General features: G+C 70.4%; 46 protein-coding genes (1 of these 46 only partly in view). 26 read left to right on the top strand and 20 right to left on the bottom strand.

Features of this window, described 5'->3' with window-relative positions; all coding sequences use genetic code 11:
• Window positions 1-221 precede the first annotated feature (221 nt).
• Together ACWC09_RS11855 and ACWC09_RS11850 are read right to left on the bottom strand one after the other, a co-directional pair.
• The gene (locus ACWC09_RS11855) at window positions 222-854 is read right to left on the bottom strand and encodes a hypothetical protein (protein ID WP_450850356.1); all 633 of its coding nucleotides are present in this window, start codon (window positions 852-854) and stop codon (window positions 222-224) included.
• 111 nt (window positions 855-965) lie between these two features.
• The gene (locus tag ACWC09_RS11850; RefSeq protein WP_450850355.1) at window positions 966-2102 is read right to left on the bottom strand and encodes a C40 family peptidase; all 1137 of its coding nucleotides are present in this window, start codon (window positions 2100-2102) and stop codon (window positions 966-968) included.
• Window positions 2103-3199: 1097 nt separating this feature from the next.
• Here ACWC09_RS11850 and ACWC09_RS11845 point away from each other — a divergent pair.
• The 4 genes from ACWC09_RS11845 to ACWC09_RS11830 all read left to right on the top strand — a co-directional run bounded on the left by ACWC09_RS11845 (window position 3200) and on the right by ACWC09_RS11830 (window position 7418).
• Window positions 3200-4360 carry a beta-galactosidase gene (locus ACWC09_RS11845; RefSeq protein WP_450850354.1) on the top strand — a complete coding sequence of 387 codons (1161 nt, stop codon included), beginning with the start codon at window positions 3200-3202 and terminating at the stop codon, window positions 4358-4360.
• 201 nt (window positions 4361-4561) lie between these two features.
• Window positions 4562-6706, top strand: coding sequence for a protein kinase domain-containing protein (locus ACWC09_RS11840; RefSeq protein ID WP_450850353.1), 2145 nt, complete (start codon window positions 4562-4564; stop codon window positions 6704-6706).
• Window positions 6707-6912: 206 nt separating this feature from the next.
• Window positions 6913-7146, top strand: a complete 234-nt coding sequence (locus tag ACWC09_RS11835; protein ID WP_358608607.1) for a hypothetical protein — start codon at window positions 6913-6915, stop codon at window positions 7144-7146.
• Entirely contained in the window at window positions 7146-7418 is a 273-nt protein-coding gene (locus ACWC09_RS11830) for a hypothetical protein (protein WP_450850352.1), read from the top strand. The genes ACWC09_RS11835 and ACWC09_RS11830 overlap by 1 nt, the downstream gene beginning before the upstream one ends.
• A gap of 361 nt (window positions 7419-7779) precedes the next feature.
• Here the strand turns inward: ACWC09_RS11830 and ACWC09_RS11825 are convergent, their stop codons facing one another.
• On the bottom strand, window positions 7780-8607 hold the full coding sequence (locus tag ACWC09_RS11825) for a replication-relaxation family protein (RefSeq protein WP_450850366.1): 828 nt from the start codon (window positions 8605-8607) through the stop codon (window positions 7780-7782).
• A 613-nt stretch (window positions 8608-9220) separates the two neighbouring features.
• Here ACWC09_RS11825 and ACWC09_RS11820 point away from each other — a divergent pair.
• From ACWC09_RS11820 to ACWC09_RS11765, 12 genes are all read left to right on the top strand, one after another.
• Window positions 9221-10180, top strand: coding sequence for a hypothetical protein (locus tag ACWC09_RS11820; RefSeq protein ID WP_450850351.1), 960 nt, complete (start codon window positions 9221-9223; stop codon window positions 10178-10180).
• A gap of 66 nt (window positions 10181-10246) precedes the next feature.
• Window positions 10247-11158, top strand: coding sequence for a hypothetical protein (locus ACWC09_RS11815; RefSeq protein ID WP_450850350.1), 912 nt, complete (start codon window positions 10247-10249; stop codon window positions 11156-11158).
• A gap of 8 nt (window positions 11159-11166) precedes the next feature.
• Window positions 11167-12192: an ImmA/IrrE family metallo-endopeptidase gene (locus ACWC09_RS11810; protein ID WP_450850349.1), complete on the top strand. Its 1026-nt coding sequence runs from the start codon at window positions 11167-11169 to the stop codon at window positions 12190-12192.
• Window positions 12193-12338: 146 nt separating this feature from the next.
• Complete coding sequence (locus ACWC09_RS11805; RefSeq protein WP_067258217.1) at window positions 12339-12620, top strand: DUF3892 domain-containing protein; 282 nt, start codon at window positions 12339-12341, stop codon at window positions 12618-12620.
• A 262-nt stretch (window positions 12621-12882) separates the two neighbouring features.
• Window positions 12883-14184 carry a hypothetical protein gene (locus ACWC09_RS11800; RefSeq protein ID WP_450850348.1) on the top strand — a complete coding sequence of 434 codons (1302 nt, stop codon included), beginning with the start codon at window positions 12883-12885 and terminating at the stop codon, window positions 14182-14184.
• A complete protein-coding gene (locus ACWC09_RS11795; protein ID WP_450850347.1) occupies window positions 14181-16718 on the top strand; it encodes a ThiF family adenylyltransferase in 2538 nt (845 codons plus the stop codon). The genes ACWC09_RS11800 and ACWC09_RS11795 overlap by 4 nt, the downstream gene beginning before the upstream one ends.
• The gene (locus ACWC09_RS11790) at window positions 16715-17815 is read left to right on the top strand and encodes a patatin-like phospholipase family protein (RefSeq protein WP_450850346.1); all 1101 of its coding nucleotides are present in this window, start codon (window positions 16715-16717) and stop codon (window positions 17813-17815) included. The genes ACWC09_RS11795 and ACWC09_RS11790 overlap by 4 nt, the downstream gene beginning before the upstream one ends.
• Window positions 17816-17978: 163 nt before the next feature.
• Window positions 17979-19139, top strand: a complete 1161-nt coding sequence (locus tag ACWC09_RS11785; protein ID WP_450850345.1) for a hypothetical protein — start codon at window positions 17979-17981, stop codon at window positions 19137-19139.
• 165 nt (window positions 19140-19304) lie between these two features.
• On the top strand, window positions 19305-20177 hold the full coding sequence (locus tag ACWC09_RS11780; RefSeq protein WP_234360411.1) for an endopeptidase: 873 nt from the start codon (window positions 19305-19307) through the stop codon (window positions 20175-20177).
• Window positions 20174-24694 carry an AAA family ATPase gene (locus tag ACWC09_RS11775; RefSeq protein WP_450850344.1) on the top strand — a complete coding sequence of 1507 codons (4521 nt, stop codon included), beginning with the start codon at window positions 20174-20176 and terminating at the stop codon, window positions 24692-24694. The genes ACWC09_RS11780 and ACWC09_RS11775 overlap by 4 nt, the downstream gene beginning before the upstream one ends.
• A gap of 97 nt (window positions 24695-24791) precedes the next feature.
• Window positions 24792-25121 (top strand): hypothetical protein, encoded by a 330-nt coding sequence (locus ACWC09_RS11770; protein ID WP_388719837.1) that lies wholly within the window; start codon window positions 24792-24794, stop codon window positions 25119-25121.
• Window positions 25122-25172: 51 nt separating this feature from the next.
• Complete coding sequence (locus ACWC09_RS11765) at window positions 25173-25787, top strand: hypothetical protein (protein WP_450850343.1); 615 nt, start codon at window positions 25173-25175, stop codon at window positions 25785-25787.
• Here the strand turns inward: ACWC09_RS11765 and ACWC09_RS11760 are convergent.
• Both ACWC09_RS11760 and ACWC09_RS11755 read right to left on the bottom strand, forming a co-directional pair.
• Window positions 25772-26998: a hypothetical protein gene (locus ACWC09_RS11760; protein ID WP_450850342.1), complete on the bottom strand. Its 1227-nt coding sequence runs from the start codon at window positions 26996-26998 to the stop codon at window positions 25772-25774. The two genes, ACWC09_RS11765 and ACWC09_RS11760, sit on opposite strands and share 16 nt — an antisense overlap.
• 4 nt (window positions 26999-27002) lie before the next feature.
• Window positions 27003-28112 carry an ImmA/IrrE family metallo-endopeptidase gene (locus ACWC09_RS11755; protein WP_450850341.1) on the bottom strand — a complete coding sequence of 370 codons (1110 nt, stop codon included), beginning with the start codon at window positions 28110-28112 and terminating at the stop codon, window positions 27003-27005.
• A gap of 807 nt (window positions 28113-28919) precedes the next feature.
• Here ACWC09_RS11755 and ACWC09_RS11750 point away from each other — a divergent pair.
• Window positions 28920-29849 carry a hypothetical protein gene (locus tag ACWC09_RS11750; protein ID WP_450850340.1) on the top strand — a complete coding sequence of 310 codons (930 nt, stop codon included), beginning with the start codon at window positions 28920-28922 and terminating at the stop codon, window positions 29847-29849.
• A gap of 64 nt (window positions 29850-29913) precedes the next feature.
• On the opposite strand, the gene ACWC09_RS11745 is transcribed toward ACWC09_RS11750, so the two are convergent.
• The 8 genes from ACWC09_RS11745 to ACWC09_RS11710 form a co-directional block, all read right to left on the bottom strand.
• Entirely contained in the window at window positions 29914-31662 is a 1749-nt protein-coding gene (locus ACWC09_RS11745) for a UvrD-helicase domain-containing protein (RefSeq protein ID WP_450850339.1), read from the bottom strand.
• Window positions 31659-33542, bottom strand: a complete 1884-nt coding sequence (locus ACWC09_RS11740; RefSeq protein ID WP_450850338.1) for an ATP-dependent nuclease — start codon at window positions 33540-33542, stop codon at window positions 31659-31661. The genes ACWC09_RS11745 and ACWC09_RS11740 overlap by 4 nt, the downstream gene beginning before the upstream one ends.
• A 104-nt stretch (window positions 33543-33646) precedes the next feature.
• Entirely contained in the window at window positions 33647-33793 is a 147-nt protein-coding gene (locus ACWC09_RS11735) for a hypothetical protein (RefSeq protein ID WP_159056378.1), read from the bottom strand.
• A gap of 135 nt (window positions 33794-33928) precedes the next feature.
• Window positions 33929-34996: a hypothetical protein gene (locus tag ACWC09_RS11730; RefSeq protein ID WP_450850337.1), complete on the bottom strand. Its 1068-nt coding sequence runs from the start codon at window positions 34994-34996 to the stop codon at window positions 33929-33931.
• Between the two features lie 88 nt (window positions 34997-35084).
• Window positions 35085-36230 (bottom strand): ATP-binding protein, encoded by a 1146-nt coding sequence (locus ACWC09_RS11725; RefSeq protein WP_450850336.1) that lies wholly within the window; start codon window positions 36228-36230, stop codon window positions 35085-35087.
• A 34-nt stretch (window positions 36231-36264) separates the two neighbouring features.
• Window positions 36265-38490 carry a transposase gene (locus ACWC09_RS11720; RefSeq protein ID WP_450850335.1) on the bottom strand — a complete coding sequence of 742 codons (2226 nt, stop codon included), beginning with the start codon at window positions 38488-38490 and terminating at the stop codon, window positions 36265-36267.
• The gene (locus ACWC09_RS11715; RefSeq protein WP_159056379.1) at window positions 38487-39200 is read right to left on the bottom strand and encodes a TnsA-like heteromeric transposase endonuclease subunit; all 714 of its coding nucleotides are present in this window, start codon (window positions 39198-39200) and stop codon (window positions 38487-38489) included. Before ACWC09_RS11715 ends, ACWC09_RS11720 begins: the two co-directional genes overlap by 4 nt.
• A 190-nt stretch (window positions 39201-39390) precedes the next feature.
• Window positions 39391-40401, bottom strand: a complete 1011-nt coding sequence (locus ACWC09_RS11710; RefSeq protein WP_450850334.1) for a TniQ family protein — start codon at window positions 40399-40401, stop codon at window positions 39391-39393.
• A 235-nt stretch (window positions 40402-40636) separates the two neighbouring features.
• Between ACWC09_RS11710 and ACWC09_RS11705 the strand changes: the two genes are divergently transcribed.
• Window positions 40637-42955, top strand: a complete 2319-nt coding sequence (locus ACWC09_RS11705) for a Helicase associated domain protein (RefSeq protein WP_450850333.1) — start codon at window positions 40637-40639, stop codon at window positions 42953-42955.
• 69 nt (window positions 42956-43024) lie between these two features.
• On the opposite strand, the gene ACWC09_RS11700 is transcribed toward ACWC09_RS11705, so the two are convergent.
• Complete coding sequence (locus tag ACWC09_RS11700) at window positions 43025-43417, bottom strand: hypothetical protein (protein WP_450850332.1); 393 nt, start codon at window positions 43415-43417, stop codon at window positions 43025-43027.
• A 662-nt stretch (window positions 43418-44079) separates the two neighbouring features.
• Between ACWC09_RS11700 and tap the strand changes: the two genes are divergently transcribed.
• Together tap and tpg are read left to right on the top strand one after the other, a co-directional pair.
• The gene (gene tap / locus ACWC09_RS11695; protein ID WP_450850331.1) at window positions 44080-46182 is read left to right on the top strand and encodes a telomere-associated protein Tap; all 2103 of its coding nucleotides are present in this window, start codon (window positions 44080-44082) and stop codon (window positions 46180-46182) included.
• A 6-nt stretch (window positions 46183-46188) separates the two neighbouring features.
• The gene (gene tpg, locus ACWC09_RS11690) at window positions 46189-46743 is read left to right on the top strand and encodes a telomere-protecting terminal protein Tpg (protein ID WP_067258266.1); all 555 of its coding nucleotides are present in this window, start codon (window positions 46189-46191) and stop codon (window positions 46741-46743) included.
• 94 nt (window positions 46744-46837) lie between these two features.
• Here the strand turns inward: tpg and ACWC09_RS11685 are convergent, their stop codons facing one another.
• The 3 genes from ACWC09_RS11685 to ACWC09_RS11675 all read right to left on the bottom strand — a co-directional run bounded on the left by ACWC09_RS11685 (window position 46838) and on the right by ACWC09_RS11675 (window position 48919).
• The gene (locus ACWC09_RS11685) at window positions 46838-47029 is read right to left on the bottom strand and encodes a hypothetical protein (RefSeq protein ID WP_450850330.1); all 192 of its coding nucleotides are present in this window, start codon (window positions 47027-47029) and stop codon (window positions 46838-46840) included.
• A 148-nt stretch (window positions 47030-47177) separates the two neighbouring features.
• Window positions 47178-47828, bottom strand: coding sequence for a hypothetical protein (locus tag ACWC09_RS11680; protein ID WP_232032763.1), 651 nt, complete (start codon window positions 47826-47828; stop codon window positions 47178-47180).
• A gap of 203 nt (window positions 47829-48031) precedes the next feature.
• Complete coding sequence (locus tag ACWC09_RS11675; RefSeq protein ID WP_450850329.1) at window positions 48032-48919, bottom strand: hypothetical protein; 888 nt, start codon at window positions 48917-48919, stop codon at window positions 48032-48034.
• A gap of 351 nt (window positions 48920-49270) precedes the next feature.
• On the opposite strand from ACWC09_RS11675, the gene ACWC09_RS11670 reads away from it, so the two are divergent.
• The 4 genes from ACWC09_RS11670 (at window position 49271) to ACWC09_RS11655 (ending at window position 52597) form a co-directional block, all read left to right on the top strand.
• Window positions 49271-49534, top strand: a complete 264-nt coding sequence (locus ACWC09_RS11670; RefSeq protein WP_062032354.1) for a helix-turn-helix transcriptional regulator — start codon at window positions 49271-49273, stop codon at window positions 49532-49534.
• A gap of 170 nt (window positions 49535-49704) precedes the next feature.
• Window positions 49705-50568: a DUF6083 domain-containing protein gene (locus ACWC09_RS11665; RefSeq protein WP_232032765.1), complete on the top strand. Its 864-nt coding sequence runs from the start codon at window positions 49705-49707 to the stop codon at window positions 50566-50568.
• 2 nt (window positions 50569-50570) lie between these two features.
• Window positions 50571-51047 (top strand): hypothetical protein, encoded by a 477-nt coding sequence (locus ACWC09_RS11660; RefSeq protein WP_232032766.1) that lies wholly within the window; start codon window positions 50571-50573, stop codon window positions 51045-51047.
• Entirely contained in the window at window positions 51044-52597 is a 1554-nt protein-coding gene (locus tag ACWC09_RS11655) for a UvrD-helicase domain-containing protein (RefSeq protein WP_450850328.1), read from the top strand. Before ACWC09_RS11660 ends, ACWC09_RS11655 begins: the two co-directional genes overlap by 4 nt.
• A gap of 133 nt (window positions 52598-52730) precedes the next feature.
• On the opposite strand, the gene ACWC09_RS11650 is transcribed toward ACWC09_RS11655, so the two are convergent.
• From ACWC09_RS11650 to ACWC09_RS11640, 3 genes are read right to left on the bottom strand one after another with little or no spacing between them, the layout of a single operon-like run.
• Window positions 52731-53738 carry a VOC family protein gene (locus tag ACWC09_RS11650; RefSeq protein WP_387137018.1) on the bottom strand — a complete coding sequence of 336 codons (1008 nt, stop codon included), beginning with the start codon at window positions 53736-53738 and terminating at the stop codon, window positions 52731-52733.
• Window positions 53735-54598, bottom strand: a complete 864-nt coding sequence (locus ACWC09_RS11645) for an alpha/beta fold hydrolase (RefSeq protein WP_450850327.1) — start codon at window positions 54596-54598, stop codon at window positions 53735-53737. Before ACWC09_RS11645 ends, ACWC09_RS11650 begins: the two co-directional genes overlap by 4 nt.
• A gap of 8 nt (window positions 54599-54606) precedes the next feature.
• The gene (locus ACWC09_RS11640) at window positions 54607-56178 is read right to left on the bottom strand and encodes a bifunctional 3-(3-hydroxy-phenyl)propionate/3-hydroxycinnamic acid hydroxylase (protein ID WP_450850365.1); all 1572 of its coding nucleotides are present in this window, start codon (window positions 56176-56178) and stop codon (window positions 54607-54609) included.
• 161 nt (window positions 56179-56339) lie between these two features.
• Between ACWC09_RS11640 and ACWC09_RS11635 the strand changes: the two genes are divergently transcribed.
• A complete protein-coding gene (locus ACWC09_RS11635; RefSeq protein WP_450850326.1) occupies window positions 56340-56972 on the top strand; it encodes a TetR/AcrR family transcriptional regulator in 633 nt (210 codons plus the stop codon).
• A protein-coding gene (locus ACWC09_RS11630; RefSeq protein ID WP_450850325.1) for a 2-keto-4-pentenoate hydratase crosses the window boundary here: on the top strand, window positions 56969-57671 show its 5' portion. It continues 86 nt past the right edge of the window; the window shows 703 of its 789 coding nt (coding positions 1-703); its start codon is at window positions 56969-56971; its stop codon lies beyond the right edge, outside the window. The genes ACWC09_RS11635 and ACWC09_RS11630 overlap by 4 nt, the downstream gene beginning before the upstream one ends.

The following is a 57671-nucleotide window of genomic DNA, read 5'->3' as shown; positions in this document are numbered from 1 at the left end:
GCAGCGTGCTGCGTCCCGCGTCTTGGCGCTGTTGAGGTCGCCGCCCGGGGGCCCGGGGAAGACCGCGAGCTGGGCTGCCCGTGCGGGGGCCGGGGGTGGTCAGGCGGCCGTACGCGAGGGGGCACGGCCACTCGGAGACCGTCTGGGCGAGTGTGCTGCCGCCCGATGGCCGGTGGCCACAGAGTGCGTGGGGGTCTCGGGCCCGGCGGGAGGCTGCGTCGCTAGCTGTAGTTCCATGGGGCTGTGACGCTCACGACGCAGAGCCATGCTCCGTTGGTGAGCGCCCACCCGTTGAGCGTGGTCGCTGTGGCTCCCCATCCGACCGAGTCGAGGTCGCCATCTCGCGAGGCGTCGTGGTAGACGGAAGTGCCGCTGACACCGAACTGCTTGCTGCTCGCGCCGAACTGGCCGTCTGTGGAGACGGTGACGGCCCCCATTGCTGCGGCACCGACGACAGCATTGAAGTTGAGTGAGAAGCTCCAGCTGCCGTTGTCCCAGCCCTGGAGGATCGCGGTCCCGCATATGCCCGATGCGCTCCCTGAGCCGAATCCGTCGGGCACCGAGGCGGCTGCCTCTGCCTGGTCCGCGGTGAGATTGGGGTTACCGCCGGCAGCGGATTGCAGCGCCTGGACCTGGTCGGTTGTCAGCTCTACGCCGGTGGTGGTGATCGTGGCGGGGGTGCTGGCACGGGAGGACTCGTCGTCCGCGACCGTGCGGACAACGGTGGAAGTGCCGTGGCCGGAGGCGGTGGTGAACGTGGCGGTGGCGCCTGCGGCGATGATGGCCAGCATGGCCAAGACGGCGGCCAGGGTGTGCCAGGAGGGCCGGTGCGGGCGTGGGATCCAGGAATTCACGGTTGTCTTCCTCTCTTCGGGTTGCGGGCAACTTGTTGCTGGTCGGGCCTTCGGGGCGGGGGCGTGTGATGGCCCGTGGGGAGGGGCGGTCTGGGGAACACCGCGGCTGCCTCAGTACCAGTGGTGGGCCTGCCAGAAGGCCCAGGCGTTGCAGGCGCCGCCGTAGCGGGAGTTGACGTAGGAGCGCATCCAGCGCAGCTGGGTGGCGGGATTGGTGCGCCAGTCGGTGCCGTAGCGGGCCATCTTCGAGCCGGGTACGGCCTGAGCCAGGCCGTAGGCGCCGCTGGCGGGGTTGGCGGCGGTGGTCCTCCAGCCGGACTCGCGGGCGATGATGTGCGCCGCGCAAGCGTGCTGCGTGCCGAACGCCTGCCTGGCGAGTTGCTGGGCGGAGCCGGAGGTCATGGTGATGGGGCGGGTGGATGAGATGTCGGCGGTGGTTGCAGAGATGGTCCGGGCGGCGGGGACGCGGACGTAGGCGTCGACGGTGGATGCGCGGGGAAGCGGGGCATAGCGGACATGGGTGCCGGTGTGGGCGGCTTCGATGATGCGGCCGTCGCCGGCGTAGAGCTGGACATGGCCGTAGCCCCGGGTGAAGACCAGGTCGCCGGGGTACAGCGCGCTGCGGGTGACGCGGGTGCCGGCTCTGGCCTGGGCGGCGGCGGTACGCGGGAGGCTGATACCGGCGTGGCGCCAGGCGGCCTGGATCAGCCCGGAGCAGTCGTAGCCCCCGCTTCCCGTGCCGCCCCACCGGTACGGGGCCCCGAGCTGGCGGCGGGCGAAGACCACCGCCATGGTGGCAGCGGACGAGGGCGGCGTGCTGCGGGCCGTACCGTGGCCCGGGCTTTGGCCGGGGCGGTTGGGTGCGGCCGACGCTGGGATGCTCAAGTGGCGCCCTGCGCGGATCACGGTGGAGGCGCCGAGGTGGTTGGCGCGCTGGAACGCACGGACGGTGGTGCGGTAGCGATGGGCCAGGGCCGAGAGGGTGTCCCCAGGACGCAGGAGGACGGTACGCAGGGTCGGCTTTGCCGCAACACGGTGAGGGGAGGGGCGGCGGGTCGCTGTCCGGGAGAGCGCCTTCGGTGCGACGGCGGCCGCCTGATGCGCCGGGGCGGTGGTCGACGCGGTGGCGGTGCGCGGGGCTGCGGAGGCCGCGAGGCCGGTGAGCAGCGGCAGGACGACCAGGAGGACCGCCAGGATGCGCAGGCGGTGCCGGCTCTCGGCCGGCGCCGTACGGGTGGCTGAGGTCATGGCGGATCTCCTGGGGCGGGTGGAGGGATGGCGGTGACCTCAAGTAGGGGGCCTGGCGAATTGCCGCACCAGAACTTCTTGTTGACCGATTGACGCGGACATACCGACGGGGAGGATCGTGCGGCAGATGCCTTGGCCACGCCGTCCCTCCACGGGCGTGAGCAGGCGCCGAGACCGGGCTGAACAGGCCGGGCAGGCAGTGGCTTTTGGGCGCGGCCGCTGCGCGACTGGCGCTGCCGTGGCGGAACCTGCCGGCCGGGCCGGGATGTCCCTCGGCACCGTTGGGGGCCGACGCCCCGGTCGCGCCGGACGCCGGTGTCTTGTGTCACGGGAGCTTGCTCGCCTGCCCGGCCGTTTCAACTGGCGGGATTGCCTGGGCCGGTCACTGCGGCCTGCGAGGACAACGAACCCGCCGGGTCTTCCGCGGCCGGTGGGCGGCCCCGGCTTTCCGGCCTGCACGGGCCCCTGCAAGGCGGAGGCCATTCAGAGCATCTGGCCGGCCGGTACCGGGCGCGCCGCACCGCAGCACGGACAACACGGAGCCTGCGTGCATGGCTGTTTTGGCCGGCAGGCACGGCCGTCTGAGCGCGGGCGGTTGCTGTCGGTGGCGGTGTACGCGGTCAACCGGACAACAAAATGGCCTGGCTGCCGTACCTGCAGGGCCCGTGAACTGGAAACCACGAGGCGCGCCGCCTGAGATCCCAGCCGCGGCGCGCCGGTCATGACCCCGAGAAAGGCAGGCTATTCCGATGCTGCGTTGGAGGCACGACACTGCACCTCGTCCGGCCGCAAGGTGCGGGCTGCCGTGGACGGACCGCGGACCCGGTGACCCGCCGCGCCGGACCCGGGCCCGCAGGAGAGCCGGGTACGTGGCCGGTGGGCTGGCGGCGTTGCTGACCGCTGGAGGGCTGTTCGCCGTGGCGGAGACGGCCGCCGTCTCCCGCCCGGCCCGGATCAGCGATGCCGCGATGTCATCGGCCAACTGCCCTTCGGCTTCGCCGGGTTCTCAAGAACCGTCGGACGGAGGATCGGCTAGCCCGGTAACCGCAGGAGCGGACTCGGCATCACCCGGCTCGGCGTCACCCGACCCAGCAGACGTGGGCTCCGCCGCGGCGCCCGCCGCTTGCTGCGGTACGCCGTCGGACGGGGCGTCGGAGTCGGGGTCGGCCAGCCCGCTCGGCGGGCAGGGCGCCGATTCCGCGTCGCCCGCATCGCCGGGCACGGTCTCGTCCAACGTGCACGGTTCGGCGTCCCCTGCCGCAGGAGACGCCCTCTCCGCGTCGCCGGCATCGTCCGCGTGCGGCACGCCCAGGACGACGCCCAACAGCCATGCCTTCCAGGGCGTGTACGCGTTCAGTGGGGGCAACACCTCCGACCTGGCCACCAACCCGGACGTCGCGGGGCGGTCGCTGGTCTTCTACTGGGCGCAGCTGGAGCCGGCCCAGGGCCAGTACCGGTGGGATCTGGTCGACCAGGCGATGCAGCCGTGGGTGGCGGCGGGGAAGAAGGTCATCCTGCGGGTGTCGGCGTCCGGGTGGGCGAAGTGGGACACCGCCGCCAACTCCGCGCACGGCACCCCCGCCTGGGTCTACGCCCAGGGCGTGAAGTCGGTGACCGAGCAAGACGGTGCGGTCCTGCCGGAGTACTGGAACCCCGCCTTCGAAAAGGACATGGCTGCGTTCCTGCAGGCGTTCGCCGCCCGCTACGACGGCAACGCGAACGTGGCAGCGGTCGACATCTCCATCGGTGTCGGAGGGGAGAGCAAGGCCGACAGCGAGAAGAACGACAACCTGCTGTCGCTGTGGCAGTCCATCGGCTACACCGACGAACTGTGGTGGCAGTACGCCCAGGAGACCATCACCGCCTACACCGGCGTCTTCCACCGCACCCCGCTGGCGCTGATGCCGGACAAGACGTTCATCGGCGGCACCGACGGCTACAACGAGGAGAAGATCGTCGACTACGCCGTGGCCAAGGGCATCTGGCTGCAGGACAACGGTGTGGTGCCGGGCCGGACGCTCTCCGCTCCGTGGGGCCAGACCCCGGTGATCGCCGAAATGCGTGGCGCCACCAGCGAGACGGGCGACAACCTGGCCGACGACCTCAAGGCTGCCCTCGCCGAACACCCCGTCTTCGTCCTTGTCTTCACCAGCGACATCACCGACGCCAACCGCGACGTACTCCACCAGGCCGCTGCCCGGGCCACGGCAGCACAAGCCGGCCCGCACACGCCCACCGGGTCCGCAAGCGGCAGTTGATCCCGGCGGCCTCCGGCGCGCGCGGAGCGGCGGTGTCCTAACCACGACGGCAGACCTCGGCAGAGGGGAAAGGCGAGTAATACCATGACCGGACGCAGCGAAAAGCAGGGTCTGAAGGGCCTCGTGGGAGCCGTGCGGCACGTGCCCGCAAACGCCCAGAGCCCGGACGGGCTGGCTACCGGTCATGGACGAGGGGGCGGCATGGGCCGACGGGAAGCGCCGGTTCCCGACGGCCCGTTACGGGATTTCGCCCGGGGCCTGCGGGAACTGCGGGCGCACGCCCCGGGATCGCCCACCTACCGGACGCTGGCGGCCCGCGCGCGCTACTCGCCGTCCGCGCTGTCCGACGCCGCTTCGGGCCGGCGGCTGCCGTCCTGGGAAGTCACCGCGGCGTTTGTCGAGGCCTGCGGCGGCGACGTCGCGCAGTGGCGCCAGCTCTGGCAGGATCTGGACGTCCGGCTGCGCCACAACGACCCGACGCTTCTACCCGAACCCGAACCCGAAGGGGACCGCCGCTCTCCCGCGCCGGGAAGCCCGGGCCCCGGAACCGAGGACTCTCACGACCTGGGCCACATCGCTGGCGAAGGCGGCGGTGAACCGGCGCGTACCAGCCCGGACGCCGCCCCGGTGCCCCACGAGGCCGTCGTGGCGACCCTATCGCCGTCCGACCCGGCGAAGGTCGGGCCGTTCCGGCTGCTGGGCCGGCTCGGCAGCGGCGCGATGGGCGTGGTCTACCTGGGCGTCTCGCGGGCCGGTCGGCCGGTGGCCGTCAAGGTCGTGCGCGGCCACCTGGCGGAAAACCCGCTGTTCCGTGAGCGGTTCGCAGCGGAGGTGGCGGCGGTACGAAAGGTCCAGGGGCCGTTCACGCCCGCAGTGGTGGATGCCGACACCGACGCCCAGCAACCGTGGCTCGCCACCGTCTACCTGCCCGGCCCCTCACTGCGCGAGGCCGTCCAAACCGGGGGACCGCTGCCCGCCGCGGTCGTGCTCGGACTGGCCGCGGGGATCGCCGAAGCCCTCGCGGCCTTCCACGACGTCGGCGTGCTGCACCGGGACCTCACTCCCGGCAACGTCCTGCTGGACACCGACGGCCCGAAGGTCATCGACTTCGGCGTGGCCCGCGCCCTGGACGCCTCCCGCCTGACGAGGACCGGGATGCTGGTGGGCACGGTGCCGTTCATGGCCCCCGAACAGGCCGCTGGCCAGGAGATAACCGGCGCCGCCGACATCTTCGCGCTCGGCTGCGTCCTCGCCTACGCCGCCACTGGCAGCGCACCGTTCGGTGAGGGCTCGGACGGACAAGTCCTCTACCGGATCGCTCACGCCGACCCTGACCCGGCCGCCCTGGAATGCGGCGACGACCGTCTGCGGGACCTGATCACACGCTGCCTGGACAAAAACCCCGCCCGCCGCCCCACCCCGGAGGACATCATCGCGGCCTGTGGCGGGGACCGCCCGCAGGAAGTGGCCTGGCTGCCCACGGCCGCCGCCACCCGGCTGGCCGCCCGACGCGAGGAGATCAGCGAGACCCTCGCCAAGGCCGCCACCCGCCGGACCGTCGTGCGCGTCAAACTCACCGCCGTGCCCCTCATGCTGGCCACCGCTGTCGCCCTCGTGGTACTCCTGACCACCGGCAACTCCGGGATGACGCTGGCCCCTCCACCGGACAGCGGCGGTGCTCCCCCCACCTCAGCCGCCACAGCGGCCGGCCCCTCAGCCTCGCTCTCACCCACTTCCTCGCCGCACCAAGACCGTCCCGCCTCAGCGCCCAAGGCTTCCGCCAGCCACAGCAGTGGCGACAACGGCCAGGGCAGTCCAACGCCGTCCGCCACCCGCAGGGTCGGCGGCGGTGCCGCCCCGGTCAGGTGGACCGGCTACTCCGGCACCCGCTGCGCCTCCTCCGGCGCAGCGCCGACCAGCTTCTATCCCGAAAGCGGTGCCTGGAAGACCACCACCGGCGGCGCCTACATCCACGGCTGCAATGCGGCGCAGTACAGCCGCCTCGCCTACAAGAAGGACGATCCGAACTACTGGGGCAACAATGCGGACTGGGTCTTCAAACCCGGAACCAAGATCAGTAGTTGCAGCTTCCGTATCCACGTCGCCAAGGGCACCTGGGCCTCCTCCGCCACGTACAAGGTCTACAACGTCGACAGCACCAACGTCGGCAACGTCCAGTTCTTCGACGGCTTCACCTTCGACCAGCACGCCTACGACGCCGGCGGCTGGTACACCAGCCGCCGCTTCACCTTCCACACCGGCACCATCGACCTGGCCCTGACCAACGCCGGCAACAGCGGCAGCTACGGCGTTGTCGCCGACATCGTGGAAGCGTCCTGCTCATGACCGCCCGCCACCGGGCTCTGATGATCAAGATGACAAGAGCCGTGTAACAGGGGATTGCTACGCACGGTTCGCTGCGCGGCGGCGGGGCCTCCGCGCTCGAGTACCGGACGGGGCAGGCTAGGGACGCTTTTACCCGGACAGGTCCCACCGCTGGCGGACCAGCGATACCGTGGTCAGACAGCCGTTCCGCGCATGGGGAGCCCTTGATGACCGAACAGCCGGCCCCTGCCGACCACGTCCGTCAGCAGCTGGAGCCCGCAGCCGCCGACGCGGTCCGTGCGTACGCCGCCCGCACCCGCGCGAACGCCGACCAACTCGCCGCCGTCCTGGAGGACATCGCCGAGAACGGGCTGCCCTCGGTAGAGGACTGCACACCGTGGGAAGAGCTGCGCGAAACCCACCTCGCCCGCCTCGCCAAGCAACGCCCGGCCGTCGCCTGATGCCCCCACAGCACGGCCCACGCCGCGCCCGCATCGCCCTCTCCGACACCGCCGCGAAGCAGCTGGAGAACATCACCAGCGAAGCGGACATCCACGCCCTGGACCGCGCCCTGGTCGTCATCTCCGTGGACCCGGACGCCGGCGAGCCGATCCCCAGCGACACCCCCGGCCCCCAACTGCGCCAGTACACCGACGAAGTCGAGCACGTACGCGTCCTGTACTTCGTCACCGCCCTGCGCACGGTGGTCGTCGTCGCCTACATCGAGGTCTAGCCAGAGCCCAACCGCTGTGCACCTCGCCTCGGGGCTGCGCGGGTCTGCGCAGTGACAGTCGGCCTGCGCAATCCGCTGCGCAATCACGAGCGCCACTCTTGCGCACCCGCCCGCTGACCTGCGCGCACGGGCGATCAGGCGGAGCGGTACACAGTCCCTGCGCATCGCGGCACCACAGCGGGACGCCAGGCGCTGCGCAATGGGCGGCGGTCGATTGCGCAGGCTCCGGCCAGATCCGTGCGCAGCGCTGTGACCTGCATGGTCGGGTTCATGGTCGGGGGTTGGATTGATGCATGGTCGGGCTTGTGGTCGGCTGGCCCTCGGACCATGGCGGTGGGGGGCCAGCCCCGCGAGGCCATCCTCAGCTGCCGGGAGTTCCCCACGATGTGGTCGGCCAGGGTCCGTCCGGTTCCGGGGCGGTGGGCTGCACGGGGGCGGCTGGGAGGCGGTAGGCGCCCATCCAGCTGACTCTCTGCTCTGGGTCTTGGATGGGGCGCCAGACGGGCGCTGAGGGCCCGTCGCGGAGGATGTCGACCAGTGGGGCGGCCAGGACGGGGACGGCGTGCAGCAGGCCGTGCAGGCCTGCGACTTCGGTGGTGCTGGCGCGCAGGGCGCGCATCCGTGCCTCGATGCCGGCGGGGCCGGTGCCGTCCAGGACGAACAGCAGCCGCGGGAAGCGCGCGTAGCGGCGCTTCCACGACTCCACCGGCGGCGGCCCGGTGACGCGTAGCCGCGGCCGCCCGACGGGCATGGCGACGTAGTCGTGCAGGCGGGCGTAGGCGGTGAGCTTCGCGGCCAGCCGTTCGGGGCCCATGGTGGCCCGGTCGACTTCCACGAAGGCCCGCAGCATCGACCCGCCCTCACTGCCGGTATCGCCGCGGCGGTAGTAGAGCAGGGCGTCGGGGATGACGGCCTCGCCGTTGCTGAGGGGGTGGTAGACCTCGGGGATCCAGTCCAGGGGCCGGCATATGTCTCCGCGCCGGCGGGCGTCCTGCAGGAAGGCGAGGCCGGTCTCGGTCACCGTCAGCGTGTGCCCGACCCGCAAGCGCGCGGCGGTGCGGTCCGAGACGAGCCGCGGCGGCCGCCACTCCCGCAGCTCCGGCCACTCCGACGCGACCTCCACGCCGTACTGGGTGGCAAACCACACCCGCGTCCGGCCCGCACGGGGCAGGGTGATCCGGTCGACCAGGCCTGTGAGTTCTTGGGTTCCGTCCGTTCGCTAGACGGCCGTGAGCTGCTGTCTCAGGTCTGAGCTGGAGACTTCGTGGTGTGGGCGACGTGCCGTCTGAACAGCGCAGATTGTGATAGGTGAACTCATGGCCAATGGTGCGTAGGGCTGTGGGCTGAGCGTTCGTGAATGAGCTGGAATCTCGGAGATATCCCGAGAATCCTTATGGTTCTGGCGGCATTTGTGCAGGTCAGAGCGGCTGTCCATGTCGTGCACGTTGTGCTGTTCAGCACAGCATGCAGGCGCTCAAGGGGCCGGGATCCGCAGAAAGGGTCCGCAGGCCGCCTGCAGTTGTGGTGGCTTGTCCGATTCGCCGATGGGGCTGGCGCCTCAACGCGGGTGTGCTCGGCCCTTCTTGAGGCGCATGCGATCGCCATGCCGTAGGCGGCTCATCCTGACTACCCACGCCTTCACGGTCCCGGGTTCCTGGCGAGGTGTCAGGGTGCTTACTGGCTGCGGGGGCACTTCCTTGGTCTGACCGGCGCGTGTTGCCTGGTGTGGGGGAGGCGACAGGTGTATGCAGGCAGGGAGCCTGGGGGCTACATGTTCTGGGTGGATCGGGGGTGTGCCGGTAGTGGGTGGCGCGTACGAAGAGCTGTCGCAGACAGGCCAGTTGGGGTCGGAGACGTTCGAGCTGCTACGGCGTCTGGTGCATCAGGTCCGCCGGTCGTCGGGGTTCCCTCCGCCCGAGGGGTATGCGGAGTGGAGTGATGACGCGGCCTACGACGTGATTACGGCCATGCTGACTCGTGAGGGCGCCGGGCAGCGGTTCGTGACCAGTTGCTTCGTCCAGGCCGCCGACGAGGCTTCGCTGGAGCGGCTGTTCCTCGCGTCGATCAAGAACTTCCTCATCGATGAGGCGAAGAAGACGCCGCGGGGCAAGCTGCGGCGCCGCATCGCCCGGCTGATGGGCGCCGACGCCTCCTTCCGCCGGATGCCCGGCTCCCCGCCGCGCTGGATGCTGAGCGAGCACCCGGAGGGCGCGGTATGGCAGGGCGATCCGGATGATCTCGTTGCCGAAGCCTGGCGCGTGCGCGGGGTGGGGATCACTCGCTGGAACCATTCCGGGCCGACCCCCGCGCAGACGGTCCATGCCCTCATGGTCATCCTGACGCAGGTCCTGCGGCATGCGCGGGGCGCGGTGCGGGAGGAGGACCTGGCCAAGGTCCTCGAGTCCCGGTTCGAGCTATTGGCGCCGGCACGCTCCAGCTCTCTCTTCGCCGACGAGGAGGCACTGGCCGAGCCGGTCGAAGCGAGCACGGTGACGGAGGCCGACGCCGCGGCAGCCGGGGGCGGCGCCGCCGACATCTGGCAGCGGCTAACCGCCAACGAGCGTCAGCTGCTGCCCTACCTGGACGAAGGCGCCCATCACGCGGCGCAACTGCTGGAGGTCGGGCTGGCTCAGGCCGAGGCTGTTCTGGCAGGCCTGAAGGCAAAGCTCTGGCTTGCCCTGTCGGACGACAGTGACCGGACGGCAGTCATGGGCGCGCTGCTGCGGCGCTGTGCGGATCCGCCCCCTGAACCGCCCGTGTGACGTCGTCCGTACTGAGTGGGAAGAGAATGCGCTGATGGACCACAGCCACAGAGAGGGGGAAACAGGATGAACGCTGCCCACAGCAGTGCCTATGAACGACTGGTGGCCGCCGCGGCTGGGCTGAAGGTCCCGGACGCCGTCCGGGAGGTCGCCACCGCGCCGCCGCGGGATCCTGAACCCGGTCAGATCTGGCGGGCCGTGTGGGAGCGCACCATCCAGCTGCTGGTGATCACGGCGGTGGACGACGACACGGTGCACGCCATCCCGGTCTCCTTGGAACGCTACGCCGACGCCAGCACGCTGCTGCTGCCCGCCGAGGCCTCCACGCTGGAGCAGCCGCTCGCCCTGTGGTGGGGATTGAAACAGCCGGTGCCCTGGTGCGTGCTGGACCGTCAGGTCAGCCAGCTGACGGTGCCTCTGGCTGCCTCCCTGCACCCTGATCTGCCGCACACCGCGCCGCCCGGGGCACGCTGGGGCAGCGCCCCGCCGTCACCCGCCGTGGCGGATGCTGAGTACCGGGGTGTCTTGACGGATACCTTGGCGAGGCTGAGCGCCGCACGCTGGGTGCCGGAGGGATCCGGAGCCCTGCCGCAGCTGCTGCAACAGCGCGGTGTCACCGTGGCGCAGCTCGGCGCGCAGCTGCAGCTGCCACCCGCCCAGGCCCTGCCGTTGTGGCGCGGCCATTACCCGCTCACTGCCGACCAGGCCGAGAAGCTCGCCGTCTTTCTCGGCCTAGGGATGGACGAGGTCCTCGCTGCCAATCCCGCACTGCCGCCCGCCGTGGTCAGCGAGCTGAACCGGCCGCTGCGCCGCAGCCAGCTGCGGGCCCTGGCCGCCCGGCATCTCGAAGACGAACACCGGGCCCGGCTGCGTGCCGCCTACGGCATCGTCACCCTGGCGGCCCGGCAGGAAGACCGCACGCACATTAACTGGGCGGCGCGCACGGACGGCTACTTCGAGCTGCGACTGGGTCAGTAGGGGTTGCCGTGGTCAACTACGTGCTTGCGGCCGCCGCCCGCACTCAGGCGACCGCCATGCTGGAGGAACTGGACACACAGCGGCCGGATGCAGCCCAGCGCCTGGCCCAGGGGGCTCTCGCCGAGATGCAGACCTGGCCGGAGCTGACCGTCCGGCGCGTTGCCGAGTCCCAGACCGGCGCGCGGTGCAGCGTCGCCGGTGCCTACGAACCCGGACCGCCCCCTCAGATCATCGTCGCCGACTCCGCCAGCCACGCCCGACGGGACTTCACCACCCTGCACGAGCTGGGTCATCATCTGCAGCAGAACAGCTTCGCCCTGATGGACGCCTTCGACCGCCAGCCCGACGGCGGTGTGCTGCTGGAGGACGCGGCCTGCGACGCGTTCGCCGCCGAGATCCTGCTGCCGGCCCCGCTGGTAGAGCATCACTTGGCCGCCGGCGGGCCGACTGCCCCCGACCTGGTGGAGCTGTGGCGGGCCAGCGGAGCCTCCCGCATGGCGGTGTGCGTCCGGGCCGTTCAGCACCTGCCCGCTCCCGGACACGTCCTCCTCCTGGATGCCGACGGCAAGGTCGCCTTCGCCGCCTCCCACGGCCTTCCGCCGCTGCGGCGGGGCAGCTTGCAGGGCGACATTTCCACCATCGCCCAGGCCCGGGCCGGCCAGGGCCGCGCGCACGGGCGCACCCAGGTCCGCTACCGCGACGGCATCCTGGGGCGGGAACTGCATGCGCAGACCGCGCCGATGGACGGCTATCTGGTCGCGGTCCTCGTCGCTGACTCGGCGCCCTGGCGCGCCTTCACGCCGCCCACGAAGGACACCGGCCCCCAGGCGCGCGAGTACATCTGCGAGCACTGTGGCGAGGAGTACCGCTCCTTCGACCCCGCCTGTTCCGCCTGCCGCGTCCCCAACTGTCCCGAGTGCGGCCGCTGTGCCTGCCCGTCGCGCGTGAGTGAACGCCTGTGCCCGGGATGCTTCATCCGGCATCCGCTGGCGATGTTCGCGGACGGCGCCGATCGCTGCCTTGACTGCTCCTGACGTCCCGTCGGCCCCTTGAGGACACCCTCGTTTCTCTACCCGCGAGTTACGTCGTCCGTCCCGGGCGAAGCACCCCACACCGGGGTGACGGGACCTGGCGCCGGCTCCGGGGCCCCGTCAGGCGAGGCCGGCAGAAGAAGAGAACGATGGCCATCCAGATCACCGCGGTCCGCCTGTCCGGCGGCACCACGCACCAGCACATCACCCGCCTGTGGTGGACCAACCCGGAGACCGCCAAGAGCGGCGACAACACTCGGGCGGAGATCGTCACCTGGATCGAGGACGAAAAGGGCCAGGCGTACACGAGCGACGCGGGCGGACACCGGGCGAAGGTCGCCGTGGTGACCCCGCCGCGTGGCGAGAAGTACCTGCAGACCCACGCCGACGGGGTGTGGACCAACAACCTCCTGGCCCTTCCGCGCCGCTGAACAAGCCCGGACGCCCTGGGCGAGAACGGGCGAGTCGGCCGCGCCGCCTCCGGCGTGCGCGGCCCCGGCTGCCTACGGATCGCGCAGACGGCACGAGCCAGCCGCGTTCGAAGTCCGCAGTTGGACTGACCGGCTGTGCCCAAGGGCCTGCCCGCACGCTGCCTGATTACGGCGGCTTGTCAGTGGCGCGTGGTAAATCTCGCGTGGGTGAACTTGTACGGGTTTCCCGCTAGTTGATCAATATCGAGTGAAGAGGCAGGACATGGTCGAGACGGAACTTCCCGGACAGGGGGTGGTGTTCTGGCCGGTGGGCACGGGCGACTCCACCACGATCGTGCTGGGCGACAACCTGGTCATGCAGGTGGATCTGCGGGACATGAAGGCGGCCGACGAGGACGACGCGGTGGTCGCCGCCGTCATCGACCGCCTGGAGGAGACCCTGCCGCAGCCCGACGGCAAAACGCCCTACCTGGCAGTCTTCGCCCTGACCCACGCCGACAAGGACCACTGCTGCGGCTTCGGCGACCTGCTGGAGAGCTCCATCCTGATCGGGGAGATCTGGGCGACGCCCCGACTGTGGCGCGAACTGTCAGAGGACAAGCCAATGTGCGAGGACGCGCAGCGCTTCCAGGACGAGGTCGAGAGGCGCGTGACCGCCACCCTCAAGGCCATCGAGGACGGCAAGGAGCCGGCCAGCGGAGACCGGGTGCGCATCATCGGCTACGACGAGGACCGCGAAATGCACTCCTACGCCGAGTTGCCCGATGAGTACTTCACCTTCCCCGGTGACGTGATCACCAAGGTCGACGGCCAGGACGTCGCGGACCGCTTGGAGGCGTTCGTCCACGCACCGTTCAAGGACAACTGCGCCGGCGACCGCAACGACACGTCTTTGGCCCTGCAAGTACAGCTGAAGGCCAGTGACGGCACCGTCGGCCGGCTGCTGTTCCTGGGAGACCTCGCCTACCCCATCATCAAGATGATCTTTGAGAACAGCGAGGCCGCGGGCAACTCGGACCGGGTGGAGTGGGACGTGCTGCTCTCCCCGCACCACTGCTCCAAGAAGGCCATGTATGCCGACGGCGAGGACGGTGAGGAGGAGCTCAAGCAGGACCTCCTCGACCAGCTCCAGGCGCATGCCGACGCGGACGCGCGGGTGATCTCCAGCTCGCGGCCCTTCCGTGACGAGGACGACACCGGCAACGACCCGCCGCACCTGCTGGCCCGCGACGCCTACGAGTCGATCACCGCCTACCCGGTGCTGTGCACGGGGGAATACCCCTCCAAGGAGGAGCCCCGTCCGGTGGTCTTCGCTCTGGAGCCCGGTCTGGGCCTCGAACTCGTCGACGTCACCGACCTGGAGAACAAGTCCCAGGTGCTGAAGGCCGCGGGCGGGGGACGCCGGCTGCTGACAGCGCTGGGTACCACTCGCTTCCCGGCCGCCTCCTTCACCGCCACCGGCCTGCCGCACCAGCGCGGCACGGACGCCGCGCGCGCCGGTGTGCAACAGGCCAGGGGCGACAAGGCCGAGCCGGCGGTACAGATCGGATTCGGTGACGCGTGAAGGACCGCACCGCCCTGGAACTCACCGAAGGCCAGCAGCTTGCCCTCGACCAGCTGCACCAGATCGTCGAGGCTTCCCAGGGAGCGGTGGCGGCCACGCACGTGGCTGCCTGCGACGATCGCTCCGGGTACCTTGAGGCCCGCATCAGCATCGGCTGCGCCAACCTGCCGCGCACCCCAGGCGGCCTGCACCTGCGCAGCGTCGAGGCGGTCACCCTGCTGATCCCCCCGGACTTTCCTTTCGCCGTCCCCAGCGTGCAGACCCGGCACGCCCGCTTCGCCGGCGCGCCGCACGTCAACTGGGGCCGCCACCTGTGCCTGTACCGTTCGACGGCGACCGAGTGGGATCCGGCCGACGGCATGTACGGGTTCATCAACCGCCTCTTGGACTGGTTCGAGGCGGCGGCCGCGGGAGAACTGGACCGGCCCGGCGAACCCCTGCACCCGCCGAACGCCCTGACCGACCGCAGCGCAGGACTCCTTGTGATCCGCCACGACGCGCCCGTCGCACGGTCGGACGGGCCATGGCTGGGCGCCGCCGTACTGCACCAGGTCAACGACACCAGATGCGACGTGGTGGGCTGGATTGCCGTCGAGGACCCCTGGCCCAGCAGCCTGGAGCAGTTGCGGGAGAAGGCCGCGCTCCCGGCCGGCGCCCGCGCGTTTCTCGCCCCGGCAGTCGTCACCACGCAGCATCTGACGTTCGAGTACCCGCTCACCGCGCGCGAACTGGTCGATGCCCTGGCCCGCGACCACATCACCCCACGCCTGCTGCTGGGGCTGACCGGTTTCGTTGCGGACCACAACCGCACCTTGCTCCACCCCGAAGGCGATGCACCCGCCGAGGACGACGTAGACACCCCGGCCGCGCCGGTGCATCTGCTGCTGGGCACCCCCTCGCGGGGCATCGCCGGTGACGGCCCCCGCCAGACCCACCTGGTGGCCTGGCACCTGCCCGACTTCGCCGACCGGATCGGGCGCCTGGCCGCAGACACCGCCTTCAGTGACCACCCGCAGCTGGCCGAACTCGGCGACAAGGTTATCCAGTTCGGCACTGAATGGCTCGACGGCCTGCGCACCTGGTGGATGCGCATCTACGAGGCCCGCCCCGAGGTCACGGTCCGCCGCGACCACACCACCCCCGCGGCCTGGCTGTGGGGCAAACGCATCCTAGTCCTGGGCGCCGGCGCCCTGGGCGCCCCCGTCGCCGACATGTGCGCACGTGCCGGCGCCGAGCACCTCACCGTCGCCGACCGGGCGCTCGTCCACCCGGGAATCCTGGCCCGCCAACCCTATGCGGATGCCGACATCGGCCGCGCCAAGGCGCGAGTCCTGGCCAGCCGCCTCAACCGGATCGCCCCCCACGCCACACAGGTCGAGGCACTCGTCGGCGACATCACCACCCGGCTGTCCGAACTCGATCTGCACACGTTCGACCTGATCTGGGACTGCACCGCCAACCGCATCGTCCGTGCCCACCTCGAACGCGCCCGCCGCACCGACGCCGCCCCCTGGCCCCACCTGGCCACGCTCATGATCGGCCACCATGCCACCCGCGGCATCGCCGCCTTCTCGCCCCGCAGCGCCACCGGGGGCGGCGCCGACGTCCTGCGCCGCACCGCGCTGGCCGCACATACCGACGCCACCCACACCTTCGACGACCTGATCGAGGACTTCTTCCCCACCAAGCCCCCAACGGAGCTCTTCCAGCCCGAACCGGGCTGCTCGGACGCCACCTTCACCGGTTCGGCTGCCGACGTCACCGCCCTGGCCGGGCAACTGGTGATCGGCATCCTCCACGCCGTCAACGCCCCCGCCGACCGGCACACCATGGCTACGCTCATCATCCGCGCGCCCGGCGGACCGACCGACGCCCAGCCCGTCGGCCCACGCTGGCTGACCTGGCCCAACGACGCTCTCGCCACCGACGAGGCCACCGGCTACGACGTGCGCATCACCCCCGCCGCGCTGGCCGAGATGCGCGCGGAAGCCCGCCGAGGCGCCCGCGTGCGGGGCCCGCGGGTGGAAACCGGCGGCACCCTGCTTGGCGTCGTCGACGACGCCACCGGCGTGATCTTCGTCGACGAGGCCACCGGCCCGCCTCCCGACTCCCTGCTGACCCAGGCCTACTTCCGGCACGGCCTGGACGGGGTCAGCGGCCACCTCACCGCCCGCCGGGAAGCGACCGGCAACATCAGCCGCTTCCTCGGCATGTGGCACACCCACCCCCACACAGCCGCACAGCCCAGCGACACCGACCGCACCGCCATGACCCGTCTGACCCTGCCGCTGGACGACGCCCCCGCCCGCGCCCTCGTCCTCATCGCCGGAGGACCGGATGCCGTCTGGCAGAAGTGGCTCGCCACCGGTGGCCGCCCCGACCTCTACGCCCACCTTGCCACCCGCACAGCCTCCTCCGCCGCCGAGCCACCCACACCGGCACCGCCCGCCCACCTCGGCTCCATGACCTGGTGGCCCGGCGGCTACACCACCCGCCCCCACAACCCCGTCCCACGCAAGGGCTCCCGCTCATGACCCGCACCATCGGCCTCGCCCTGTCCGGCGGCGGCTCACGCGCGGCCGCCTTCCACCTCGGCTGCCTGCGCGCCCTTAACGACCGCGATCTCCTCGACCGTATCCGTGTCGTCTCCGGCATCTCCGGCGGATCCCTGCTCGCAGCCCTGTGGGCCTACGGCCCGCGAGACTTCGCCGACTTCGACGCCCACGCCACCGGCCTGCTGCGCTCCGGTCTGCAACTGGACATCGCACGCCAGGCGTTCAAGCCTTCCGCGGCCGCCCGCAATCTCACAGCGGCCACATGGGCAGGAGCACGCCACCTGTTCACCCGCACCACCGACATCAGCGTCGCCCGCCCCGCCAACCGCACCGACGCGCTCGCCGCCGTCCTGACCCGCAAGGCCTTCGCCACCGCCACCATGGCCGACGTCACCCACCCCGGCCTCGACGTCGTCCTGACCGCCACCGACCTCGCCACCACCAACGCCGTCCGCTTCGGCAGCGCCCGCAGCGGCTGCTCCCGCTACGGCACCATCATCGAACCCATCCCCGTCGCCACCGCAGTGGCCGCCTCCGCCGCCTACCCCGCCCTCCTGCCAGCCTTGGAACGCACCTTCACCTTTCAGCACCGCGACGGACACAGCCAGCAGCACACCGTGCTGCTCACCGACGGCGGCGTCTACGACAACCTCGGCCTGTCCGTCCTGGAACCCGGACGCTCACCGCACCACACCCAGCACGTCTACGACGTGCCCTTCATCATCGCCTGCGACGCCGGACTGGGCGAGCTCGCCCTGAAGGCACCCCACTTCATGGCCGGACGCCTGAACCGCTCCTTCGCCACCGTCCACCGCAAAGCCCAGGACTCCGCCCGCTCCCGCCTGCACGAATGGGCCGCCAGCGGACGCATCGACGGCTTCGCGCTGGCCTACCTCGGCATGAAGGACAACCGTCTGCCCGCGCCGCCTGCCGACCTCGTCCCGCGCAGCGCGGTAGCCACCTACCCGACCAACTTCGCCGCCATGAGCCGCACCAACTTCGAGGCCATCACCACCCGCGGCGAACAGCTCACGCGCACCGTCCTGCCCATGTACCTGCGCCACTTCCAGCACTGAGGCCAGGCAGCACAGACTCCCCACACGCCGAACAACGCCGAGCGCCGCGCCGGACGTGTGACTGCTCCCCCCTCGTGACACCTGGGTGGCTGCAGGGCGGGGAGAATCGGACGTGACGGCTTGCGAGACGCCATAACGCGGGCGCACCGCATCGGGGAGGAACATGACGTCGAACACCGTAGGGGCCCGGGTGTGGCAGTTTCGGGTGCAAGGGGCGATGGTGACCGCCACACAGGTCGGACGGGGTGACCTGGGGGTGGGGCTGGCCCGGCTCATCCACATCAACGCGCTCGCCTGCGATCTCAACCGGGTCGTCGACTACCGGACCAAGCAGCTCGAGGTCCGCCTTCTGGCCAGCTATCTCGATGCCCCCAGCGCCGGTGCCCCGCTCCAGGTTGATCACCGGGCATTTGTGGCGAGCTCGCGGCACATCCGCGGCTTCGTCACCGAAAGCTCAGGGCTGGGCATGCTGACGGCGGCCAGCGAAGCCCTCTTCGCCTGGGACAACGCGGCGCACGCCCTGCACAGTTTCGACGCGTTGCCCGGCGGCATGCTGTCGGGCTATCAAAACGGCGGTGTCAGACCGGACTTGCTGTTCCATCTGCCTGGCGGCCGCGTCGCGGGAGAGGCCCGGGGTCGGCATCGCCGCGCCAAGACGCTCCTACCGACGCGGCCGCTCGCCGAGCAGAAGAGGCGATTGCAGGAACTCGCTCTCTGGTCGGCGTCCCACCGCGACCACGCCTACTTCATGAGCTGGGTCTGGATCGGTCGCTCCGGCGTCGCCGTGGACATCTTCCTTCCTCAGGACCAACGCTGGGACGGTGCACTGGACGCCCGCTGGAAGCGGCAGAGCGCAGGCGACCAGTGGCGCTTTCCGGTGGAGGAGGACCCCTTGGGGCAGATGCCGGACGGCGATCCCGAACCGCCGCCCGCCACGCCATCCACCACGGACGCGCTGCAGCCGGTGATGTCGGTACCCGTTGCTGCCCCCACACCACCCAGGACCGACCCGCTCTCACGGACCGGCCGCATGGTACAGCGGCTGTACGACACCGCCCCCGAACTCGACGCGGAACTCGCAGACATTCCCCTCCGCGGCACCTGGGTGCCCGCCGACGCGCTGGGATCTGCCCAGTACGAGGTGCTGCTGGCCGTCCTGGCCGAACAGCCCCCACCTCAAGCCGGTGTCCGAGAGCGACTCGCACGGGCCGAAGGCCGCTTCGACGCCTGCCTCGACGGGCGCCTGCTCACCGTCGTGCGCTCAGCAGCCCAACCGCCACCAGCCTGGCAGGACTTGGAACAGGTGCTGTTGAGCCCGGCGTGACACACCGGGATACCACTGGTCCATAACGAGGCTGGGGCGAGGAGGCAGTGGCCATGCGACGGCCGCCGTAGAGTGGGCTCCTCAACCATGCCGGTGAAACGGGCGGTTGGGTAGGGACGCAGGCGCAAGTTGGCGGGGGAACGGGTGCAGCAACACATTGTCGGAGTGCATGGGATCAAGCAGGGCCGTACGTCGCGGCGCGAGCTGATCAAAGAGTGGAACAAGGCACTGAACCGCGGTATCACCGCCCTGCACGGGCAGGACGCGGTGCGCACCGACCCCCGGCTGATCCCCACCCTGGAGATTCCGCACTGGTCCTCGCTCCTGGCGCGGGGCGCGGACCGGCTGGGCCCGTCGGACTTCTTCCCAGACGACTCCACTGCCCTGACCGCCGATGAGGAAGCCTTCATCGTCGAGGCGCTGGACGATCTGCTAACGCCGCAGGAGCGGGCGCTGGCCGAGGAGCTGGACCCGACGACGCTCGGGCTGCCGAAGCTGCCGCCCAGCGTCACCCGTCGCGCCATGGTCTACGACCGGCGTACCCCTGACAGCGTCGTCGGCAAGCTCATCACCCGTCTGCGTGAGGTCCGCTTCTATCTCAAGCACCCCAACCTCGCCTCCAAGGTCCACGATCACGTCCTCAAAGCTTTCAGTGACGACACCGCCACCGTCGTCATCGGTCACTCCCTGGGCAGCGTGATCGCCTACGACCTCATCAGGCAGGAGAAGATTGCCGCTCCCGGCACCGCCGGAACCGCTGTGCACACGTTCGTCACCTGCGGCTCGCCCCTGGGTATCCCCGCCGTGCGGCGCGCCATGAACATCCCGGAGCCGGAGCTGCTGGCCATGCCGGCACACATCAGATGGCTCAACGTGTACGACCCGGACGATGCCGTAACCGGCGCAGCCGGTCTGGCTCTGGGCGCCCGCAACGTCACTGACGTCGAAGTCGACAACGGCAACATCGATCCCCACGCCGCCCAGGCGTACCTGCGCACCCTGCCGGTCGCGCGGGCGGCCACCCACAGCTGGTCATGACCGAAGAACACGTCCCGTCCACGTTCCATCGGCGCTTGGTCGTCATCGCCGTCAGCGACTACGACACCGGGACCCTGGCCGAGCGGGAGGCCTTCCGCGCCGGCATCAGCGCCCAGGTTTCGGTCGTAGAGGACTGGTGGGCCGGCGAAGGCCTGGAAGCAGAGCGGCGCTTCACTCCTGCAGCCCCGCCCAAGCCGCTGCTCAGCGTGCACGATCTGCGGTGCTTCCTGATCGACCAGGACCTGGCCGACGCCGACGACGACGAAGCTCTGGTCGTCTACATCACCGGCCACGGTCTCGCTCCCCGCGGACGGCAGCATTTTCTGCAGCTGCCCGACACTGATGAGACCCGCCCCCTGGGCACTGCGTTCCCCACGGCCGAACTCATCGCCACCGCCCTCGACTCCCGCGCCGGGCACGTCCTGGTGATGGTCGACTCCTGCTTCTCCGGACGCCTGACGGACGAACTCCAAGACACCCTCAAAGCATTGGATGAGGACCGCCGAGCTTTGGGATCCCTGGTCGTGCTGACCGCCGGCAACGAAGATTCCAGACCCCGACTTCAGGCCTTCACTTCACTGCTGGCCGCGATCCGCGCGCACTGCGAAGACCAGACCAACGGATACGCGCGCTCCCATCTGAGCTGGGAAGACTTCCATGCGATCCGCGCCGCCGTCTGGAACCGCACCACCATGGCGGACATCCACCGCATCTGGCCCCCGGGCGACAGCGTCAGCCTCCAACTCGCTGGCCGCGCGCTGAGCCCCTGCCTGCCCAACCCCGGCTACACCGACACCACCCTCCTCGAGGACGCCCGCAGCCAGGTCGGCTGGAACCGCGCCGACCTGGACGACTACTGGATCTCCCGGGCCACCGGCCAGATGTCCGGCTCCGGCCCGGGCTGGTACTTCACCGGGCGCGCCGCCCTGGTCAGCCGCATGATCGAGTTTCTGGACGGTGACGACGGCGTCCTCATCGTGACCGGGTCCGCCGGCTCCGGTAAAAGCGCGCTGCTGGCCCGTCTTGTCACGCTCAGCGATCCCCGATTCCGGGCCGACGACGCTTACCGGCCCGTCCTCGACGCCATCCCCGAACACCTTCACGTTCCTGAAGGAGCCGTCGACGCGGCAGTACTGGCCCGCAACACCGACCCGCACGAACTGTCCGCGGCGCTCTACGAGGCCCTCACCGGCCGCCCGACACCGGCCGGTCATGATCCGATTGAGGAACTGCGCGCCTATGTCCGCGCCTTCATGCAGCGCAACGGTAGACCTCTCACCGTAGTGATCGACGGGATCGACGAAGCCCGCAACCCGCGCCGCATCATCACCGACGTCCTGCGCCCGCTGGCCACCCTGAGCGCCGACGGCCAGCCCCTCATCCGGCTCCTCCTCGGCATCCGCAGCCCCGCCCCCGCCGGCCCCGACTCTTCCAGTGCCGACCCCGCAGGCCCGAACGGCGGCGATCTCCTGGCCCTGCTGCAGCGGGCAACCGACGCCGGCCCGGCAGTGCGTACCGACGACCTCACCGCACAGGACGACATCGCCGCCTACACCGCATCCCTGCTGCACGCCGACCCCCAGGCGGGCTCGCGCCTCCTTGACCGCGACGACGACCGCATCAGCCGTGTCGCCACAGCGGTGGCCGAAGAGGTGGCCCCCTCCTTCCTGGACGCCCGGCTCGCCGCCCAGCAACTCCACGCCCGCACCCTCCTGCCTCAGCCCACTGACCTGGCCTGGCGCCGCCAGCTGAGACAGGGAACGCACGAACTGCTCCGCCAAGACCTCGCCGACGTAGCCCTGCACGGCGACGCAACCCCCGACGAACTCCTGGCCGTCCTGCGCGCCACCGCCTTCGCCCAGGGGGCGGGCCTGCCCTGGGCCGACATCTGGCCAGCCGCGGTGAACGCCCTGCATCCCCCCTGCGACGACGCGGCAGCCGCCATCCGCCAAGTGGTACGTGACAGTCGGCTGACCGGATACCTGACAACTGCCCAGGAAGACGGCAGAACCGTCTACCGCCCCATCCACGAACGCGTCAGCGAAACACTGCGCACCGCACCCCACACACTCCTGGCCCCCGCCGACACCTCTACTACACCCACCCAGGACGGTGCCGGGACAGCCGACACCACCACCGCTCACCGGCAGCTCACCCAGGCCTTCGCCCGGCTACTGCCAAGGGCACCGGAGCAACCCCCGCACCCCTACCTGCGACGGCACCTGATCACCCACGCCGCACTCGGAAACACAGTCGACGACGACCACATCCCGGCCCACTTCCTGCCCTGGGCGACCCGCGACAACGTGCGCGGTTCCCTCGGCCTGCCCATCACCGCCACCGATCGCATCCGGAACCTGGCCGCGTGGGCCCGCATCGAGCCCTTCGTCGGCGACGCACCCCCCGCCTCCCGAGCCGACAGCCTCGCCCTCGCCCAGCACACCGGCAGCACACAAGCACACACCCCGACGCGCCACCCACAACTACGCCCGCGCTTCAACCACCTGCATCTGCCCACCAACATCCTGGCAGGCACTCCCGCCAACCCCTACGCACTGGCCACCTTCCGCACCACCGACGACTCCGTCGTGCTGGCAGCCGCAGACGAGCGGGGCAACCTCACCCTGTGGGACCCCCTCTCCGGCAGCCCCTTCGGCACCGCCATGGAAGGGCTGGGGCCCCATACCCGCGCGCTCACCGTCCTGGACGACCGCCGCGGGGAGCCCTCCCTCATCGTCGGAAGTGACGCCGGTCTGTGGCGATGCGACCCCCAGACCGGCGTGGCCGACCCCCTGCTGGCAGGGCGCATCCGTGCCGTCACTACTGTCAACGACGGTGCACGCCGACGGAACCGCCGTGGCACACACGGATGGACACTCCTTGCTGTCGCCACCACCGAGGACCTCCTCTTGGTGGACCCCCTCACCGGGCACATCCAGACACAACGGCCCCTGCACAGCATCGGCCGCCTCCAGAGGCAGCAGGATGTCGGCTGGAGGTACCGCGGGCCCCTCGTCCACGCACTCGCCGTGATCCCCGTGCCGGGTGTCGGTCCACTGCTCGCTATTGCCCAGGACGGCAGTTACGTCCCCATCGTGGATGCCCTGACGTTCGATGACGCCGGGGAACTGCCGTGCACGGGCAGGGGCGCCTCCGCCGTCGTCGGCTTCGCCACACGTGACCGCGAACCACGGCTGGTCATTGCGTCCCGCTCCACGAAGTCCGTTCGCATCTGGAACCCGCTGACCCGAGCCCAGCACCCACACCAGCCGATCCGGCAGCCCGTGGCGTCCCTGGCCTTGCACCCCGGCCCCTACGGCGACCCCCTGCTGGTCACCGGCAGCAGCGTGGACGGCGCTCTCCACGTCTTCGATACCGCCTCCGGTGTACTCGTTCGCCAACTCCCCACCGAGCACACCAAGATGATCCGCGGCCTGACGGTCTTCACCGGCCCCCAAGGCCAGCCCCTCCTGGCGTCCGCATCGTTCGACCGCACCATCCGCCTGTGGGACCTTCAGGCGCCAGCCGCCGACAGCGAGATCGATCATCCCTCGGCAGAACACGTCGCCCTCCTGCCGCACCCATCCGGGCCACCCAGTCTCATCAGCGGTGGCCGTGCCGGTGAGATCACCGTGCGCTCCGTACAGACCGGCCGGGCAGCACACGTGTTGACCACGCCCGACGACCGCCCCTACAAAGACGTCACCGCACTGACCGCTCTCGAACCCACACGTGACGGCCCCGAACGCATCGCCATCGGGTACGCGGACGGAAGCGTCGAACTCACCACGGAAGCAGGCTCACGGCGCGTCCTGCTTCCCTCGCGCTACTCCAACACCAGGGTCCGGGCGCTGGCCCGCTTCCCCCACCCGGAAACCGGGCAGCCCGTCCTCGCCGCCGCCATCAGCGACTCCCGCGTCGAGTACCTGCCCATTGACGGCGGCACCCCCCACTTGCCGACACTCCGTGCCGAGGCGGTCGTGCGGGCACTCGCCGTACTGCCCGACACCAGATCACCGGTGCTGGCCATCGCCACCACCCGTGCCGTGCGCCTGCTGTACCCCGGCCACGCCCCGCACATGGGTTTGCCCCAGCGCATCGGTGCCGTGCGCAGCCTGACCGTCGCCGGCGGCGGCCTCCTGGCCACCGGTGGATCGGACGGTGTGATCCGGCTGTGGGACCCATTTGCCCCGCGCTCAGAAACCCATGTGCCGCTGACCGGGCACCAGGGCCCCATCACCGCCCTTGCTGCCCTGCCCCATCCTGACGCCGACCGTGACCTGCTCGTCAGCGCCTGCTCGGACGACACCAGCATCCGTGTGTGGGACTACCACACGGGACAGGAGGTTCTCCGCCTGGTCACCGGTGCACCGATCACTTCGCTCGCCGTGCTCCCCGTCGGCTCCGTCAACCGCAGCACCGCCCCTGCCGTCATCGTCGGCAGTCCCACGGGAACGGCCGCTGTCACCGTGCACCTCCAGCCTCCGAGGGGCGGCACCACGCTCGAGGATGCCTGAACTGCCCCAGGCACCGTTCCGGTAGGCATACGGTGCGGCGGCAGCGCACTCCCGCTGCAGTGTTGACATCTGAGGCATGATTCGCGAATCATGAATCATGCCTCAACGGGACGTGGAACGGCTGCGTGAGGTGTCCGTGCGGGTCTTCGGCAACCGCTACCGGGCGGAGCTGATGTGGGCGCTGGCGTCTGCGGGCGAGCGGGGCGTGTGTCTCGGAGACCTTGCCGTCGCCCGCGACGCGCCGGCGAGCGTCTACCAGGCGCCGATCCGGTCCCTGGTGGAGGCTGGCCTGGCCGAGCGGCTGCCGAGGACGCCGGGGGAGCGGCGCCGCTGGTACCGGCGCAGCGACAACGACCTGCTTTGGCAGTGTCTTGAAGGCCTGTTGAGCTGTTTGGCAGAACAGTCCGTACCCGTGAGAGTTGGATAGTCGGCGGGGCCGCTGCGTGCGGCCGGAGCCCGATGAGGCAGGGTGGAGGCCATGGTGACCTTGGCGAACTCCGTGATCGGCCGTTCCGTGCGGACGGCTTCGGCCACCCTGCTGGAGGCGGGCACCCAGACCAAGGCCGCCTCCCTGCAAGGCGCCGAGGCCCTGTTCTTCCACCGGCCGGACGCCGCCGAGCACGCCCGGCGCCGGCACGTCGGCGCAGAGCGGCTGGACCGGATGGCAGCGCTGGAGACCCTCCTGACCTTGCCGGTGGGCATCCCCGTCCCCCTCGCCTCGCTCGAGGCCGGCCAGCGGCGGGCCGTACGCGCCCTGCCCGCGGGCGCCGCGGACCGTGACCGCACGACGGTGACCCGGCGCGCGGTCCGGCCGGTGCGTGTGGACCTGGCCGTGGTGCGCGCTGCCGGATGGCACCAGGGACTGCGGGACGCGGGCCGGTTCGCGCCGTTCTGCCGCCGCGCCATGCTGCTCACCCGCCGCCCCGCCCACCTGGAAGAGCTGCTGGCCGAGGCCGACTTCTACGGCATCGGCGTGTTCCTCGCCGCCGAGCACGGTGTGGAGATGCTGCTCGCGCCGGAGGAGTACCGGCCGCAGCGGCACACCGCCGCCGCGTGGTGCTTCGCCGAGGAGCTGTATCAGCTCCTGCGCTGATGGTTGGCCGCAGCCTGCCCGTTCGCTCCGTCCGCCACCGAGACCGGGGCCGCCAGCGCCCACCGCCTCAACTGCTGGGGCACCTTGAAGGCATCCGGCTGCCGCAGTCGCGCGTTCACCAGCGGATACCGCTCCACCGCCGCGCGGCAGCGCTCGTGCCACCACTGCTGGCGCGCCAGCCCGGGAGTGATCGCAGTCAGCGTGCGCAGCCACTCCATCAGCACGGCCACATTGTGCGCGGCGGCCCGTGCCGGCCGTTCACCGGCATTGCTGGCGAATTCATCCAGCGCCCACACCCCCTCACACGCCGCGCAGCCACAGACGGGAGCCTCCGCACCGGCGAAGCGGTCGGCCAGGGTCTTGCCGAGGAAGAAGTCCATCAGCTCGGCGAACAGCACGTGCGGCGACGTCGAAAAGCCCTTGCTGGTCTTGGCCTTCTCGCCCGGGGCCACGATGTGCCGCAGCCGGCTGCCGGCACCGAACGCTGTGAAAGAGGCTCCCGCGGCCAGCGCGCCGAAGGCCGCCAGATCGGTGCGCAGCAACGCCGCTCCCGGCACTTCCTCGATCACCCGCCGCAGGTGGTCGACGGCCCGTGCATGACGCGCGAGAGGGTCCATCTGCCCGCCCAGCATGATCGCCTTGGGCCCCTTCACCAGCCGCAGACAGGCGATCAGCTGCCGCACCGCGTCCTCTTCCCGCAGCCAGCCCACATCGACCGGCGCCGCGAAGACGACCTGCGCATCGTCCAGGTCGGCCACCCGCCGCACCGCCGCCTTGAGTGCATCGGAGTCCTCGGCGTGGATGTAACCGGTCGGGGTCACCGGCGCGGTAACGCCGGCCGCCCGCTGCTCCGCCAGCGACACCTCGAGCGGATCGTCGAAGGCGAAGGTGTCCTCCGACGCGGGCGGGAACGGCTCCTCCTCGCTTGCCGCCCGCACCTCGTACACAGCCGGATCGACCAGCAGGGGCCCGCCGAAGTGTTCCTCCTCGCGCAGCCGTTTCGCCTTGCGCAGCGCGTTCTTCCCGCACAGCACCAGCCCGCTGCGGCCCGCATCAAGCTGTCCGCGCAGATAACCGACACGGGCAGGAGACACCTGCAGCAGCATGCGCCCCTGCAGAACGCTCAGCGCACCGGACAGGGCCTGCGGCGCGTCGGGAGGCTCGGTGAGATCGGAGCGCGGACGCGGCAGCGGAGCAGACGGGTCGATCATGGCCTCACCTTCGAAGCGGCTCAGGGGATAACGAGCGGTCGCCTGCCACATACAGGCGCTTGAAGTCCTCGGGCAGCAGGCGGCAGCATGCGGCCGCCTCGTCGATCGCCAGGCCCAGGTCGGACAACAGGATGTCCACCAGTGCCGGGACGCGCGTGGGCCGCTCCGGCTCCACCTCGACCGGTTCGGCCGTGCGGTAGCCGAGCGCCGACATCTCCACCATCACCGTGCGGTACTGCCATTCGGTGATGGCGTTCAGGGTGAGCGCGCGCCGCAGCAGCGCGCTCATCGACACCCGCCAGACGCGCTTGAGCTCCGCCAGCCGCGCCAAGTCCACACCGTCGGCGAACGCCCGCCGGATATCGGCAGCGGGCATCAGGAACTCCGCGGCGAACGCGTCGGCCTGCTTCTCCTGCTCGCTCGACGTGCCGGGCGCGGGATGCATCACCAGATGGCCCAGCTCGTGCGCGACACTGAAGCGGCAACGATCGCCCGGCGCGTGGTCGTTGACCAGGACCAGCGGGACCTGGGGGTCGTCCCACTGACTGACCGCGTCCAGCAGCTCACTGCCGAGACTCCGTATCACGACCAGGCCGCCGGCCTCCTCGATCGCGGCGATCACATCCGCCACCGGGCCCCTGGGCAGGCCCCAGGCGCGGCGCACCTGGCGGGCCGCATCCTTGGCCGTCGTGAAGTCGTCCAGGAGCACGCGGGAGAAGCGGTGCGGCACGTCCGCTGCCGCGGCGGCCTGCACGAGGCCCGTCACCTGCAGCCGCACCAGGGCGAGTTGGGCGTGGATGCGGCGCAGCGCCGAGGACGACAGAGAGGCTCTCTTGCGGTGGTGGATCAGTCCCACCCCCACCCCGCTCACCCGGGGATCCAGGCACAGCAGGTCTACCGGGTAGCCCAGGGCGGCGGCATACAGCTGAAGACGGTCGTCGGCGACAACAAGGCGTCCCGATTCCGCGCGGCTGACGTATCCCTGGGACACCACCGCGGCCCCGGCAGGCGCGGCCTTGGTCATGGCGGCGGCCACGTCGACCTGCGTCATGCCCCGCGACTCGCGCGCGAGCGCGAGCATGCCGGGATGCGCCTGCAGGTCACCGGACGCCATCACACCCCACCACCTCAGATCAGACCTCAAAACATTAACACGGAATATTCCGGGGCTGATTCGGCTTCCTGGTGGGCTCCGTCACAGCCAACAGCCCTCTGCTGAAAGACCGATGAGGGGAACCGGCCACCGGCCGCCCCAGCGATCCGATCAAGGCGGCAGGCGCGCGGCCCCAGGGGACCCGCACCTGCGATCGACGGCATGATCTGCGCGGCCGGCCCGGCAGGTCGCAGCGGCCCCGGGCCGACACCATGATGTGAATGCTTGTGCAACGCCCGGGAGTTGCGGGATGAGCAACGCGACAATCCACGACGGTGCTCCTCCGCCACCCGGCAGACGCCGACCGAACAGCGGGCGGCAGGCCCGACCACCTCCGGGAAACCTGACTGTCCCAACATCGCGGTACCGGCAGGGAGGGCCGCACGCCGCGACGGCTCATCCAGCGCTGGTACAGGCTCCGCCCCCAGGCAGCCCACCGCCGCGTCCCCCTCGTCCACGCCCGGCTCACCGCAAGGGCGTAACCGCACCGGCGTACACGATCGCCGCTGCCGCAGCGAACGGTTCGAATCAGACCCCCCAGCCCCTGTGGCGGGAGTAGCCTCAATAGAGGTCGAGCGCATCGACCCAAGCCGGGGCTGGCCCATGAACAGCCCCACACCGGCAAAGGTGCCCGGGCTTCGTGCACGGCATGGGCTGCATCAACTGCGCGCACCACCAGAGCTGTTCAGAGCGATCAGCAGATCCGCATGTGCCCGCCTTCCACGCACCCGGATCATGGGCCCGGAGCGCAGAACACGAGGCCATGCCATGAGCAAGGATCACGCCCGCAAGCGCCGGGCCCGGCGTACCGCGCAGAACACCGGATCGTCCTACACCTCCGCCAATGCCGGAACCCTGCACACTCACCCCGCCCCCACACTGGTGCCTGTCAGTGGCGCACCGTTCGGAGTGGCCCACACCGCCGACATGGCGGCCGCCTCTGCGGCCATCGGCGCCGGGCTGGCTGACTGTGACCCGTGCCGGGCCTCCGCCATGGCCCGGCTGATGCTGGGGGACTCACTGGTCCTGGCCGTGCTGGCCGCCTCCCTGCCGCTGGTGCCGAACCGGGAGTTCTCCACCGTCACCCATGTCTTCTGGGAAGAGGTCCAGCCGCACGCACACCACCCCTACACCTATGTCTTCACTGCTGGTCTGGGGGCGGTCGAGCGCCAGAACCTCCTCGAGGACCTGATCAGCATCTGGACCATGGTGGTCCCGCATCTGGGCGGGGGCGGCAGGACGTTGGCAGGGGCCGACCTCACCTCCATGATCATCAATCTGGCCCCGGCACCGCCGCCGCTCTACCGGGTCGGCCGCACTGGCTTCGTCCCCACCCCGCACGGACCGTTCCCGGCCCTCACTCTCGCGTCACCGGACATGAGCGGCAGCATCCAGGAACTCGCCGAACGCTATGGCTTCCCCTGTTATGCGTGGGACACGCTGCCTGACGTGAGCGCCTGGGTCCTGCAGCAGCATTCGGCGACACTGCGCCCCTGGGGCGTACGCCGGGGCGACGGTGGGCAGAGCCTGGTCCTCGGTTCCGTGGAGCATCCTGCCGAGGCGACGAGCGAGTGGATCGACGCGGCCGAACGTGCCGGCTCGGTAGTGGTGTTGGGCCTGTGGACCGGAGACTTCACTTCGCTCATCCATGCCGTGCAGGCACAGGAGATCTTCGCTGTGCGAGCACGACTTGAGTAACCCGTGCTCGCGGGGCCCGGGGCGCGAATGATCTGCATCGCGTGCTGGCCGAGCGCATCAGGGCTCACGCGACGCGGAGCGGCACGTGGTGCCCGGCCAGGAGTTGGGCCAGTGCATCGGTCTCCTCCTGGGGCAGGGCGATGGCGGCCAGGCGGCGGGCGCGGGTGACGGCGACGTACCAGACGCGCAGGACCTCGTCGGTGGCCGGGTCTGCGGTGGCCCAGCGCTGGACGCTTCCGGCATCGGGCAGCAACAGCAGGACGCCGTCTGCCTCATCGCCCTTGAGCTGGTGGACGATGTTGGTGTGGATACCGGTGGCCGCCTGGAGGCGCGACACGGTGGGTTTTCCGGCGGGGCGGCCCCTGCCGCCTTGCGGAGCAGCCCCGGGCAGAGGGGGCCAGGCCTTCATGGCCTGCCAGACCTGCGGCCCCCATTCCCGGTGGGGCGCAGGCAGGCTGTGCAGGAAGGCGAACGCCGTGCGGTTGACCTGTCCGGCCGAGAGACGGTGGCCGGTCATGATGCGGTCGGGGCCGCCGCTCTGGCCCGGGTACCAGTAGCCGAACAGGACGCGCACGGCGACCGCGCAGGCCCGGGCGAGGTCGTCGCCGCTGGCGTCCGGGGTGTGGGTGACGGTGCGGGCCCAGGCCAGGCTGGTGATGGCTTTGGTGTTGGGCTTCTCCCGGGTGATGCCCGGCAAGGTGGCGTACTTGTAGGCGGTCACCAGGCAGTCCTTGGCCGGGACGGCGTACTCCTCGGCCAGCGTGCGGAAGGCGTCGACGATGCCGGCACCGGTCGGGGCGTGCAGGTGCCGGCTGCCGGAGTCGGCGAACCGGGTGGGCAGCACGAGGACGGGGATGTCGTCGTCGCGCACCACGGAGGTGTCCGGCGGCCGCTGCCCCGTGCGCAGGGTGGACGCGAGCCGGCAGATGACGGGGGAGCTGCGCCAGTTACCGGTCAGGCGGTGCGGGGCGGGAGAGAGCTGAGCGGCGAAGGACTGGAGAGCCTGGGGTTCGGCGCCGCGCCAGGCGTAGATGGCCTGGTCCGGGTCACCGACGAGGACCAGCGGCAAGCCGGCGTCGTGCAGCAGCTGAAGGATCGCCAGGTCGGCTGCGGAGCAGTCCTGCGCCTCATCGACGACGACCTCCGCGAACCGGGAGAGCAGCGGGGGCAGCAGAGCGGCGGCGGTCTTGGAGTGGCGCAGGTTCCACAGGGCCAGGACCCGCGCCTCGTGCCCGGTCAAATAGCCTTCGTCGCACCACGACTTGCGGGTCTCGAAGATCTTCTTCTCCCACTGCGCGCGGCTGTAGGAACTGTCCTTGAGGAGCTGGCGGGTGTCGTAGTCGAGCTTGTCCCAGGCAACCGCCTCGCGCGCCTCGTTGTGGGAGGGATCTATCGTCATGGGGAAGCGGTGCAGGTTGATCTCCCGGTCCGTGCCCTGCACCGGGGCCTTGATGCTCGCCCAGGATTCCAGCAGACGGGGCGCCGGCTCGGCCGCCCGCCGCGGCTTAACCAGGAATTCCCACAGGAACGAGTCGAGCGTGCCGATGAAGTGCGGCGCCTGGACCAGATCGGCGCGGCCCGCCGAGCGGCAGCGGCGGGCCATCTGGTCCCGCGCCACCCGCGTGAACGAGATCAGTGCCCGCCCCTTCCGCAGTCGCTGCCGGGGCGACTGCAGATGCCGGTTGGTGATCACATGTGTCTTGCCCGCACCCGGGCAGGCGGCCACGTAGGCAGGCGCGGCCACGGCCATAGCGGCCTGCTGCTGCTTCTCGGCGTCGGCCCGCACCGGATCCGTCTGCTGAGGCGTCGTCATGGCGCGCCCACTGCCGGGGTGCTCGTGTCCTGGGCGGTGATGAAACGGATGGCACCCGCCAGGTACTCGGGCACTGTGAACGGCACCACCCGGTCGGCCAGCACGTCGGCGAGTTCCTGCGCGAACCGGCCCTTGGAGATCTCGGTGCCCTTCAGGATGTCTCCGTCCGTGCCGGTGACGGTCCGGCTGGTCTTCGGGACGAACAGCTCCCCGAACGCCAGGGCGGGATCCGTCGCCTCAACGACCTGCTCCCAGCGGTCCTGCGAGTGCGGCGCACAGCGCAGGAACGCCGCCCGCAAGGCGGTGATGTTGTTGTGCGACCACAGGGCCGGCTCCAGCGTCCTCGGCGCCGCGGCCAGGTGCAGCTCGCCAGGAGAATGCCAGCCGCGCGGCAGCTTCCGCAGCGACTGCAGCCGGGGTGGTTCCGGCTGATCGGGCGCCACGTCGGTGTCGGTGATCAAGGCAACCCGCCGGCCCAGACAGATGCCGTCAACGGGCGCCAGCAGCACCCGCAGATAGACCTCGAACCCGACCCCGTCCACGATCACCCGGGTGGTGCCGAAGAACCGTTCCACCGCCTCGAACGCCTCCCGCTTCGCCGGCGCATCGGCGCCCTCGTCTGCGGCGAGGACCCGCTCGGCCAGAGCCGGCAGCAGCAGAAGCTCGGAAATACCCTCCACGAGGATCGCCCGCGACGCGAACAGCAGAGCACTCTTGGTGGCATCGAGATAGCGGTCCAGATGCCGCACCCGCTCCGGGCTCAACCCCAGCCGGGGAATGGGCAAAGGCCGCGCCTGCCAGCCGTCCGACAACCCACCCGGGCAGCGCGCCATGACCACCAGGTCCTGAACGCTCGCCGCGGCCGACAGGATGGGGGAGTGGGTGGTGACCACCACCTGCAGATGCCCGGCCGGCTCAGCCGGGTCCCCCGACGGCTGCCGACGCGAGGCGCGCGCCCGCCGCTGCAGGTAACGCAGCAGCAGGGTCTGCAGCTGCGGATGCAGGTGCGCCTCGGGCTCCTCGACCAGCAGCACGGTCAGATCCGCCTCCGCCGCCGCGTCCAGCTCGGCCATCACCGTGGCGATGAACAGGGTGTTGGCGTAACCCAGCCCCGAGGCCGACAACGGGAACGGCGCGGCGGAGACATCACCCAGCAGCATGCGCAGAGACCGGGCGATCGACGCGAACGTCGGCTCGGCCAGGGCCAGTTCACTCGCCTGGGGATGCACGCCGACCGTCAGATCCCGCAGCGGCTCGTTGATCTTCTCGCTGACCTGGACCACGTCCGGGTCAGCAGCCACCTTCTTCAGCTCGGTGCCGATCCGTTCCACGAAGGCATCGACCCGCTCGTCATCGCCCAGCAGCCCGCGAAGGATCATCCGTACCCGATCCCCGCCCGCCGAGGCCAGTTCCCGCTCGGCATCGCGCAGCGCCGGCAGATAGACATGCCGCACACCGCCCCGCGCCGGAGGATCCCCCGTGACCGGAAGGCCCGCGCCCTGCGCCCAGACGGTGCTTCCACGCCGCCCGCCCGTTTGCGGCGGCGTCCAGGACACCTGCCACCGGGCGGTACGGCTGTCAGGAGCCCCCTGGGGCAGCAGCGCCTCCAGATACGCGCCGCTTTCCCGCGGGCCGATGCCGGCCACGTCCAGCTGCAGGCTGGGGCCGCCCTGCGCGGCCGCGGTGGTGAGGACATCGGACTCCTCGAAATACCGCACGCGCCGCCCGTCCAGGGGGTCCGTGAGCAGCCGGAGCGCGTCGATCACGGACGACTTGCCCGCGTTGTTCTCCCCGACCAACACCGTCACTTCCGGCCGCAGCGGAATCTGTACCCGCTCGCACGACCGGAACCGCTCCACCAGTACCTCGGCCACGTACACCGCTCGCCCCCATCCCCGGCATATCACTCTGAGTAATAGCGATCATCGGATAATAGTGGGCATTGTCTGGTGCAGCGTTCAGAACTCGTCGTAAACCAAAACGGTCAGCGCAGATGACGGCCCGCGCCACAGGAGTGCCGGCTGCCGTGGGCCGGGCCCAGCACCACATGAGCCGCGAACCGGGCATCCAGGAGGAACGCCACGTACATCACCAGGCGCTGCAGGTAGTCGTCCCCGAAGCCGATCCGCAACAGCGCCGTGCCTGGTGATGCCCGTCGGCAAGACCACCCTCGCTTCCGGCAGACAGGGGCTGGTCTGTGGGGAAAGGACCGGCCCGGTACCTGCCCGAGACAGCGGTCACGGGTGCCGTGGGGTGTCTCATGCGGTCAGAACTCGTCATCGTAAGGATCGGTGAGGAGCCCGAGTTCTGGATCGTAGTGCAGCGGGGACTGCACATAGCCGTTATGAAACTGCCAGCCCTGGCGCAACACCGCCCTGACCGGCGCGAACGCGAGGTTGCCGACCCTCCTTCCGGCACCGAGCGTGGGAACCGCGGTCTGCCCGGGCTCAAGCGTAGGGATCTCCACGATCAGGCGGTGCCCGAGACCCGGCACATAGACGTGCCACGGCGCCAACTGCGCCGGCAGGTACCCCGGGTAGGGCCGCTCCTCGATGACCCTTCCGTCCAGCTGGAGCTGGCGGCGCAGGATCTGCGCCAGCCCCGGCCGGTCGCTGCCGCTGGCCGGGATCACACGGTGCACCACCCGGGATTCCACACCCGTACGGCGCAGATGCCCGCAGATGTCCTGGCTGGGGCCCACGGACTCGCGGTACACCAGCAGACCGCAGGAGATCGCCATCCACGTGAACAGCAGGGCGCGGAACTGCAGGTGCTCCGGCAGAGAGGGGTCATCGGCCTGCACCGGCCAGAAGTCGGGCTCGGCGTAGACTTCCTCGTGGAAGGCCAGCCCTCCGTGGATCATCAGCATGGTCGGCTCGGCGATGCCGGCGCGCACACCGGCTGCCGTATCCGTCCACCAGGACCACCAGGTGCCGCCATCGTAGGAAGGCCCCCAGGAGACGGCCCGCAGCACCACCCCCCTCTCGATGCTCACCGGCGGCTCTTCCCACACCATCAGTCCGGACGGCGAGGGCACAATGCTGGCGATCTGGGCGATGCACGGGATACCCGTCAGCCTGGCGACGCTCTCGGCGGCTTCCCGGGTGAGGTAGAACAAGTCCGCTTTGCGCAGCCGGCGGCTTTCCGCGTTGGCCAGGGCGGCAGCCTGATCCTGCACCCGCTCCAGCGCCGCCACGGCGGGCGGCATCAAGAACGTCACGCCCTCCTGCGGCAGCATGTCCGCCCACAGTTGGGGCGCGTTGTAGTGAAGGAAGTCCAGTGTCTGCAGCCACAGGGCATGCACGTCCTGGATGCCGGTCCGGTCCACGCTCATAGCGGGCTCGATCCTCGAGAGGGGTACAGGCGAAACGGTGCTGACGCGAGGGCGGTTGTGGCCTGTGCCGCCCGGTGCTCACGGGTGGTCAGTGCCCGGGCAGGACCTCTTCCCGGCCGATGCGGATAGCCTCCAGGTGCTCAAGGGTGATGTCCTCGGTGCCGTCGAGGATCCCGGCGACGGCAGCGCCGCAGATGAGCTGGGACAGGTAGAGGAAGTAGCCGCCAGTCCGGTCGTGCAGGTACTTGGCGTGCCGGGTGAGAACCTCCTTGCTCAGCTTGCGCATGCGCAGGTTCTTCTCGTAGCCCTTGAGCACGGCCAGGAAGGGGGCCTGGCCCTCGGCGTCGTCGCTCCAGGGAAGTGGGTCTACCCAGGTGACCGGCAGCAGACTGCGCACGTTCTGCTCCTTGGCCACTGCCGCCCTCAGCTCGGCGGCGCTGGCCTTGGGCTGCAGCCGCCGGTGGGCGGTCCACAGCGCCTCGTCGCGGCGGTCGCAGCCGTTGCGGGCAGCCTGGACGATGTCGGTCGCGCCGGTACCGCAGAAGATGGTGGTGATGCCCAGCCGGGTGCGCAGGAAGTCGAAGTAGTGCAGGATCGGGCCGAGTTGGCCGGGGGAGACCCGCTGGATGTCGTCGACCAGCAGCAGGCGGGTCTGCTTGCGCTCCAACACGGTGCGCACGGGCAGGGACAGGTCGGGGATGCGGCGCAGCTGACGGGCTTCCCCCTCGCTCTTGGGCTCGGGTGTCAGAGCAAGGAAGGAAGCGATCTCCCATATCCAGTTGAGTTCGTTCTCCGGGTCGTGCGGGACGGTGATGTGCACGACCGGGACCCGGTCGTCGAAGTGCTTTTCGACCCTGCGCTGCAACTCCCGGCCGATGAGCCGCAGCAGGTACGTCTTGCCGGTGCCGGCCGGGCCGTCGATCACCATGTCCAGCAGGCCCTCGTACCGGTTGCCGTTGACACCGAAGGTGCCTCGGGCCCGCAGCAGACAGTCCTTCAGGAACGCAGTGTCGATCATCAGCAGATGGCGGTGGTAGTCCACCCGCGGGTCGTCCTCGTCGACTTCCACGTCCGCGGGAGCGCAGTCCAGCAGGTCGGGCGGTGCGAACTCGGTGCGCACATACCGGTCCCAGCCTTCCCAAGAGAAGATCCATGAGGGCAGGGGCGGCGTGGTGCGCACCAGGTGGGCGATCTCGGCCCGAGCATCGGATGCGGCGGGCACGGTGGTCTTCATCAGCTCTCCTCGGTGGGTGAAGCGGGACGCGGGTTCATGCGGGCGCAGCGGTGCCGGCAGGCGGCGGGTCGTCCTCGGAGTCGGCCGGGGCAAATGAGGGCAGGGTGTAGCGGCCGTTGGAGACGTCCCGGGCCGGTATGGGCAGCGAGGGGGCGGCCGGAACGGTGTCGGGGTTTACTGGCGTGGCCGGCGCTGCGGAGTCGGAGGCGTCGACGGTCTCGGGGCGGATCACGCCGCGGAACGGCAGGCGGGGCTCGGCCGCCTGCCGGGCGGTCGGCCCGCGGCGGGTGCGGCGGTGGCGTTCCTTCACAGCCAGGGTGATAGCTACCTCGGCCTCGCGGCTGCCTCCGCCCAGCGCCCATTCCTCGGCGGCGTCCTGCCAGTGATAGTGCGTCCACGGCAGGTCGGCCAGCATATGCCGGTAGAGGAACTCCACCGGGATCCACCTGCCGCTCAGCCGATGGTCATACAGCCAGGCAACGTCGGGGTAGTAGGGGTTGTAGCGGGCCTCCCACCGGCCGTTCTTGTGCGCGAGCCCGGAGTCGAGACCCTCCATACCCCGCAGCCGCCCATCAAGGGACCGGTAGGTGCGGTTGTCGATCTGGACGCCCTTGTCGGTGACCGTCACCCACGCCGGCACCAGCAGCTTCCGGTTGTCCTCGGCCGTCAGCTGCCTCGGCCGATAGCCGTAGCTCGCCACCAGCAGGTCGTACATCTGGTTCGGGGACAGCACCATCCCCGGATACAGAGGGCTGCGCAGCCCCTCGTGCGGCTGCTGCTGGTAGTCGAGCGCCACCCATTCCTCGGCCGCCGCCTGCATCTGGTTGATGCTGAACAGGCGCTGGCGTTCGATGCCGTAGCCGCGCTGCTCGAAGCTGCGGCCCGTCCACCCCTTCACGTACTGGGCGAAGGTGTCAGCGAAGCCGTGGAAGAAGGCCTCGGCCAGCGGCTTGTCGGTGGGCGTGTCCTTGCGCGCGTATTCGATGCTGATGCCCAGGAAGCTGCACACCATCTTGAAGTGATCGCTCAGATACGGGCTGCCCTGGTCGATGACGATGGTCCGCGGGTGGATGACCGGGCGGGCCGCGACGGCCTCGGCGAAGCGGGCGTCGGCCGCACACAGCTGGCCGTAAGGCAGGGCCGAGTTGCGGGCGGCGGTGAGCGGGTCCCAGCCGGGCCGCATGGGCAGCGGGGCGAAGCACTGCGCCAGCAGCAGCACTAGATCGAACGCCTTGGTGGCGCGGCCGCCGATACGCCTGCCGGGCGGCCCCTCCCCGGTCACCGTAGGAACGATCATGAGGGCCATGCAGGAGCGGGAGGCGACATCGATCGCGGCGGTCAGCTCGGCCGAGACGGCACGGCCGTCGTCCCCGATCAACTTGATCTTCAGCGGGGAGGTGTCGATCTGCACTAGCTGACCCGGCCGCAGCGCCACCGACGGCGTGTACGGGCGCTGCGGCTTGCTGTCCTGGCGTGAGCGCCAGCGCGTGGTCTTCTTGAGCTGCTCGGTCAGCCCGAGCTCCTGCATCCGGGTGTAGAACGTCGAGCGGGGCAGCAGCAGCCGCTCCGCCTCCCGGGGATCCTCCAGCTCCCGGCGGTAGCGCTGATGGATGAGGGTTTCCACGTCCTCGTACACGCGGTTGACCCGTCCGCCGGACTCGCGGGCGTGGCGGGCGGTGACCTCGTGCATCAGCGTGATGACCCGCTTGTCGGTGCGGCCGCCCGGGTCGGGGGTGCGGGTCCTGCGGCCGTCGTACAGCAGCACCAGCGGATTCTCGTCGGCGGCCTTCCAGGCGCGGCGCCGGTCATCCAGCGCCCGCCAGCTGAACTCGATGCCCGCGGCTGCGAGTTCAGCCGACTTGGCCTGGCAGCGCTGCTTGAACGTTGTGGTGTCCGGGTCGTAGCCGGGACGTGCCGTCGTGCAGCCGGGCCGCAGACCGGTCTGGAGTTCCTTCATGTGCTCGTGCCACCACAGTGCCTTCTCCCGCTCTGTGGGGGTGGCGGCCTCCAGCAGCTCACCCAGCGCGGGCAGATGCCTGCGGGCCACGTCCTGCCCGTTCTGGTCGAGGACAGCGAAGTCCGGGGCGCCTTCCACCTCCCGCCACAGCGTGTCCACCGGCGCGACATCACCCGACTGCGGCCGCAGGGTGATCTGCCGCCCCTTGAAGGCGCTGACCTCCCACACGCCACCGCGCCAGCGGACCATATCCCCCAGGCAGACCCGGTCGGTCTCGAACCAGCCCGACACCTTGCCCGTCATCGCCGCCCCCTCGCCGCCCAGACCGGGGAGAAGGGCAGCAGCGGCCGACCCCAGTCGATGTCCAGAAGACGGCGCCAGATCAACCGGTACACATGGTCGAAGCCGAGGAACTCGGGCACGCCGCTCGCCGCGACGCCCTCCTGCAGCGGGCGCGGCCGCCGAAACGCGGCCAGCAGAGCCCGCTCATGCGCCTGATCGCAGACAGCAGGCTGCCGGAAGTCCGCCACCAGCAGCAGATTCTCCCGCCGCACCCCGTGCGGCACCGCTCGCACGCACACGTCCCAGCCGGCCTGAGCGGCAACCTCACGCAGGGCGGCCAGGCGTTCGCGCCACTGCGGGCCCATCCGGTGCGGGGCTAGCACCACGGCCTGCCGCTGCTGGTCGCGGGTCAGGGCGATGAAGTCCGGCCGCCACCGGTGCCGGATGCGGCCCTGCTCCCAGTGCAGTTCGACCGGCTCCCCGGCGAACCGGCTGATGGCGGGATCGAAGTCCAGCTCGGTGGCCACATAGGTGCGCCGCTTGGACCCGCACACCACCAGCGCGCCCGTCGTCGCCGACCACCAGTCGGTGAGCTTGCCCTGCCGGCCGTGGTAGGCGACCGGGTCCGTGGGCGGCTGGCGCTCCTCCAGCGCCACCCCCCACAGCGCCTCGGGTGCGACACACACCAAGCGGCCGTCGTCGTCGAGATGCCACGCTTTCACCTCACGCACCGGAGCCTCCCTCCGCGTCTCCCGGCCGGAGTCGGCGCCCCGAACCAGGCCAGGCCGTGGCGCCAGCCTGGCCGTCTCCCGCCCGCAGTGGTCAGCGCACCGAAGCGGACATCACTCGAACGGGTGATGCCTGCTTGACGAACCCCCAGCTCTCGCTTCGGATCAACTCGCCCTTCACGAAGGTCAGTTCTCACACCATGCAGGAGCGCTCGCGCAACGAGCCGGACGACTCGGCGAGTCGGCTGTGCCCCACGGCCAGCACCCGCCGACGGCGCCGACGGGCTCCACCGGCGCCGTCGGCGAACGGGGCCGCAGCGGGCTGAGCGTGGTGATCCAGCCACTGCACCAGCTCGTCCCAGCCGTCCACGTCCCCCAGCCCCCAGCCGGCCATCAGCTGCTGCACTTCCCCCACCCACACCGCCCGCGCCGCATGCGTGCGCTCGCCGCGCTGCTCGTAGCGCAGCATCTCCCGCGCCAGCTGGACGGCCTCCGGATAGATCACCAGTGGGCCGGTGCGCAGCTCCCGCGCCTCCAGGCCCACCCTCCAGGCCCGCTGCGTCCAGCTCCACACGTCCGGCATACGCTCCCACCAGCGCGCCACCACCTGGAAGCCGTCGGCGAACAGCTCCGCTCCCGCCGCACCGAAGCGCCCCTCCAGCCGCAACCGATCGGCGTGCGCACGCACCACCTCCGGCAGCCCCTCCAGCCGCACCACGTGCGGGTCCTGGCCGCGGTGGTCGTCCGTGAATCGCCGGTGACGCAGGCACACCCGCCACTGGTCCGGCCACACCAGCCACGCCGCCTCACCCACGCCCCGGGCAAGGGCGCACAGGTCGCAGCAACGCACCACATGCCCCTCCCGCACCTCGAACGGCCACTGCCAGCGCGCAGGATCATCTCCCGGCAGCAGAAAACGGTCCTGGAGGTTGGTCAGGGCCAACTGCAACCGGTGCGGCGCCCGGCCGGACAACACCGCCAGATGATCCAGTGCCGCCCGGTTGACATACAGCTCCGCCAGGGCCGGCAGACGCGGACTGACCGGTTGGCGGCCCGTACCCACCCGGTCCAAAAGATCCCCGAGCTCCAACTCGTGGGCGTGCGCCAGGCGATTGACGAACGAGCCGGTCGACTCGCCGACCAGCCGCGGCACCGGGACCCGCAGCCGCAGGCGCGGTCCCCATACGCCCGCCCTTTCTGCCATCACACCTCCCACGCCACCCACCAGGACCGCACGCGCCGCAGACCGGCCGCATGCCGCCCGGCCGGACCCTGCGCGCAACGAAACCTCCGCATCACAGTCCCGACCGCGCACGGCCGCAAGTCCCCGTCACCCGTTCGAGTGAAGTGCGGGCGTCTGCGCACTGCAGGACGGCAGGCCCCCCTTCCACCCTCGAAGGGAGTCCTGACTGCCTCAAAAACCCGAAAGGAGCACGGCTATGGCCGAGTTACTCCGGTTGCGCACCCCACTGCGCCCGTTCCAGCAGCAGGCGGTCGACAACTGCGTCACCGAATTCCTCCTCGGCGCGCCCCGCTGCCGCATCGACTCCCCGTGCGGCAGCGGCAAGACCTTCATCGCCCTCAACGTCGTGCACCACATGGCGCCCACAGGCACCTCCGTGAACGTCGTGCCCACGCTGGAACTGCTCGAGCAGACCGCGCGCGAGTGGCACAAAGAAGGCCGCCCCGGCCGATACCTCGCCCTCAGCGGAGATCCGGACCTGCCCAAGGACCCGGCTCTGCGCGGCATCCTGACTGCCGTCACCACCCCCGCCGCACTCGCCGCAGAGATCTCCCAGGCCGACGGCCCGGTCAGCGTCTTCGCGACCTACCACTCGCTGCGAAAGATCGCCGACGCCCACCGGCTGTTCCACATGCCGCCCTGGGACGTGCTCGTCTGCGACGAGGCCCACCGCACGGCCGGCAACCTCGCCAAACCCTGGGCGCTGCTGCTGAACAGCCAGCAGATCTTCGCCCACCACCGGCTCTTCGTCACCGCAACCCCCCGCAACTTCGAGTCCAGCCCGGGCCAGGACCTCCCAGTCAACATCGAAGTCGCGTCGATGGACGACCTGAACCTCTACGGGCCGGTCGTCTTCCGCCTCTCCCTGGCCGACGCCATCGACCAGGGGCTGCTGGCCGACTACCGTATCGTCGCCATCGAGGTGGAAGACGCCGACCTGCGCGCCATCCTCAACCGCAATCCGATGCTCGCCGCCGACTCCGAAGGCCTACGCATGGCGGCCGCTGAGGTCGCCCTGCTGCGCGCCATGCACGACTACGACCTACGACGCGTCCTAGTCTTCTCCCCTCGGATCAAAGCCGCCGAGGTCTTCGCGGAAACCCTCCCCGAGACAGCTGCCCTGATGCCCAAGCGGATGCAGGGCCCGCTCCAGGTCGGCACCGTCAACTGCGAACAGAGCCGCTACGAGAGGCTCACCCAGGTCAGCGCCTTCAAACAAGCATCCCTGACCTCCAGCGACAAAAAGCCACTGCGGGCTGTCCTGACCAACTGCATGATCTTCGCCGAAGGCGTCGACGTCCCCGCCATCGACTCCGTCCTGTTCACCAGCCCCAAGACCAGCACCTACCAGATCGTCCAGGCCGTCGGCCGGGCCCTGCGCCCGCTGCCCGGCCAGACCAAAGTCGCCCACATCATCATCCCCGTCTACAAGGCCCCCGGCCAGGACCTCGCCGACGCCGCGAAAGGCACCCGCTTCTACCTGCTGCAACAGGTCCTGTCCGCCCTCAAGCTCTACGACGAGCACGTCTTCCACCGCGTCTTCTACCTCCGCCACCCAAAGCCCACCGACCCCCTGCACCCGGTGGCCCGCCCCGAACGCGCCGACGAACTCATCCCCCTGCTCAGCCTGTACGCCGAAGACCCCCACAACAGCATCTGGGAACTCGGCCTCGAAAGCGCACGGCGCTACCGCGAACAACACGGCCACCTGAAGGTCCCCAGCAGCTACTGCGGCCCCGACCGCTTCTATCTCGGCTGGTGGCTGGGCAACCAGCGCTCCCTGCGCATGAACCACAGCCTCAAACCCGAACGCATCGAAGCCCTCGACGCGCTGGGCATGATCTGGGAACACCCCCGCACCAGCATCGAGCACCGGCTGGACATCGCCCGCGCCTACCACGCCCAGCACGGCCACCTGGCGCCCGTCCCCGGGGAACGCTTCCGGGGCATGGACTTCGGCCGCTGGATCAACACATGCCGCAACAAGGCCCGCCGGGGGCAACTGCCCTACTGCTACCAGCGGGCCCTCACCGAGATCAACCCCTGGTGGAACGCCGGCTGGGACAGGCACGGCCACTGGCGGCGCATCTACGCACGCGCTCTCGCAGCCGCCCGCCGCGGCGAACTGACATTTCCCGACCTCGCCCCCGACAGCGACGACCGACCGCTGGAGCATTGGCTCGACAAGCAACTCCAAGTCCTGCCCAGCCTCAGCTCCGCTCAGCACAACCTCCTCGGTGCCCTGCCGCTCCACCACCCGCTCGCCCTGCTGCTGCGTCCGCCTCGTAGCCAGAGCGAACGCGCCTTCGCCCATGGCCTGCGCCACGCCCACGCCTACTGGCGCGCTCATCAGCACCTCAACGTCCCCTACGACCAGGTCGTCTGGGACCGCGGCAGCTCCTTCCGCCTCGGGGAATGGATCTCTGACAAACGTCTGCGGCCCTACCGTCTGACCCGCGAACAGCTCGACGCTCTCGAAGCACTCGACATGCGATGGACGCGAACGCTGGCATAAACCAGTCGCCCCCCAGGCAAACCGGGCACCCGTTGGGGGCGCGGTAACGCATGGGTGGCTACGCCCGCTTCATCCGCGTCGATCACGCACAGCACCATGAATGATCATGAGGTCGTGGGCGGACCACGCACCGTGGCAGGTGTCGCACACGGTCATGCGCCAGCCTCCCGGCACATCGTTGCGGGTACGGACGCCGCCGGGTGCGCCGCAGAACTCGCAGGTACGCACCGACTCCGCCTCTGCCGCAGCCACCGCGTCACGCAGCGAGGAACGGTCGGCCCCCTCTGCCTCCACCTGAACCCGCAACCCGCCGAGCTTCTCCTTGAGGCCGGTGAGCACATAACCGGGGTCAAGCGTGCACAACTGGGGTTGCAGGCGGATCAGGAGCTCCTGCCAGCCCGGCCCCACCGCATGGGCGCGGGCAGGGATCTGCACCGGTGCCACCGCGCTCTGTTCGTCCATCCCGCCATCGTCCTGCACTCCGCCGGGGACCAGGCCTGCGGCACACCCCGTGGGGATGCCTCCCCTCGCAAGACGAGAGGGCTTCCCGCTATGCCGGGCTGGCGTCGCGATGGACCAACCCCGGGCCGTAGGACGTTGGTGGCCCGGAAGGCGCCCAGCGCGTCGAGTGGCTGAGGACGGCGATGCGCGTGCAGGAGATGGCCCGGGCGAGGAAGGAGAACGTCGCGCGGGCTGTCCCGGCCACCCTCTACGTCAGCGAGCGCACCGCCCACCGTCTGCTTCGGCAGGTCCCGGACTGGGACTGGTGCCGGTCCCGCCGATGGCGGCCACTGCCACCGGTAAAGAGTCCGCAGCCGCAGCGGAACCGCCGGGCGTGCCGCCGATGCTGTGGCGATGATCGCGGCTGCAGCGTGGTCCGAAAGGCTGGCGGCAGCGACCGTGCCGCGCCCGCGACGGGGGCGTGCCGGTCATGACAGGAGAGCTTCGCCCGCCACTGGCCATGGCGATGAAACCTCGCCGATGACTGCTCAGGCTTCGTCGAGAGGAAGCCACGAAGTGTCCGGACGTCGGTGCGCCGTCCCCCAACTCCACACAGTCAATGTGTGTTTGGCGTGCGATCCGATGTGTGTTCCATGTAGGGTTGGGGGGTGGAGGTGACTCTCGTGTCTGATGAGCAGAACGGGCTCTTCGCATCGGTCGATGCCCTGCTGGAACAGGCGGCGGCCCCCGATGCCCTGCCGGCCCCCGCCGAACGCAAACGGCTGCGCGAGGCCGCAGGCCTGAGCCAGGACCAGGTCGCGAAGGCGCTGGATGTGCGACGCGAGACGGTGACCGGCTGGGAGGCAGGCCGTACCGACCCGCGCCCTCCCGCGCGGGCCGCCTACATCCGTCTCCTCGACGGCCTCGCTGACCGCTTCCCCGCTCCCCAGCCGCCCTCCGACTCGGTGCTAGAACCTCGTACCCGCCCATCCGCCATCTCGCAGCCGCATGCGCCCACATCGCCCGTCCTGCCCGCGGCAAGCCCGGCGACCCCGGTCCGGGCGGTGAGCGCGCGCCCGCCGGTGGCCAGGAAGACAGCGGCCACGCCTGCAGCGGACGCGCGCTTCGCCCACGGACCGCTCGCCGTCGTGGACGGCGACGGCGCGGCCTACTGCGCGGACGGCCTGGTGCTCGACTGCCCGCTGACCGACCTTCCGGCACTCGTCGACTGGGCGCTGGGCGAGGCGAAGTTGGGTGCTGCGCGCCTGCACCGCTCGGGCAAGGACACTGACCCGCTGATCGTGCTGACCGCCTCTGCCGTTCAACGCCTTGGTCTGCCGACCGTGTTGGAGGACCGGCGTGGCCTGCGCCTGCCCGACGACCACCCGGCAATCAAGCAACTCACCACGTCTTGGTGGAAGCTGACGAAGCGGGGCTTCGGCCCGTGGGCGCGGGTCTACCGCACGGCCGACGGCGCGCGCCGCCAGTGCGTGCAGTTCGCCGTCGTCCCCTGGGGTGCCCTCGACACCCGATCGTGGGGCACGGCCGACCAGCTGCCGCCGGCCGAACTCGCCCGCCTGCTGGGTACCTACGCCAGCCGCGTGCTCACCCCGTGCGGCTCCACCGCCGTCACCGGACTGGAACTGATGACCGCACTGCGCCCGCCCACCCGCGCGGTGAAGGACCCCGCCACCGGCAAGTGGGTGTCCGGCCCGATGCCCGGCTCACTGAGTGAACCGGTGGAGTGCGCCCCGCCCGAGGCCCCCGACGGGCATCCGGCCGTCGCCGCCCTGTATCCCCGCTTCCACCAGCGCACCCCCGACCAGGTGCTGGACGAAGAGGCCTACCAGTGGGCGAGGCCGCTGACCGACGAGGAATGCATGAAGCCCAACGTCGTCGGCATCGACGTCAACATGGCCTTCGCCGCGGCCGCCAACAGGCTGACCGTCGGCCTGTCCGCCCCCGTCCACGTCCACCGCCCGGTCTTCGACGCGAAACTGCCCGGCTCCTGGCTGGTCGACCTCTCCCACATCCGTCTCGACGAGCGACTGCCCAGCCCATTCACCCCGCACGGCGAGCCGCCCCAGGGCCCGGCCTGGTACGCGACCCCCACCGTCGCCTACGCCGTCGAACTCGGCTACCCGGTCACCCCTATCGAGGCCTACCTGCGCTACGAGCACGGCCCCTACCTGGACGCCTGGTACACCCGGCTGCGCGACGCCTACATCGCCACCATGGCCGATCTCGGCATCACCCCGGGCATGCCCGAGGAACAGTTCCTCGCCGCGATGGCCACCCACCAGCACACCGATCCCGTCCTTGCCGCAGTGCTCAGCGCCATCAAGGCCACCGTCAAGGGCGGTATCGGCAAACTGCGCGAGCGGGCCCGCAGCGGCGGCTGGCGGCCGGGCGAGGCGTGGCCCGCCCTCGCCCGCCCGACCTGGCGCCCCGACATCCGCGCCGCCGTCATCGCCAGCGCCCGCACCAACATGCACCGCAAGATGCTCAAGCTCGCCCACCACGCCGGCCTGTATCCGGTCGCGATCCTCTCCGACTGCGCCGTCTACGCCTCCGACGGCCCCAGCCCGCTCGACTTCCTGCCCTACCGGGACGGCAAGCCGCTGCCCGGAGGCTTCCGGCTCGGCGTCTCACCCGGGATGGTCAAACACGAGGGCACCCAGAGCGTGCTGTGGGCCGAGGGCCTGCTCGAGGAGCACGGCCCGGACGTGAACATCGCCCGGCACATCAAGACCGGCACCGTCTCCGGCCAGGACGAGGGGGAGTAGGCACCGATGGGCATCCTCACCGACAGCCTCGACAAGGCCGACGCCGCACACTTCACCCGCCCCCTGCCGAAGTCGGCCCAGAAGCAGATGCAATACCTGGTCAAGCAGACCAAGGGCACCAAGGCCGCAGCAGACCTGCTCGGCGTCACCCAGCGCACCGTCGAGCGCTACCTCACCGGACAGCTCAAGCAGCCCCGCCGCGACCTCGCGGACCGGCTCGCCGACGAGGTCCGCAAGCGGTGGCAGCCCCGCGTGCGCGAGAGGGCAAAAAAACAGGCCGCCACGACCGGCGGCATCGTCATCGACACCCGGGCACGCTTCGGATTCACCGCAGCCCCAGGCACCACCGACGACCCGCGGCTGCGGCCCATCACCCAAGGCCTGCCCCCGGCCTACGCCGCACGGCTCTTCGACGCACATGCCGCCGGAGCCGCCGAGCAACAGCTCCAGGACATCGTGGCCGAAGGCCTCCAGGAGATCTACTTCAAGGACCGCGGACGGCGCGCGCACGGCCTGCTGGTCGACTTCACCGACATCGACTACCTCGACGTCGACTACTGACAGGGCGGTGTTCCTTCCGCCCGCCCCGGCATCTGCGCCTGAGTGGTCGACAACTGGGCGTGGCAGACGGCCGGGTACGTCCCCGCTGGCCGGCTCAGGGGAGTTCCTCCCCGTATCGGGCGAGCACCACGCGGAGCGCGTGGGCCCTGGCGTCGCCGCGACCCTGCAGGCGGTTTTTCCGGGGGCGCTTCCACCGGGTGAGCCTCTGCTCCTGCTCACTGCCGAAGGTCAGGCTCGGCCGTAGGCGGCCGGCGTCTGTGCGGAAGTCCGTGAGCTGCTGGAACATTGCCTCCCCCTGATCGCCTCGCTGGCTCAGTTGGGCGCCTGCGCACGGGTTCTCGCAGGTGAGCAGGGATGTTCTGAGCCGTTCTCGACGAGCCGAGTGGCAGAGAGCCTTGAAAAGTGTGCGTCACGCTGGAGGGCCTGGCACAGCTTCAGCTGTCGGTGCCTTCGGGCTTCTCCTCGGCCTGGGGCGCAACTGTCGGCTCCGGCGCGTCGGGCGCGGTGTAGAAGACGGAGGAGCCCTGCTTGGTGCGCTGAGCCTGGCTCTTGGCCACGAGTCCTTCGAGGGTGACGCGTACGACCTTGGTCTTGATGCCGCGTTCGGGATGGGCCTGGTCGAGCGTGGCGGAGATTTCCGCGGCGGAGCGCGGTTCGCTCTGCTCGGTGAGGTGGCGGCGGATGAGTTCTACCAGGGTGGGCTGGGTTGTCTTGGCAGCAGGTGCGGTCTTGGCCGCGGGCTTCTTGGCGGCTGGCTTCCTGGCCGCCGGGCTTGCCTGCGCGGCGGTGGCCTTCCTCGCCCTCCGCCTGCCGCTCGGTTCGGCGCTGGGGTTCTGCCGGGGGGAGGGCACTGCGGTGCTCTCGGGCGTGACTGCCGACTCGGCTGGTGCTTTGCTGATGCCGAGCGCCTGCTGCATGTTCACCAGCACGGTGTGGTCCTGCTGCAGGGCGGTCAACTGCTCTTGCAGGGCCGTGATTTCCGCACCGACGCGTTCCTGTTCCTTGAGATTGTGTTCGAGGTCGTCGGTCACCCGGGCGATGTACTGCGATGTCAGTTCGGTGGTGCTGGTCGTGCTCTCGGACATGGTGCTTGACCTTTCCTCGTGTGCGGCCGTGAGGGTGGCGTCTGTGGGCCGTTCCTGACCGGGCAGCGTTCCTGGCGGCCAGTGCCGACGGTGCCGCAGAACGGATGCCACCGCTGCAACAACGTGCCTTGACGTAGTGATGGTACGGACCGGCGGAGCCGGTTGTTCCCTCTCAGGCGACCTTTCTCGGCCCGAGGCCGGCCTCAAGGCAGTGGCGCCTGGCATCTGCGGGACGGTACTGCTGGGCGGGCTCGTGTACGGGGTTGGGGTAGTTGCCAGGACACCTCGTCGGTCTCCCGGTTGTGCTGCCAGGCCCCCAGCGTGCGGGTGGTCACCAGCCGGTCGAGAAGCTCTCCGGTCTGCTGCGGTGAGTGCCCGCACAGGCGGGCGAGAACGTCCATGTCGGCGCTGTGTGCGGCACCGGCGCACATGTGTGCGGCCAGTACCAGGGCGGTCAGCCGCAGGGCAGGCGGCGCGGCCGGCAGGGCCAACGGGGCAGGGCACAGCGCCCAGTGGGCTGCACGGCGGCGGGCGCAGCGACCCGGTGCCTGGTCCAGGACCGCGGCATCGAGCAGCCGCACCTGCATGAGCGGCGACCTCACATCCGGCGGCTCCAGCCAGCCGGCGTGGGCCAGTTCCTGCCACAACTCCCAGTGCCCGCGCAGGCGCATGCCGCGCAGCAGGCCCGCCGGCAGCCGCACGTGCCCGAGGGTGTCGGCGCGCAGGGCGCACTGCAGACCCAGCAGCCGGGCGGCGGGTGAGGTGAAACGGGGCAGCGCGGCGCCGAGGTAGGTGAGCATCTCCCGCACGCGCACCCGCTCGTCGAACTCCGTACCCAGTCCGGTGCGCGCAGCAGACCGTGGAGGAGCCGCTGGCTGCGGCCGGGGGGAGCTGAGCAGGGTGTCCGGCACCACGGCGGTATGGCTGGTCGCCGCCGCACAGGCCGCGCAGGTGTCGGCCAGCCGCCAGGTGCGGCCGCCACGGTCGCCGGTGAGGGCGAGCAGCACCGGCCCGGCGCACCCGCGGCGGCGCGGATGCCACGCGCAGCCCTGCGCCCGGCACTGACAGCTGCGCAGATATGCCGGCAACACGTCGGCACGGGCGTGGCAGGCCAGATGTGCCAGGGCGACGGATCGTGCGGAGGACGCCTGAAGGGGAGAGGTGTGGGCGGTGCAGGAGGGGCAGACAAGCAGGGGGCCGCCCGCTTGCGGACGCAGTTCCACTGTCCAGATGCGCCGCACTGCGGCATGCGCGCCACCGAGCCTCATGGGCTGTCGTCCTCCCGTCTGTCCGCGTCATGGCGGGGCTCACCGTGGCAGGCCCCCGAGACGCACGCACCGTAGTGCAGATTCCCGCACCTCGGATTTCGCCCTTCTCTCACCCTGGCGAAAGTGCAGAAACCCGCACTGACGGGGCAGGGGTCTGCACCGTCGGATGGTCAGGTGACGATCTTGCCGCCCGACCCCGACCTCACCGCACTGCGCGTCGTGCTCGCGCGCCTGCGGGCCGAACGCGGCTGGACCTTCGACCAACTCGCCGACCGCAGCGGTCTGGCCCGGCGCACCCTCATCGACCTCGAACACGGCCACACCACCGGCAGTGTCACCACGTGGCACACCCTCGCCCACACCTTCGACGTGCCCATCGAGCACTTCCTGGGCGCCCTGTGCGACGACCACACTCCGCCCGGCACGGCCGGTTCCTGAATCCTCGCTCCGTCCCGGCGTGCACCAGTCACGAATCACCCGATCGGGCAATCAGGCGTAGAACAACCATTCGCGACAGCGTTCATGCGTGCGAGCTCGTTGGGCTGGCCGGGGGACATACTTCCCGACACGTTGCTCACGCCTGCGCGTCCCCTGGCACGGTCCCTGCCATGTGCCTCACGCCCACCCCTGCCGGCCGCCACTGGGACGGCAGCCCCAGCGTCACCCGACACTCCCGCCCCCTGCGGGTGACCGCCACCAGCCCCAGCCGCCTGCTGCGCGCCGGCCAGCACAGCCGTTGCCGCCGCTGCGGCAACCGCATCGACCTCTACCCGCGCACCGACCAGCGGCCCATCGCCCTGCACCCCGCCGAACTGACCGCCGCCCAGGTCCCCGAATCGTGCCGCTGGCACCTGAGCGGCGGCATCGCCCACCCGCACGGCGACGGCAGCGCCTGGTGCCGCATCCCGCACGCCGTGCTCTGCCCGCGCCGCACGCCCACCTGCCGGCCCCACCCCTGCCTCGAGACGGTCCGCCGCCAACTCGCCGTCCGCACCCGCCGTCTGATCGACACCGGCGCCTTCACCCCCGCCCTGCGCACCAGCGGCAGCGCACCCGGTGCCGACACCGACGCACCGGACCACCCCATCGTGCAGATGCTGCTGTGCCGTTACCTTGCCGAGTGTCCCGTCGAGCGCCTGCGCTGCGTGGCTCAGACCCGCCACCGCCACCGCTGCACGAATCCGGTCCTTGCCCCCACCGGCCCTGCCGGGACCTGGAGACTGCTGCCCACCGACCCCCAGCGAGGCCAACTCGCCCTGCCCAACCCTCTGATGGCCGTCTACGACCTAGGCCACCTCCCCTGCGGCGAGCAACTGCGCTGGCGCACCCAACACTGCCCCGCACATGCCGCCACCCGCGGCGTCGCCGACCTCGCCCTGACCGGATGGCAGCCCTTCGACCCCCTCCTGCACGCGGCGCACATCCACACCTGCCTGCCCCACCCCCCGGCCCGCCGGCACGGCAGGAGGTGACGATGCCGCATCACGCCCTGGAAATCGTGCTCACCCGGCCCCTGTCCCTGGCGGCCCTGCTCCGCGCCGCCCGCGTGCTGCCGCTCGCCGCCAACCACGACGCCACCCGTCTGATGGCCCTCGTACCTGCCAAGACCCCCCACCGGGCGGCCCGCCGACTGCGCCACCGGCTCGGCGCCCGCCTGCCGATCGACGTGATCACCACGCATTACCCGGACGCAGACCACAAAGTGCTGCTCAATGTCGCATTCCCACCCGCCACGCACGCTGTCCTCGAGGCCGCTGCCCGCCGCACCCAGCAGACCCCGGAGCGCTTCGTGGAACTGGCCCTGCACCGGGCCCTGGCGGAGCACGCCGACCAGGAGACCGACCGCCTCGACCGGGCGGTACGCGAGCTGCTGGCCCACAGCACCCCCGCCTACCTGCTGGCCTCAGTGGGGCACGTACTCACCCGGCTCCCCGAGAGGCCCACCCCATGAACCCGACCGACGAACAGACGGCAGCCGCCGACGCCTTCCGCGCCGGCGACCACATCGCCCTGCAGGCCGGTGCCGGCACCGGGAAGACCACCACCCTCACCTTCCTGGCCCGCACAACCGACCACCGCGGCTGCTACATCGCCTACAACCGGGCCATCGCCCAGGACGCGCGCGCCCGCTTCCCGACCACCGTGCAGTGCAAGACCGCCCACGCCCTCGCCTACGCAGCCGTCGGCCACCGCTACACCCGCCGCCTGAACGCACCTCGTCGTCCGGCCTGGCAGACCGGACAGGCCCTCGGCATCACCAAAGCCCTCCGCATCGGCGACCGCGAGATCACCCAAAAAGCCCTCTCCAACGCCACCCTGCGCACCGTCACCCGCTTCTGCCACACCCCCGACGAAGCCGTCACCCCCCACCACGTGCCCCATCTGCGCGGCCTGGAAGAACCCGACCTCCACGCACAACTCGCCGCCCACATCGTGCCGTTCGCCCGCAAAGCCTGGGCCGACCTGCAGCACCCCGACGACGGCGCCGTCCGCTTCGACCACGACCACTACCTAAAGATCTGGGCCCTCACTCAGCCCCGCATCGACGCCGGCTTCCTGCTACTCGACGAGGCCCAGGACACCAACCCCGTCGTCGAACAGATCTTCCTCGCCCAGCGCGAACACGCCCAGCTCGTCATGGTCGGCGACTCCGCCCAGGCCATCTACCAGTGGCGCGGAGCCAAAGACATCATGACCAGCTTCGACGGCACCCAACTGGCCCTGTCCCAGTCCTTCCGCTTCGGCCCCGACCTCGCCCACGAGGCCAACCGCTGGCTGCACCTGGCCGACGCCCCGATCCGGCTCACCGGCGCCCATACCATTCCCACCGAACTCGGCCCCGTAACCCAGCCCGACGCCGTGCTGTGCCGCACCAACGTCGGTGCCATGGCCCAGGTCATGACTCTCATGGCCGCCGGATACCGGGTTGCCCTCGCTGGGGGAGGCGACAGCCTGCAAGCCCTGGCCCTAGCCGCCCGCGACCTGAAAGAAGGCCGCCGCACTCACCACCCCGAATTGATCCTCTTTCCCTGCTGGAGCGACCTGCAGGACTACGCCGCGCACGACCCAGCCGGACGCGACCTGCAGCCCCTGGTCAACCTCGTCGACACCCACGGCACCGACGCCATCCTCACCGCCGTCGCCCACCTCGCCCCCGAACCGCACGCCCAGGTCACCGTTTCCACCGCCCACAAAGCTAAAGGGCGCGAATGGCCGTGTGTGCTGATCGCCGACGACTTCGCCCGCCCCCAGGACGACCCCACCGACGATCACACGGGCATCCCGGCACCGCCCGACCCCATCGATGACGCCGAAGCCCGCCTGGCCTACGTCGCCGTCACCCGCACCCGCCAGCGCCTGGACCTCGGCGGCCTGTCCTGGATCCATGACCATCCGGACGGACATCACGACTCTTCAGGAACGCCACAGACTTGCCGCCCGCAAGGGGCCGGGCATTGCACTCGGCCGGGCGGTAGTCGGACCTCTCATGAGCGTCTCTAACGGTGCCTCTCGGGCACCCGGTGGCACCACCCCAGGTCATCCGTCCGACAGGGGGGAACAGCCATGCCGGGCCCGGAGGCCGGCGGTTCCGTTGCAGGACCGCGGAAAGCATAGCGGGGGGCCGGTCGGGCGATCAGTCTTCTGGGATGCCGGCGCCGCTGAGGGCGGGGACGGTCGTCTCGGGGTGGGCGAGGGAGCGGGCCCCGAGGCGGAACTGGTCGAGCTTGTCGATGATGGTCTGGCCGACGGGCGTGTGGCCCCAGATGCTGATGCCCTGGTGGGTGGTGGGCTGCCAGGTGGTCTCGTCGATGACGATGGGGTTCCAGCCGACCTCCCACTCGAAGCCCGAGGGGGTGCGGGCGTAGTAGGAGAGTTCCTTGTCGTTGGTGTGCTGGCCGATGGACAGGGCCATGTCGAAGCCGAGTTCGTGCACCCGCTGGTAGCTGCGGGCCACGTCGTCGAGGGTGGCGGCCTGGATGTTGAGGTGCTGGACGCGGGTGCGGACCGGATCGATCGGCAGGCCGCGGACGGCGGCGATGGCGATGGAGTGGTGGCGTTCGTTGACCCGCAGGAAGCGGATCTTGAGTTTGACGCCGCTGATGGTCTCGTCGATGGAGTCGGTCAGCCGGGCGTCGAAGACGGTGTTGAAGTAGCCCCGCAGCTGAGCCGGCTTGGTGGACGTGATCGCGATGTGGCCCATCCCCGAGTCGCCGGTGATGAACCCGGAGGCGAGCATCCGTAGCGGCTCGGCGGACTTCACCGCGGTGGTGTAGATCTCCTGGGTGATGCCCTTGGGGCCGGGGAACCGCAGCAGGCGCTCGACGCCCCGCAGAGCAGCCTCCTCCGCAGTGCCTTCGACGAGGGGTACGCCGTGGGCGCGGATGCGGGCCTCGATCTGCTCGAAGGTCGAGTGGTCGTCGAGGTGCCAGCCGGTGACGACGACGTCCTCGGCCGGGCCGCGCCGGAGCAGGAAGCGGCATTCCTGGTCGTCGAGGCGGAACCGCATCAGGCCGGCGTCGAGGTCGTCGCGGTGCATGCCGATGGCGTCGGTGCCGAAGCGGCGCCAGTCGGCGAATCGGTTGGTTTCGATGACGAGGTAGCCGAGGTGGACGGCACCGAAGACCGAGGCCGTGGGATTCATCGGCGGCCCGCCAGGAAGTCGGCGCACAGCCGGTTGAAGAGTACGGCGCGTTCGAACTGGACCCAGTGACCGGTGTTGGCGACCTCGTACAGATCGCAGTTGGGCATCCGCTCGGCCAGCATCCGGCCGCCGCTGGACCGGTTCACCTGGTCGGCGGCGCCCCACAGCACCAGAGTCGGTACGTGCAGCCGGGACAGCCGGGCGTCGCGGGTGAAGTCCATCTTCCACAAGGCGCGCAGCGACTTGGGGCGCCTCAGCGGCGGAGCCGCGACGACCTCTGGGTCGATGCTGTCGCGATAGCGCGCGTCGACGACACTGTCCGGCACGTCGGCGGCGTTGAAGACAAGGTAGTTGCGGATGAACTTTTCCAGCTTCGGCCGGGAAGGGCCGTCCCCGGAGTAGTAGTTGAGCAGGCTGTTGAGGCCCGGGGTGGGCAGTGCGCGGGTGGTGCCGATGCCACCGGGGCCCATCAGGACCATGCGGTCGACGCGGTCGGGGGTGTCCAGGGCGAGGCGCAGGGCGCAGGCACCACCGTAGGAGTTGCCGACCATGTGGGCCTTGTCCAGGCCGAGTGCGTCGAGCAGGCCGCGGATGGCGTCGGCGAGGCTTCCGAAGGGGTCGGTGAGGTCGATGCCCTTGGTGCTGCGGCCGTAGCCGGGCAGGTCGGGGACGATGACCCGGTACTCCTTGGCCAACTCGGCAATGTTGCGCTGGTAGTTGGAGACTCCGGAGGCGCCGGGTCCGCCGCCGTGCAGCAGCAGTACGGGCGGGCCGCCCCCGGTCTCCGCGACGAAGATCTTCTTCCCGGCGACGTCGAGCAGGGACTCCCGCATCGACGGCAGTTCGGTGTGCGTAGTCATAACAGTCCTTACAGAGCGATCGAGGCGGTCGCGCGCGACGCCGGAGCGAAACCGGCGGGAGGCGGCGGGAGTGGGGCGCCGGTGAGCGCGGCGGCGTAGACGTAGGCGTCCGGGCGCAGTGCGAGGGTGGCCACGCGGTGCTCGGCCATCCAGGGCAGCAGGACGCCTTCCCGGTCGACGACCGTGCCCTCGGCCGGCTCGGAGCCGACGGGCGTGACGGTGAGCGTGGGAACACCGAGGCGGTCCCACGCGGGCCGGGGCACAGGGTGCCCGCGGTGCAGGAGCAGCCAGCGGCCGCCGAGTACGTCGTCCAGCCGTACGCGTTCACCGTCGGGGCCGGTCACCCAGGGCTGCGGGATCTGGTGGCCGGACGCCTTGGTACGGGGGCGGACCTGGAGGCCGGCGGCGTAGTGGGCGATGGGTATCCAGTGGGAGTCCTGGAGCCAGTTGCCGAAGCCCGGTATGCGGCTGAGGCCGCGCAATGCGGTGTTCCGGATGCGGGTTATCGGGAGGCGCCGTTCGGTGATGATCCGCCCGACGAACACCGCCCGCCTGGTGATCTCCTTGACGTGCGGCTTGCGTTCGACCTCGTAACTGTCCAGCGCAGTCTCGGGCAGCTCGCCGCGCAGCACGGCGGCCAGCTTCCAGCACAGGTTGGCCGCGTCCCGTACACCGGCAGCCATGCCCTGGCCGATCCACGGCGGCATCGCGTGGGCGGCGTCGCCGGCGAGGAAGACCCTGCCCATACGGAAGCGGGCGGCGAAGCGCACGTGGTGGTTGTAGACGGTGGCCCGCAGGATCTTGATCTGGTCCCGGCTGATGCCGTACCGCGACACCATCGCGTAGATCGCGTCATCTGTGGTCAGGTACTGCTCGTCGTCGCCGGGGAGGATGGGGAACTCCCAGCGGTGATGACCGAGCGGGGTCGGGCAGTCCACGGCAGGCCGCGAGGGGTCGCAGCGGAAGCGCAGCCGGTCGTGGTCCGGCCACGGCTTGAGCATCTCGGTGTCGATGACGACCCAGCGGTCCTCGTAAGTGCGGCCCTCGTAGCCGATGTTGAGCTGCGCCCGGGTGAGGCTGGAGCCGCCGTCGGCCGCGATCACGTACGAGGCGCGAAGGCGGTGCACGGAGTCGTCGGAGGTGCCGACCACCGTCAGCTCCACGCCCGCCTCGTCTGCGCACTGGCGCAGCCGCAGACACTCGTGTCGCAGCAGCACCTCCACGTTCGGGTAGCGGGCTACCCCGTCGCGCAGGACCTGCTCCAGCGTCGGCTGGTAGATGAACATCTGCGGCGGGTGTCCGTGTCCGCGCGGGGTGGGGTGCGCGCTGAGGAATGGCCGGCCGCGCGCGTCGACGAAGTCCAGGGGCCGCTCGGCCAGCATGTCCTGCTTCAGTCGGTCGGCCAGACCGGTGCGCTGCCAGATCCGTAGGACCTCCTCGTCGGTCGAGATCGCGCGGGCGCGGGTGTATATCTCGGCGTCGCGTTCGACGACGACGACCCGTAGGCCCATCGCCCCCAGCAGGTTCGCGGCGGTGACGCCGGTGGGGCCGTAGCCGATCACCGCCACGTCGTAGGTCATGTCTGCGGCTCTGAACTCGCTCACCGGGCACCTCGCTGTCGTCCCTGTCGCGGTGTGTTGCGATCACATTGCTGTAGTGTTTACTCCAGTTGGAACGAACGCTACGGTAAGGTGGGTGGAGAACGGGGTCAAGTGCCAGCACGACAGGAAGAGCACATCCGATGAGCAGGCCGCAGACGACGCGCAAGAAGCGGGCGAACGGGGTGGAGTCACGGCAGCGCATCCTCGACGCCACGGTGGAGATCGCGGGCGAGCGCGGTTACGAGGGCACGTCCATCGCGGCGGTCAGCGCCAAGTGCGGGCTGCCTGCGAGCTCGATCTACTGGCACTTCAAGGACAAGGACGACCTGATCGCCGCCGTCATCGAGCGCAGCTTCGAGACCTGGCTGGCAGCCGTCGAGCTGCCCGGCGAAGAGACGGGCACACCGCTGGAGCGGGTTACCGCCATGGCGACGAACGTGGCCAAGTCACTGGTCGACGCGCCGGACTTCCTGCGCCTCGGCCTGATGCTCGCTCTGGAGCGGCGGCCCACCGAGCCCCGGGGCCGGACGGTGTTCCTCCAGGTCCGTGAGATCGCCACCCAGAAGATCACCGAGGTGGCCGGGACCGTGTTCCCGGATCTCGACGAGGACGCCGTGCGCACGCTCACCACCTACGCCGTCGCCGGCGCCGACGGTCTGTTCGTGCACCGGGAGATCCACGGCGACGCCGTCGACCTGGTGGCGATGTTCGAACTGCATGCACAGCTGGTCTGTGACGCGGCCGGCCGCATGGCATCGAGGAGCAAGGGATGACCCTGACCGCACCACAGCGTGAGACAGCCCGTCGGCTACTGCGTGAGGCGGAGCATCACGTGGCGCCGATCGACCCGCTGTCGGCCCTGCTGCCCGGCCTTGAGCTGGCAGACGCCTATGCCGTCCAGCAGGGCAACGTCGCCCGGCGCCTGGCCGACGGAGCGAGCGTCGTCGGACACAAGGTCGGGCTGACCGCGACGGCAATGCAGCGGCTCCTCGGCGTGGACGAGCCGGACTTCGGTCACCTGCTGGACGACATGGTCCACCGCGACGGCGGCAGCGTGCTCGCGGCGCGCTACTGTCGGCCGCGCATCGAACCGGAGATCTGCTTCCGCCTCGCCGAGCCCCTGTGCGGACCGGGCGTCACCGTCGAGGACGTCCTGGGCGCCACCGACGCGGTCGCGCCCGCGCTGGAGATCGTCGACAGCCGGATCCGCGACTGGGAGATCACCCTGGTCGACACGGTCGCCGACAACGCCAGCTCCGCCGGCCTGGTCTGCGGCCCCTGGACACCCCTTGCCGAGGTCCCCGATCTCGCTGCCGTCCTCGTGGACCTGCTCGTCGACGGCGAGCGCGTCGCCTCGGGCAGTGGGAAGGAAGTGCTGGGCCATCCGGCGGCCGCGGTCGCCTGGCTGGCCAACACCCTCGCCGGCTTCGGCGTCGTCCTGGAGCCTGGACAGGTGGTGCTGCCCGGCGCAA

This window comes from Streptomyces sp. NPDC001617, assembly GCF_053596855.1.
This window is presented reverse-complemented; position numbering and strand designations above follow the sequence as displayed.

What these genes read in the sequence shown, in the direction of transcription:
- ACWC09_RS11850 (WP_450850355.1), bottom strand. Translation starts at nt 2,102, where the DNA reads ATGACCTCAGCCACCCGTACGGCGCCGGCCGAGAGCCGGCACCGCCTG.
- ACWC09_RS11840 (WP_450850353.1), top strand. Translation starts at nt 4,562, where the DNA reads ATGGGCCGACGGGAAGCGCCGGTTCCCGACGGCCCGTTACGGGATTTC.
- ACWC09_RS11835 (WP_358608607.1), top strand. Translation starts at nt 6,913, where the DNA reads ATGACCGAACAGCCGGCCCCTGCCGACCACGTCCGTCAGCAGCTGGAG.
- ACWC09_RS11830 (WP_450850352.1), top strand. Translation starts at nt 7,146, where the DNA reads ATGCCCCCACAGCACGGCCCACGCCGCGCCCGCATCGCCCTCTCCGAC.
- ACWC09_RS11815 (WP_450850350.1), top strand. Translation starts at nt 10,247, where the DNA reads ATGAACGCTGCCCACAGCAGTGCCTATGAACGACTGGTGGCCGCCGCG.
- ACWC09_RS11805 (WP_067258217.1), top strand. Translation starts at nt 12,339, where the DNA reads ATGGCCATCCAGATCACCGCGGTCCGCCTGTCCGGCGGCACCACGCAC.
- ACWC09_RS11800 (WP_450850348.1), top strand. Translation starts at nt 12,883, where the DNA reads ATGGTCGAGACGGAACTTCCCGGACAGGGGGTGGTGTTCTGGCCGGTG.
- ACWC09_RS11790 (WP_450850346.1), top strand. Translation starts at nt 16,715, where the DNA reads ATGACCCGCACCATCGGCCTCGCCCTGTCCGGCGGCGGCTCACGCGCG.
- ACWC09_RS11785 (WP_450850345.1), top strand. Translation starts at nt 17,979, where the DNA reads ATGACGTCGAACACCGTAGGGGCCCGGGTGTGGCAGTTTCGGGTGCAA.
- ACWC09_RS11775 (WP_450850344.1), top strand. Translation starts at nt 20,174, where the DNA reads ATGACCGAAGAACACGTCCCGTCCACGTTCCATCGGCGCTTGGTCGTC.
- ACWC09_RS11770 (WP_388719837.1), top strand. Translation starts at nt 24,792, where the DNA reads ATGCCTCAACGGGACGTGGAACGGCTGCGTGAGGTGTCCGTGCGGGTC.
- ACWC09_RS11765 (WP_450850343.1), top strand. Translation starts at nt 25,173, where the DNA reads ATGGTGACCTTGGCGAACTCCGTGATCGGCCGTTCCGTGCGGACGGCT.
- ACWC09_RS11760 (WP_450850342.1), bottom strand. Translation starts at nt 26,998, where the DNA reads ATGATCGACCCGTCTGCTCCGCTGCCGCGTCCGCGCTCCGATCTCACC.
- ACWC09_RS11755 (WP_450850341.1), bottom strand. Translation starts at nt 28,112, where the DNA reads ATGGCGTCCGGTGACCTGCAGGCGCATCCCGGCATGCTCGCGCTCGCG.
- ACWC09_RS11750 (WP_450850340.1), top strand. Translation starts at nt 28,920, where the DNA reads ATGAGCAAGGATCACGCCCGCAAGCGCCGGGCCCGGCGTACCGCGCAG.
- ACWC09_RS11745 (WP_450850339.1), bottom strand. Translation starts at nt 31,662, where the DNA reads ATGACGACGCCTCAGCAGACGGATCCGGTGCGGGCCGACGCCGAGAAG.
- ACWC09_RS11730 (WP_450850337.1), bottom strand. Translation starts at nt 34,996, where the DNA reads ATGAGCGTGGACCGGACCGGCATCCAGGACGTGCATGCCCTGTGGCTG.
- ACWC09_RS11725 (WP_450850336.1), bottom strand. Translation starts at nt 36,230, where the DNA reads ATGAAGACCACCGTGCCCGCCGCATCCGATGCTCGGGCCGAGATCGCC.
- ACWC09_RS11720 (WP_450850335.1), bottom strand. Translation starts at nt 38,490, where the DNA reads ATGACGGGCAAGGTGTCGGGCTGGTTCGAGACCGACCGGGTCTGCCTG.
- ACWC09_RS11710 (WP_450850334.1), bottom strand. Translation starts at nt 40,401, where the DNA reads ATGGCAGAAAGGGCGGGCGTATGGGGACCGCGCCTGCGGCTGCGGGTC.
- ACWC09_RS11705 (WP_450850333.1), top strand. Translation starts at nt 40,637, where the DNA reads ATGGCCGAGTTACTCCGGTTGCGCACCCCACTGCGCCCGTTCCAGCAG.
- ACWC09_RS11700 (WP_450850332.1), bottom strand. Translation starts at nt 43,417, where the DNA reads ATGGACGAACAGAGCGCGGTGGCACCGGTGCAGATCCCTGCCCGCGCC.
- tpg (WP_067258266.1), top strand. Translation starts at nt 46,189, where the DNA reads ATGGGCATCCTCACCGACAGCCTCGACAAGGCCGACGCCGCACACTTC.
- ACWC09_RS11685 (WP_450850330.1), bottom strand. Translation starts at nt 47,029, where the DNA reads ATGTTCCAGCAGCTCACGGACTTCCGCACAGACGCCGGCCGCCTACGG.
- ACWC09_RS11680 (WP_232032763.1), bottom strand. Translation starts at nt 47,828, where the DNA reads ATGTCCGAGAGCACGACCAGCACCACCGAACTGACATCGCAGTACATC.
- ACWC09_RS11665 (WP_232032765.1), top strand. Translation starts at nt 49,705, where the DNA reads ATGTGCCTCACGCCCACCCCTGCCGGCCGCCACTGGGACGGCAGCCCC.
- ACWC09_RS11660 (WP_232032766.1), top strand. Translation starts at nt 50,571, where the DNA reads ATGCCGCATCACGCCCTGGAAATCGTGCTCACCCGGCCCCTGTCCCTG.
- ACWC09_RS11655 (WP_450850328.1), top strand. Translation starts at nt 51,044, where the DNA reads ATGAACCCGACCGACGAACAGACGGCAGCCGCCGACGCCTTCCGCGCC.
- ACWC09_RS11650 (WP_387137018.1), bottom strand. Translation starts at nt 53,738, where the DNA reads ATGAATCCCACGGCCTCGGTCTTCGGTGCCGTCCACCTCGGCTACCTC.
- ACWC09_RS11645 (WP_450850327.1), bottom strand. Translation starts at nt 54,598, where the DNA reads ATGACTACGCACACCGAACTGCCGTCGATGCGGGAGTCCCTGCTCGAC.
- ACWC09_RS11640 (WP_450850365.1), bottom strand. Translation starts at nt 56,178, where the DNA reads ATGACCTACGACGTGGCGGTGATCGGCTACGGCCCCACCGGCGTCACC.
- ACWC09_RS11635 (WP_450850326.1), top strand. Translation starts at nt 56,340, where the DNA reads ATGAGCAGGCCGCAGACGACGCGCAAGAAGCGGGCGAACGGGGTGGAG.